At 68.5% G+C, this 57671-nt stretch carries 53 protein-coding genes and 1 tRNA gene (1 of these 54 running past the window's edge); 51 read left to right on the plus strand and 3 right to left on the minus strand.

The features are described from left to right. The 42 genes from mltG to RWO82_RS04520 form a co-directional block, all read left to right on the plus strand. A partial coding sequence (gene mltG, locus RWO82_RS04315; protein WP_314423820.1) for an endolytic transglycosylase MltG occupies positions 1 to 1235 on the plus strand: 1235 nt, incomplete at its 5' end. Beyond that, positions 1235 to 2053 (plus strand): shikimate dehydrogenase, encoded by an 819-nt coding sequence (locus tag RWO82_RS04320; protein WP_314423823.1) that lies wholly within the window; start codon positions 1235 to 1237, stop codon positions 2051 to 2053. The genes mltG and RWO82_RS04320, both read left to right, overlap by 1 nt. Positions 2054 to 2101: 48 nt before the next feature. After that, a complete protein-coding gene (gene aroC, locus RWO82_RS04325) occupies positions 2102 to 3331 on the plus strand; it encodes a chorismate synthase (protein ID WP_314423826.1) in 1230 nt (409 codons plus the stop codon). Beyond that, positions 3315 to 3833, plus strand: coding sequence for a shikimate kinase (locus RWO82_RS04330; protein ID WP_314423829.1), 519 nt, complete (start codon positions 3315 to 3317; stop codon positions 3831 to 3833). Before aroC ends, RWO82_RS04330 begins: the two co-directional genes overlap by 17 nt. Further along, the gene (gene aroB / locus RWO82_RS04335; RefSeq protein ID WP_314423831.1) at positions 3830 to 4918 is read left to right on the plus strand and encodes a 3-dehydroquinate synthase; all 1089 of its coding nucleotides are present in this window, start codon (positions 3830 to 3832) and stop codon (positions 4916 to 4918) included. The genes RWO82_RS04330 and aroB overlap by 4 nt, the downstream gene beginning before the upstream one ends. After that, positions 4915 to 5352 (plus strand): type II 3-dehydroquinate dehydratase, encoded by a 438-nt coding sequence (gene aroQ, locus RWO82_RS04340; RefSeq protein ID WP_314423835.1) that lies wholly within the window; start codon positions 4915 to 4917, stop codon positions 5350 to 5352. The genes aroB and aroQ overlap by 4 nt, the downstream gene beginning before the upstream one ends. Before the next feature lie 74 nt (positions 5353 to 5426). Then, a complete protein-coding gene (gene efp / locus RWO82_RS04345) occupies positions 5427 to 5987 on the plus strand; it encodes an elongation factor P (protein WP_314423837.1) in 561 nt (186 codons plus the stop codon). Between the two features lie 3 nt (positions 5988 to 5990). After that, positions 5991 to 6401 carry a transcription antitermination factor NusB gene (nusB, locus tag RWO82_RS04350; protein ID WP_201469778.1) on the plus strand — a complete coding sequence of 137 codons (411 nt, stop codon included), beginning with the start codon at positions 5991 to 5993 and terminating at the stop codon, positions 6399 to 6401. A gap of 56 nt (positions 6402 to 6457) precedes the next feature. Then, positions 6458 to 9748 carry a DEAD/DEAH box helicase gene (locus RWO82_RS04355; RefSeq protein ID WP_314423840.1) on the plus strand — a complete coding sequence of 1097 codons (3291 nt, stop codon included), beginning with the start codon at positions 6458 to 6460 and terminating at the stop codon, positions 9746 to 9748. Between the two features lie 74 nt (positions 9749 to 9822). Then, positions 9823 to 11400, plus strand: coding sequence for a Rieske 2Fe-2S domain-containing protein (locus RWO82_RS04360; protein ID WP_314423843.1), 1578 nt, complete (start codon positions 9823 to 9825; stop codon positions 11398 to 11400). A gap of 1 nt (position 11401) precedes the next feature. Then, positions 11402 to 11986: a hypothetical protein gene (locus tag RWO82_RS04365; RefSeq protein WP_314423845.1), complete on the plus strand. Its 585-nt coding sequence runs from the start codon at positions 11402 to 11404 to the stop codon at positions 11984 to 11986. Between the two features lie 69 nt (positions 11987 to 12055). After that, on the plus strand, positions 12056 to 12586 hold the full coding sequence (gene pyrR, locus RWO82_RS04370) for a bifunctional pyr operon transcriptional regulator/uracil phosphoribosyltransferase PyrR (RefSeq protein WP_314423848.1): 531 nt from the start codon (positions 12056 to 12058) through the stop codon (positions 12584 to 12586). Further along, complete coding sequence (locus RWO82_RS04375) at positions 12583 to 13548, plus strand: aspartate carbamoyltransferase catalytic subunit (RefSeq protein ID WP_314423850.1); 966 nt, start codon at positions 12583 to 12585, stop codon at positions 13546 to 13548. The genes pyrR and RWO82_RS04375 overlap by 4 nt, the downstream gene beginning before the upstream one ends. After that, on the plus strand, positions 13545 to 14849 hold the full coding sequence (locus tag RWO82_RS04380; protein ID WP_314423852.1) for a dihydroorotase: 1305 nt from the start codon (positions 13545 to 13547) through the stop codon (positions 14847 to 14849). The genes RWO82_RS04375 and RWO82_RS04380 overlap by 4 nt, the downstream gene beginning before the upstream one ends. Further along, positions 14846 to 15382 carry a hypothetical protein gene (locus tag RWO82_RS04385; RefSeq protein WP_314423855.1) on the plus strand — a complete coding sequence of 179 codons (537 nt, stop codon included), beginning with the start codon at positions 14846 to 14848 and terminating at the stop codon, positions 15380 to 15382. Before RWO82_RS04380 ends, RWO82_RS04385 begins: the two co-directional genes overlap by 4 nt. Beyond that, positions 15379 to 16524, plus strand: a complete 1146-nt coding sequence (gene carA, locus RWO82_RS04390; protein WP_314423857.1) for a glutamine-hydrolyzing carbamoyl-phosphate synthase small subunit — start codon at positions 15379 to 15381, stop codon at positions 16522 to 16524. The genes RWO82_RS04385 and carA overlap by 4 nt, the downstream gene beginning before the upstream one ends. Further along, a complete protein-coding gene (gene carB, locus RWO82_RS04395; RefSeq protein WP_314423860.1) occupies positions 16524 to 19811 on the plus strand; it encodes a carbamoyl-phosphate synthase large subunit in 3288 nt (1095 codons plus the stop codon). Before carA ends, carB begins: the two co-directional genes overlap by 1 nt. Continuing rightward, positions 19808 to 20653 (plus strand): orotidine-5'-phosphate decarboxylase, encoded by an 846-nt coding sequence (gene pyrF, locus RWO82_RS04400; RefSeq protein ID WP_314423863.1) that lies wholly within the window; start codon positions 19808 to 19810, stop codon positions 20651 to 20653. Before carB ends, pyrF begins: the two co-directional genes overlap by 4 nt. Further along, complete coding sequence (gene gmk / locus RWO82_RS04405) at positions 20646 to 21554, plus strand: guanylate kinase (protein ID WP_314423866.1); 909 nt, start codon at positions 20646 to 20648, stop codon at positions 21552 to 21554. The genes pyrF and gmk overlap by 8 nt, the downstream gene beginning before the upstream one ends. A gap of 65 nt (positions 21555 to 21619) precedes the next feature. Continuing rightward, a complete protein-coding gene (gene rpoZ / locus RWO82_RS04410) occupies positions 21620 to 21877 on the plus strand; it encodes a DNA-directed RNA polymerase subunit omega (protein ID WP_042536631.1) in 258 nt (85 codons plus the stop codon). A gap of 89 nt (positions 21878 to 21966) precedes the next feature. Next, the gene (gene metK / locus RWO82_RS04415) at positions 21967 to 23160 is read left to right on the plus strand and encodes a methionine adenosyltransferase (protein WP_314423870.1); all 1194 of its coding nucleotides are present in this window, start codon (positions 21967 to 21969) and stop codon (positions 23158 to 23160) included. 28 nt (positions 23161 to 23188) lie between these two features. Next, entirely contained in the window at positions 23189 to 25144 is a 1956-nt protein-coding gene (locus RWO82_RS04420) for a primosomal protein N' (RefSeq protein WP_314423872.1), read from the plus strand. Between the two features lie 76 nt (positions 25145 to 25220). After that, a complete protein-coding gene (fmt, locus tag RWO82_RS04425; RefSeq protein WP_314423874.1) occupies positions 25221 to 26147 on the plus strand; it encodes a methionyl-tRNA formyltransferase in 927 nt (308 codons plus the stop codon). Next, positions 26144 to 27634, plus strand: a complete 1491-nt coding sequence (locus RWO82_RS04430) for a transcription antitermination factor NusB (RefSeq protein WP_314423879.1) — start codon at positions 26144 to 26146, stop codon at positions 27632 to 27634. The genes fmt and RWO82_RS04430 overlap by 4 nt, the downstream gene beginning before the upstream one ends. A gap of 4 nt (positions 27635 to 27638) precedes the next feature. After that, the gene (gene rpe, locus RWO82_RS04435) at positions 27639 to 28319 is read left to right on the plus strand and encodes a ribulose-phosphate 3-epimerase (RefSeq protein WP_314423882.1); all 681 of its coding nucleotides are present in this window, start codon (positions 27639 to 27641) and stop codon (positions 28317 to 28319) included. Further along, entirely contained in the window at positions 28316 to 28579 is a 264-nt protein-coding gene (locus RWO82_RS04440) for a phosphoribosyl-ATP diphosphatase (RefSeq protein WP_042536637.1), read from the plus strand. The genes rpe and RWO82_RS04440 overlap by 4 nt, the downstream gene beginning before the upstream one ends. Positions 28580 to 28617: 38 nt before the next feature. After that, positions 28618 to 29460 (plus strand): ATP phosphoribosyltransferase, encoded by an 843-nt coding sequence (hisG, locus tag RWO82_RS04445; protein ID WP_314423886.1) that lies wholly within the window; start codon positions 28618 to 28620, stop codon positions 29458 to 29460. Next, positions 29460 to 30221: an imidazole glycerol phosphate synthase subunit HisF gene (gene hisF / locus RWO82_RS04450; RefSeq protein ID WP_314423890.1), complete on the plus strand. Its 762-nt coding sequence runs from the start codon at positions 29460 to 29462 to the stop codon at positions 30219 to 30221. The genes hisG and hisF overlap by 1 nt, the downstream gene beginning before the upstream one ends. After that, the gene (gene hisI / locus RWO82_RS04455) at positions 30218 to 30577 is read left to right on the plus strand and encodes a phosphoribosyl-AMP cyclohydrolase (protein WP_314423894.1); all 360 of its coding nucleotides are present in this window, start codon (positions 30218 to 30220) and stop codon (positions 30575 to 30577) included. Before hisF ends, hisI begins: the two co-directional genes overlap by 4 nt. Next, positions 30574 to 31164: a Trp biosynthesis-associated membrane protein gene (locus tag RWO82_RS04460; RefSeq protein WP_314423897.1), complete on the plus strand. Its 591-nt coding sequence runs from the start codon at positions 30574 to 30576 to the stop codon at positions 31162 to 31164. Before hisI ends, RWO82_RS04460 begins: the two co-directional genes overlap by 4 nt. 47 nt (positions 31165 to 31211) lie before the next feature. Further along, positions 31212 to 31457, plus strand: coding sequence for a DUF6704 family protein (locus tag RWO82_RS04465; protein ID WP_241795261.1), 246 nt, complete (start codon positions 31212 to 31214; stop codon positions 31455 to 31457). Next, the gene (trpC, locus tag RWO82_RS04470) at positions 31457 to 32230 is read left to right on the plus strand and encodes an indole-3-glycerol phosphate synthase TrpC (RefSeq protein WP_314423905.1); all 774 of its coding nucleotides are present in this window, start codon (positions 31457 to 31459) and stop codon (positions 32228 to 32230) included. The genes RWO82_RS04465 and trpC overlap by 1 nt, the downstream gene beginning before the upstream one ends. Further along, on the plus strand, positions 32230 to 33498 hold the full coding sequence (gene trpB / locus RWO82_RS04475) for a tryptophan synthase subunit beta (RefSeq protein ID WP_314423908.1): 1269 nt from the start codon (positions 32230 to 32232) through the stop codon (positions 33496 to 33498). The genes trpC and trpB overlap by 1 nt, the downstream gene beginning before the upstream one ends. Next, complete coding sequence (gene trpA / locus RWO82_RS04480) at positions 33495 to 34298, plus strand: tryptophan synthase subunit alpha (RefSeq protein WP_314423910.1); 804 nt, start codon at positions 33495 to 33497, stop codon at positions 34296 to 34298. Before trpB ends, trpA begins: the two co-directional genes overlap by 4 nt. A gap of 10 nt (positions 34299 to 34308) precedes the next feature. Then, positions 34309 to 35337 carry a prolipoprotein diacylglyceryl transferase gene (lgt, locus tag RWO82_RS04485; protein WP_314423912.1) on the plus strand — a complete coding sequence of 343 codons (1029 nt, stop codon included), beginning with the start codon at positions 34309 to 34311 and terminating at the stop codon, positions 35335 to 35337. Between the two features lie 135 nt (positions 35338 to 35472). Continuing rightward, on the plus strand, positions 35473 to 39996 hold the full coding sequence (gene gltB / locus RWO82_RS04490; protein WP_314423956.1) for a glutamate synthase large subunit: 4524 nt from the start codon (positions 35473 to 35475) through the stop codon (positions 39994 to 39996). After that, complete coding sequence (locus RWO82_RS04495) at positions 39989 to 41455, plus strand: glutamate synthase subunit beta (protein ID WP_314423913.1); 1467 nt, start codon at positions 39989 to 39991, stop codon at positions 41453 to 41455. The genes gltB and RWO82_RS04495 overlap by 8 nt, the downstream gene beginning before the upstream one ends. Positions 41456 to 41511: 56 nt before the next feature. Then, complete coding sequence (gene pyk, locus RWO82_RS04500) at positions 41512 to 42963, plus strand: pyruvate kinase (RefSeq protein WP_314423915.1); 1452 nt, start codon at positions 41512 to 41514, stop codon at positions 42961 to 42963. Positions 42964 to 43084: 121 nt separating this feature from the next. Then, positions 43085 to 43870 carry an alpha/beta fold hydrolase gene (locus tag RWO82_RS04505; RefSeq protein ID WP_314423917.1) on the plus strand — a complete coding sequence of 262 codons (786 nt, stop codon included), beginning with the start codon at positions 43085 to 43087 and terminating at the stop codon, positions 43868 to 43870. Positions 43871 to 43875: 5 nt separating this feature from the next. Then, entirely contained in the window at positions 43876 to 44526 is a 651-nt protein-coding gene (locus RWO82_RS04510; RefSeq protein WP_314423919.1) for an alpha/beta hydrolase, read from the plus strand. Between the two features lie 111 nt (positions 44527 to 44637). Then, positions 44638 to 45462, plus strand: coding sequence for a sugar phosphate isomerase/epimerase (locus RWO82_RS04515; RefSeq protein WP_314423921.1), 825 nt, complete (start codon positions 44638 to 44640; stop codon positions 45460 to 45462). After that, positions 45459 to 46583: a Gfo/Idh/MocA family oxidoreductase gene (locus RWO82_RS04520; RefSeq protein ID WP_314423923.1), complete on the plus strand. Its 1125-nt coding sequence runs from the start codon at positions 45459 to 45461 to the stop codon at positions 46581 to 46583. Before RWO82_RS04515 ends, RWO82_RS04520 begins: the two co-directional genes overlap by 4 nt. Before the next feature lie 74 nt (positions 46584 to 46657). On the opposite strand, the gene RWO82_RS04525 is transcribed toward RWO82_RS04520, so the two are convergent. Beyond that, complete coding sequence (locus RWO82_RS04525; RefSeq protein WP_314423925.1) at positions 46658 to 47263, minus strand: TetR/AcrR family transcriptional regulator; 606 nt, start codon at positions 47261 to 47263, stop codon at positions 46658 to 46660. Positions 47264 to 47399: 136 nt separating this feature from the next. Between RWO82_RS04525 and RWO82_RS04530 the strand changes: the two genes are divergently transcribed. Continuing rightward, positions 47400 to 47783 (plus strand): hypothetical protein, encoded by a 384-nt coding sequence (locus tag RWO82_RS04530; RefSeq protein WP_314423927.1) that lies wholly within the window; start codon positions 47400 to 47402, stop codon positions 47781 to 47783. 20 nt (positions 47784 to 47803) lie between these two features. Here the strand turns inward: RWO82_RS04530 and RWO82_RS04535 are convergent. Continuing rightward, positions 47804 to 47886, minus strand: a tRNA-Leu gene (locus tag RWO82_RS04535). A gap of 98 nt (positions 47887 to 47984) precedes the next feature. On the opposite strand from RWO82_RS04535, the gene RWO82_RS04540 reads away from it, so the two are divergent. Together RWO82_RS04540 and RWO82_RS04545 are read left to right on the plus strand one after the other, a co-directional pair. After that, positions 47985 to 48605, plus strand: a complete 621-nt coding sequence (locus RWO82_RS04540; protein WP_067118227.1) for an ANTAR domain-containing response regulator — start codon at positions 47985 to 47987, stop codon at positions 48603 to 48605. Between the two features lie 3 nt (positions 48606 to 48608). Beyond that, entirely contained in the window at positions 48609 to 49172 is a 564-nt protein-coding gene (locus RWO82_RS04545; protein WP_314423931.1) for a GNAT family N-acetyltransferase, read from the plus strand. Here RWO82_RS04545 and RWO82_RS04550 read toward each other — a convergent pair. After that, on the minus strand, positions 49147 to 49575 hold the full coding sequence (locus RWO82_RS04550; protein ID WP_314423932.1) for a hotdog fold thioesterase: 429 nt from the start codon (positions 49573 to 49575) through the stop codon (positions 49147 to 49149). The two genes, RWO82_RS04545 and RWO82_RS04550, sit on opposite strands and share 26 nt — an antisense overlap. Before the next feature lie 45 nt (positions 49576 to 49620). On the opposite strand from RWO82_RS04550, the gene polA reads away from it, so the two are divergent. The 6 genes from polA to RWO82_RS04580 form a co-directional block, all read left to right on the plus strand. Next, positions 49621 to 52254 (plus strand): DNA polymerase I, encoded by a 2634-nt coding sequence (polA, locus tag RWO82_RS04555; protein ID WP_314423935.1) that lies wholly within the window; start codon positions 49621 to 49623, stop codon positions 52252 to 52254. Positions 52255 to 52317: 63 nt separating this feature from the next. Continuing rightward, a complete protein-coding gene (locus tag RWO82_RS04560; RefSeq protein WP_314423937.1) occupies positions 52318 to 53994 on the plus strand; it encodes a DUF885 domain-containing protein in 1677 nt (558 codons plus the stop codon). A 53-nt stretch (positions 53995 to 54047) separates the two neighbouring features. Beyond that, positions 54048 to 55082 (plus strand): LLM class flavin-dependent oxidoreductase, encoded by a 1035-nt coding sequence (locus RWO82_RS04565; RefSeq protein WP_314423940.1) that lies wholly within the window; start codon positions 54048 to 54050, stop codon positions 55080 to 55082. 50 nt (positions 55083 to 55132) lie between these two features. After that, positions 55133 to 56485 carry an MFS transporter gene (locus tag RWO82_RS04570; RefSeq protein ID WP_314423943.1) on the plus strand — a complete coding sequence of 451 codons (1353 nt, stop codon included), beginning with the start codon at positions 55133 to 55135 and terminating at the stop codon, positions 56483 to 56485. A 44-nt stretch (positions 56486 to 56529) separates the two neighbouring features. Further along, positions 56530 to 57279: an SGNH/GDSL hydrolase family protein gene (locus RWO82_RS04575; RefSeq protein WP_314423959.1), complete on the plus strand. Its 750-nt coding sequence runs from the start codon at positions 56530 to 56532 to the stop codon at positions 57277 to 57279. Further along, a protein-coding gene (locus tag RWO82_RS04580; RefSeq protein ID WP_314423945.1) for an SUMF1/EgtB/PvdO family nonheme iron enzyme crosses the window boundary here: on the plus strand, positions 57276 to 57671 show its 5' portion. The gene runs 363 nt beyond the window's last position; the window shows 396 of its 759 coding nt (coding positions 1-396); it begins with the start codon at positions 57276 to 57278; its stop codon lies beyond the right edge, outside the window. Before RWO82_RS04575 ends, RWO82_RS04580 begins: the two co-directional genes overlap by 4 nt.

Below are 57671 nucleotides of genomic sequence, written 5' to 3' on the forward strand. Positions count from 1 at the left end.
TTCCCGAGCGCGGCGAGGCGACGCCGGAGGGCGACGCCGCGGGCGCCGCGGACGCGCCGAGCCCTGCGCGCTCGACCGCGCCCGACGCCTCAGGCGGTCGCCTCGAAGACCTGTTCCACACGCACGTCGACGAGGTCTCCGCCGCGGCACCGCCCAAGAGAAGGCGCCGCCGCACGGGCTGTCTGATCGCGCTGATCATCGTTCTGGCCGTCGTCGGTGGTCTCGCGGCCACGGGAGTCTGGGCGATGAACACCTACGGCGACAGGATCAGCGACGCACTCGGTTGGGGCGAGCCCGACGACTGGGAGCCCGGCCTCGCCTCGGGCGAAGTCATCGTCACCGTCAAGGACGGCGACACCGGATCTCCGGTCTCCTCCGCGCTCTACGAAGCGGGTGTCACCCGCACCGAGACCGTCTTCTACGACTATCTCGTCGAGGAGGGCATCGCCGTCACGTTCTATCCGGGCAACTACCGTCTGCAGGAGAAGATGACCGCGGAGGCCGCGCTCGAGGCGCTGCGGAATCCCGAGAACAAGCTCGAGAACTCGGCGAACGTGGGAGAGGGGGCGACCATCGATTCGTCGCTGCCGGGGATCTCCGAATCACTCGGCATCCCGCTGGCTGATCTCGAGGCGGCCGTGGCCGACCCCTCGGTCTACGGCGTGAACGCGCAGACGCTCGAAGGATGGCTGTTCCCTGCGCTGTACACGTTCGATCCCGGGGTGACCGCCCAGCAGGTGATCCAGCGGATGGTCGACCGCACGCACGAATCGCTCGACAAGGCCGGTGTCCCCGCGGAAGACGCCCAGCGGATCCTCACCATCGCATCGATCATCCAGCGCGAAGGTCTGACCGCGGACTTCCCCAAGGTGTCCCGCGTGATCCAGAACCGCCTGGACATCGACATGAAGCTCCAGATGGATTCGACCGCGCAGTACGGATACGGCTCCCTGCACGAGGGCGTGGTGTCGAGCTCGGCCGAGGCGCTCGAGGATCCGAACGACTGGAACACCTACGTGCACACGGGGCTCCCGATCACGCCGATCGCGAGTGCGAGCGACAAGGCCATCGATGCTGCGATGCATCCCGCGGACGGCCCGTGGCTGTATTTCGTCACGGTCAACCTTGCGACCGGCGAGACGCAGTTCTCCGAGACCTACGAGCAGCACCTCCAGGGCGTCGAGAAGTGGGACCAGTGGTGCAAGGCGAATCCCGACGGCGGATGCTCGGGCTGATGACGGCACACCGTCTGGCGGTCTGGGGCGACCCGATCTCGCACTCGAGGTCGCCCCAGCTGCACGCCGCGGCCTATCGTGTCCTCGGACTCGACTGGGAGTACTCGCGCCGGCAGGTCGATGAGAACGGATTCGCTGAGGCTCTCGGGGGACTCGACGGCTCATGGCGGGGTCTGTCGCTGACGATGCCGCTCAAAGAGCAGGCGCGTCTGGCCGCTGAATCTCTCGACCCGCATGCCGAACTCACGGGAGCCGTCAACACCCTGCTGCTCGACGAGACCCTCCGAGGCTTCAACACCGACGTCGGCGGCATCGTCGACGCGCTGGGCGATGAGGGACTCACGGCTGTCGACCGCGTGCGGATCCTGGGGGCCGGCGCCACCGCGGCGTCGGCGCTGGTCGCCGCAGCCGAGATGGGCGCGGCCGCCGTCGACGTGCGTGCCCGCCGCCCCGACCGTGCGGCGCCGCTCGTCGCTCTCGGCCACCGGCTGGGCCTCGATGTCTCGGCGCGCGATCTGCGGGCCGATGCGGAGCCGGTCGATCTGACGATCGCCGCTCTTCCCGGCGGCGCGAGCGTGGATGAGGATGCAGTGCGGGCGCTGTCGACGACAGGCGGGGCGCTGTTCGACGTCGCCTACTCTCCGTGGCCGTCAGCGTTGGCGGCGGCATGGGGCGGGGGACCCGCGATCTCGGGGCTCGGGATGCTGCTGCACCAGGCTGTGCGTCAGATCCGCGTGTTCCTCTCGGGAGACCCTTCTCGCAGACTGCCCGACGAGGACGCCGTCGTGGCGGCGATGCGCGCCGTTCTCGCGTCGTAAGGCGACACGCGGCACGTGACCGCCCGAAACGCATGGGAGACTAGAGCAATGCTCCGCGTGCTCACGGCCGGCGAATCGCACGGCCCAGAACTCATTGCCGTCATGGAGGGTCTTCCCTCCGGCGTCCCGGTGTCGTCCGAGGCCATCCAAGCCGATCTCGCGCGCCGCAAGCTCGGATACGGGCGCGGGTCCCGCATGAAGTTCGAGCAGGACGAACTGACGATCTCGGGCGGCGTCCGCCACGGCAAGACCCTCGGCAGCCCGATCGCGCTGCGCATCGGCAACACCGAATGGCCCAAGTGGATCGAGGTCATGAACCCCGAGCCCGTCGACCTCACCGACAAGTCGCGCGGCAGGGGCGCGCCGCTCACGCGACCGCGCCCCGGGCACGCCGACCTCGTGGGCATGCAGAAGTACGACTTCGACGAGGCGCGCCCGATCCTCGAGCGCGCCAGTGCACGGGAGACCGCTGCGCGGGTGGCTCTCGGCGCCGTCGCCCGATCGTTCCTGGGCGAACTCGGCATCCGTCTCGTCAGCCACACTTTGTCGATCGGTCCTGTCCGTGTTCCCGAGGGTGCGGCGCTGCCGACGCCCGATGACGTCGCGGCTCTGGATGCGGATCCGCTGCGATGCTTCGACCCCGCCACCTCCGAGCGCATGGTCGCCGAGGTCGACGACGCGAAGAAGGACGGCGACACGCTCGGCGGGATCGTCGAGGTGCTCGCGTACGGCCTGCCTCCCGGACTCGGCTCTCACGTGCACTGGGATCGTCGTCTCGACGCCCGTCTCGCTCAGGCGCTCATGAGCATCCAGGCGATCAAGGGGGTGGAGGTCGGTGACGGCTTCGAGACCACCCGCCGCCGCGGATCCGCCGCCCACGACGAACTGTTCGCGACCGCCGAGGGCATCACCCGCGGCTCCGATCGTGCAGGCGGCACAGAAGGCGGCATGTCGACCGGCACGGTCCTGCGGGTCCGCGCGGGCATGAAGCCGATCGCGACGGTCCCGCACGCGCTGCGGACGATCGACGTCGCCAGCGGTGAGGATGCCACGGCGCACCACCAGCGGTCCGACGTGTGCGCGGTTCCCGCGGCAGGTGTCGTGGCCGAGGCGATGGTGGCCGTCGAACTGGCCCGCGCCGTGCTCGAGAAGTTCGGGGGAGACAGCGTCCGCGAGACCCGCCGCAACCTCCAGGGGTACCTCGACGGCATCCCCGCCGAGTTGCGCACGACCCCCGCGTCCGAGGCCGCGCTCATCGCGCATGACGAGCGCGGCTGAGCGGCTGACGCTGGTGCTCGTCGGCCCGATGGCGGCCGGCAAGACCAGCATCGGGCGACGCGTGGCGCGTGCGCTCGGGCAGCCCTTCATCGACACCGACAAGCGAGTGGCCGCCGAGCACGGGCCGATCCCGTCGATCTTCGCGGCGCACGGTGAACAGTACTTTCGCGACCTGGAGCGTTCCGCGGTGGCGGCGGCACTCGCAGAGGGCGGAGTGATCTCCCTCGGCGGCGGCGCCGTGACGGACGAAGCCACCCGCGCTCTGCTGCGCGAGCACCCCGTGGTCTTCCTCACTGTGAGCGAGGCCGCAGTGGCGGAGCGGATCGCCGCAGGAGGACGCCCGCTGCTCGAGGGCGACGACCCGGTCGCTCGGTGGACAGAGATCTTCGCGCAGCGCCGAGCCTGGTACGACGAGGTGGCGACGGCGACGTTCGACACGTCGCGGCGGCCGATGCAGCGGATCGCCGAGGACATCGTGGCATGGAGGAGGGAACAGGGATGAGCACGACGACCATCACCGTCACGGGGGAGACCCCGTACGACATCACCATCGGACGAGGCATCCTCGACCGCGTGTCCGCGGCGCTCGCACCGGGAGTGCGGAAGGTGCTCGTGGTGCATCCGCCGACCCTCGCCGCCCGCGCCGCGGAACTGCGCGACCGGTTGCTCGCCGACGTCGGCGAGGGCCCGCGCGAGGTGCTGCTCGCCGAGGTGCCCGACGCCGAACAGGGCAAGCGCATCGAGGTCGCGGCTTTCTGCTGGCAGGTCATGGGGCAGGCCGACTTCACGCGCACGGATGCCGTGATCGGCTACGGCGGCGGGGCGGTCACCGACCTCGCCGGCTTCGTCGCGGCGACCTGGCTGCGCGGGGTCCAGGTGGTGCACGTGCCGACCACCGTGCTCGGGCTCGTCGACGCGGCCGTCGGTGGGAAGACAGGCATCAACACCGCCGAGGGCAAGAACCTCGTCGGAGCGTTCTGGGCCCCTCGCGCGGTGATCGGCGATCTCGACGAGCTGGCGAGCCTCAGCCCGAACGAGGCGACGGCGGGCTTCGCTGAGGTCGTGAAGGCCGGCTTCATCTGGGAGCCGGAGATCCTCGACATCATCGAGGCGGATCCGAGCCGAGCCGTCGACACCACCACTTCGGAGTTCCGTCGCGCGGTCGAATTGGCGATCCAGATGAAGGCGACCGTGGTCTCGGGCGACTTCCGTGAAGCGGGACACCGCGAGATCCTCAATTACGGGCACACGCTGGGGCACGCCATCGAGCACTCCGAGCGCTATCGGTGGAGGCACGGCGCCGCGATCTCGGTGGGCATGCTCTATGCGGCCGAGCTCTCCCGGCTCGCCGGACGGCTGTCCGACGCCGCTGCCGAGCGGCATCGCACTGTGCTCGAGTCGCTCGGCCTCCCGGTCTCCTACCGTGCAGGGGCGTGGCAGCAGCTGCTCGCCACGATGCAGAGGGACAAGAAGACCAGGGGCGGCATGCTGCGCTTCATCGTGCTCGACGACGTCGCGAAGCCGACCGTGCTGCAGGCCCCCGACGAGTCGCTGCTCTTCGCGGCCTACCAGGAGATCGGCGAATGACCAGGCGGATGCTGCTGGTCAACGGCCCGAACCTGAACCTGCTCGGCACCCGTGAGCCGGAGGTCTACGGCACCGCCACCCTCGCCGACGTCGAGGCTCTCACGCGTGCGGCTGCGAGCGAATGCGGCTTCGAGCTGCGGGCGATCCAGAGCAACCACGAGGGGGTGCTCATCGACGCCATCCACGCTGCACGCGAGGACTGCGCGGCGGTCGTGATCAACCCCGGCGGCCTCACGCACACCTCGGTCTCGCTGCGCGATGCGCTCACCGGCGTCGCCCTGCCCTTCGCCGAGGTGCACATCTCCGACGTGTACGCGAGGGAGGAGTTCCGTCACCATTCGTACCTGCACGATGTCGCCGCGGTGCGCGTGATCGGCCAGGGCGTCGACGGCTACTCGAGCGCTGTGAGGCAGCTCGCGGCCCTCATCCCGTAGAATCGACTGTCGGCCCGCGCCCGCACAGGCTCGGCGCCCCCAGAACTTTCACCCACGAACGGAACTCTCAGCGCATGGCATCTACCGCAGACATCAAGAACGGCGTCGTCCTCAACATCGAGCGGCAGCTCTGGAGCGTCGTCGAGTTCCAGCACGTCAAGCCCGGCAAGGGCGGTGCGTTCGTGCGCACCAAGCTCAAGAACGTGATGAGCGGCAAGGTCGTCGACAAGACGTTCAACGCCGGCGCCAAGGTCGAGATCGAGAACGTCGACCGCCGCGACTACACGTACCTGTACACCGACGGCGACGGATACGTGTTCATGGACCAGACGGACTACGACCAGATCACGGTCCCGGCCGCGACCGTCGGCGACGCGAAGAACTTCCTGCTCGAGAACCAGCAGGTGACGATCGCGCTCAACAACGGGAACCCGCTGTACATCGACCTGCCCGCATCCGTCGTGCTCGAGATCACGTACAGCGAGCCCGGAGTGCAGGGCGACCGCTCGTCGGCCGGCACCAAGCCCGCGACCCTCGAGACCGGCTACGAGATCCAGGTGCCGCTCTTCGTCGAGACCGGCACGAAGGTCAAGGTCGACACGCGCACCGGCGACTACCTCGGCCGCGAGAAGTAAGGCGTGAGCGCCCGTACGAAGGCGCGCAAGCGCGCACTCGACATCCTGTTCTCGGCGGACGTCCGCGGCGACGAGGTCGCCGTGGCGCTCGCCTCCGAGGCGAAGCGTGCGGCGTCCGAGCCTGCGCGCGAGGCGTCGTGGCTCTACGCACGCGAAGTGGTCGACGGGATCGTCGACCACCGAGACGAGATCGACGAGCAGATCACGACCCACAGCCGTGATTGGAAGCTTGAACGGATGCCTGCCGTCGACCGCGCTCTCCTGCGCATCGGTGTGTGGGAGATCCTCTTCAACCCGGAGGTCCCCACGGCGGTCGCGATCGATGAGGCCGTCGAGCTCGCCAAGGAGTTCTCGACGGACGATTCCGGCGCCTTCGTGCACGGCGTGCTCGCACGCGTGGCCCGCGCCGTCTGAGGGCCGAGCCGCGGTCCGACATCGCCGATGTCGGTACCTGCGGGAAGGATGAGGGTATGTCCGCGCCGCACGTCGATCTCCGTGAGATCATGCAGATCACGGATGCCGGGGGATACAAGAGGGGTCTGTCGTATTTCCGCGAGGGCAATGTGCTCGACGTGGTCTGGCACGAAGACCTTCTCGAGCTGGAGGGCCACGTACGCGGCGGCCAGGACGAGCCGTATCTCACCGAGATCACCTTCATCTCGTCCAACGGCAGACGCCGGATGCGCACGACCAGGTGCTCATGCCCCGTGCGAACGGGATGCAAGCACGTCGTCGCGACGGTTCTGGCCTCCAACGTGCACGAGTACTCCCAGCAGGCCGCCGCACTCGAAGTGGCTCCCGAACCGTCGAAGACCCCTCCCCGGCCCGCCGCGACCTCGTGGCGGTCGCTGCTCGAACCCGAAGCCGCCCGTCACGCGATGCCGCTCGCGGTGGGTGTCGAGCTGCGTCACCGCGAGTCCCGCGCCGAGAGCCACTGGGGGCCGCGCCCGATGCGCGCGGCCACTCTCCGTGATCTCGCGCGCCCCTCGGGAGAGCTGCTGCTGGGGATCCGCCCGCTCATGCGCAGCGCTCAGACGGGGGCGTGGATCCAGGGACACGCCGGATGGGACGCCGTCCGCAGAGACGCCGCGCAGTTCGGTCGCGCGCAGACCCGGTGGTTCGGCGATCTCCTGAGCATCTCGCGCGACTCGCTCCTGTCGGGCAACGCGGGCGAGTGGCTCATCGTCGATCAGATCGAGTCGGCCCTCCTGTGGGGACAGCTGCGGGCGGGGGCCGAGCTCGGCATCCCGCTCGTGACGAGCCAGAAGAACTCGACGGTGCGCCTGGCGGATGCGGCAGCCGTGACGGCGGCGATCGCCCGCTCCGACGACGGTTCGCTGTCGATCGGCGCCGAGGTCACGGTCGACGGCAGTCCGGTCGACGCCGGCGACACGCACCCCATCGGCAGAACCGGGGTCTACACCGCTCGACTCACCGGGAACCGGATCGAGATCGTCCTCGCCGAGGTCCCGCTCAGCGAGCAGACGCGCACGCTGCTCGCAGCCCCGGCACCCGTGGTCGTCCCGGCGAGCGAGGAGCAGGCTTTCATCGACGACGCCTATCCGCTGCTGGCTCGACGCTCCTCCGTGCGACCGGTGGGTCCGGTGACGTTGCCGGAGGTTCCCGAGCCGACGCCCGTGCTCACGGTCGTGTTCGAACGGGGCGATGTCGTGAGCTACGACTTCCGCTGGTCGTACGGCAGCTTCGGCACCGTGCCGTTCGCGTGGACCACCTCTGCCGTGCGCGACGCCGACGCCGAGGGTGCTCGCAGATCGGAGATCGAGGCCATCTGGCAGGAGCATCGGGTCACGAGGTTCCGCCCGTCCGGGTCGTTGCACGACATCGACGCCGCCGACTTCGTCGCGCAGCTCGTGCCGGCGTGGGAGGCGAGCGGCGTTCGGGTCGACACGCAAGGAGCGCGGAAGGACTACCGCGAGCTCACCGGCGACCCCCAGGTCACCGTCACGAGTGTCGAATCCACCGACTCGGACTGGTTCGACCTGGGCATCCTGGTCTCGATCGACGGACGCCGGATCCCCTTCGGCCCGCTGTTCTCCGCGCTCAGCAAGGGTCGCAAGAAACTGCTCCTCGCCGACGGCGGCTACTTCTCCCTCAGCCACCCGGCGCTGGACCGACTCCGCGAGCTCATCGAGGAAGCGGGGGAGCTGGACGAGTGGGAGACGGGGCCGCGGATCAACCGCTATCAGGTGGATCTGTGGGAGGAATTCGAAGACCTCGCCGACGAGGCGCAGCCGGCTGTCAGCTGGCGCGCGACGGCCGAAGGGCTGCGGCGCGCCGACGGCGTGCCCCCCACGCCGGTGCCGACGGGACTCCGTGCCGATCTGCGGTCGTATCAGAAGGCGGGCTTCGACTGGCTCGCGTTCCTCTGGAAGCATCGCCTCGGCGGGATCCTCGCCGACGACATGGGTCTCGGCAAGACGCTCCAGCTCCTGACGTTCATCCAGCACACACGTGAGAACGGCGAGACCCGCCCCTTCCTGGTACTCGCTCCCACCTCGGTCCTGAGCACATGGCGCACGGAGTCCGCGCGGTTCACGCCCGGTCTGCGGGTCGCCGTCGTCGCGACCACCAGCTCGTCACGATCGGATGCGCTCCGCGACGCAGCCGCCTCGGCCGATGTCATCGTGAGCTCGTACACGGTCGCACGGCTCGACGAGGAGGCATTCCGTGAGGTCGAGTGGGCCGGGCTGATCCTCGACGAGGCGCAGTTCGTCAAGAACCCCAAGACCAAGCTGCATCGCGCGATCGCCACGTTCCGATCCGATGCCGTCTACGCCGTCACGGGCACACCGATGGAGAACAGCCTGTCGGAGCTGTGGTCACTGCTGAAGCTGGCTGCCCCCGGTCTCTTCCCCTCCGCACGAAAGTTCCGTGACCGCTACATCCAGCCGATCGAGAAGGGCAAGGTCCCCGAGAACGAAGAGGGCGGGGAGTATCGAGCCCGGAGGCTCGCCCAGCTGCGACGGCGCATCCGCCCTCTCATGCTCCGGCGGACGAAGGAGCTCGTCGCCGCAGACCTGCCCGCCAAGCAGGAGCAGCTCCTCGAGGTCGAGCTCAGTCCCGCGCACCGCGAGCTGTACGACGTCGTGCTGCAGCGCGAGAGACAGAAGGTGCTCGGGCTCCTCGACGATCTCGACCGCAACCGCTTCATCGTCTTCCGATCGCTGACGCTCCTGCGCATGCTCAGTCTCGCGCCGGCGCTGATCGATGAGAACGACGGGGAGATCGGGTCCAGCAAGCTCGACATCCTGCTGGATCGCGTCACCGAGCTGCACGCCGAGGGGCATCGTGCGCTGGTGTTCAGTCAGTTCACCTCGTTCCTCGATCTCGCCGAGGCGCGACTCGCAGAGGCGGGCATCCCGTTCGCGCGCCTGGACGGGTCGACACGCCGTCGGGCGGACGTCATCGACTCGTTCAAATCGGGGCAGCAGCCGGTGTTCCTGATCAGCCTCAAAGCGGGAGGATTCGGTCTCACGCTCACCGAGGCCGACTACGTGTTCCTGCTGGACCCCTGGTGGAACCCGGCGGCGGAGGCGCAGGCGATCGACCGCACGCACCGCATCGGCCAGACCAGCCAGGTCTTCGTGTATCGGATGATCTCGACCGGAACGATCGAGGAGAAGGTGCTCGAGCTCCAACGCCGGAAGGCGCGACTCTTCACCGCGGTCATGGACGATGAGCAGCTGTTCGCCCAGTCGCTCACGGCCGACGACATCCGCGGTCTCTTCGACGGCACCTGATTACTCCCGGCCGGTCACCGCAGCCGCACAGGGGGCCGCCGGTAGAATCGAACGGTTCACTTCAGGAGGAATGCATGCGGATCACCGGACTCGGCCACGCCGGGATGTTCATCGAGACGGTCGGCGGAAACATCATCTGCGACCCGGTGCTGGGGCCGTCCTTCTTCGGCTCGTGGTTCCCGTTCCCCGACAACCGAGGGCTGGACTGGGAGCGTTTCGGCCGTGACGCGGACTTCCTCTACATCTCCCACCGCCATCGGGACCACTTCGACCCGGCGCTGCTCGAGCGATACATCCGGAAGGACATCGAGGTCCTGCTGCCGGAGTATCCGATCGACGACCTCGAGAAGGACATCCGAGCGCTCGGGTACACCAACATCACGTACGCGCCGGCCGGCGAGATCATCGAGCGCGGTGAGCTCAAGATCATGATCACCCCGCTGCGCGCGCCGAGCGACGGTCCCATCGGTGACTCCTCGCTGAGCGTCGACGACGGCACCGGCTCCGTGCTCAACCAGAACGACTCCCACCCGCTCGATCTCGACAGCCTGCTGCACTTCGGCAAGCCCGATGCGTACTTCACGCAGGTCTCGGGTGCGATCTGGTGGCCGATGGTCTACGACCTCCCGCTCGACGCGAAGCAGAATTTCGCGCGTCTGAAGCGTGAAGCACAGAACAAGCGGGCGATGTACTACATCGACAAGGTCGACGCGCCGCATGTGTTCCCGATGGCGGGACCGCCCATGTTCCTTCGTGACGACCTGTTCGACTTCAACGGCGTCGGTCGCAACGGGGAATCGATCTTCACGGATCAGAAGCAGTTCCTCGAGCACATGAAGGAACTCTCTCCGCAGTACTCCGGCCACCTGTTCGTCCCCGGCACCGTCGTCACGGTCGACGGGGGAGAGGTCACGACCCGGCAGTCGCTCTACTCCGAGGCCGAGCTCGCTCACATCTTCGACGAGAAGTGGGACTATCTCGAAGAGCAGCGGGCCAGCCGTCAGGAGGAGATCACCGATGAGGTGGCCACTCGTGCAGATGTGCTGCCTCCGGCGCAGATGCTCGAGGAGCTCAAGAACTGGTGGGAGCCGCTGCTGAAGAAGTCCCGCACGATCCGGCTCGGGGTCGGGGGATGCGTGCGGTTCAAGATCGGCGATCTCGACATGGTGGTCGACTTCCCGCGCGCCAAGGTACGGGAGTACGCGGGCGAGGAGTGCATCTACTGGTACACGATCCCCGCCGATCTCGTGTCGACGAACATCCGCGACCACGAGATCGACTGGTCGAACTCGATCTTCCTCTCCATGCAGTTCAGCGTGGGCCGCAGCGGCAAGTTCAACGAGTTCCTCACGACCTTCCTCAAGTGCCTCTCGGTCGACCGCATCGAGTACGTCGAGAACTGGTACCAGGAGCAGACCGACCAGACGGAGGACGCCGAGGTCGGCGACTGGGTCGTGCAGCGGCGGTGCCCGCACCTGCGGGCGGACCTCACGAAGACCGGAAAGGTCGACGAGGACGGCATCCTCACATGCAGCATGCACGACTGGAAGTGGGACCTGAAGTCCGGCCGCTGCCTGTCGACCAGCGGTCATCCGATCCGCGCGACCAAGATCGACGATGTCACCGAGGCTGTTCTCAGCGAGGCCAGCTGACGTGGTGCGCTCTTCGCACCCTCAGGGGTCGGGAAGGGATGCCCGCACCTCGCGTGTGCGGTTCGACGGGCCGCTGCGCGGCGCCCGCTGGGTCGTGCGGTCGGACGCCCACCGCCTGGTGCGCGTCGCGACGGAGTTCCTGCAGGAGCAGGGGTTCGAACCGCGCAGCGACGACATCGGGGCCTCCCTGCGCGCCCAGGAGTCGGAGTGGACGGCGACGGCGCTCGAGATCGGCGACGAGAAGCGGTCGCGGCGCGGATTCTGGCAGGGCCTGCTGACCGACGACCTGCCGTTCCCGCTTCCGCGGGCGCTGCAGCGCGCCATCCCGCCCACACTCGTCGTGGTCGCCGCCCGGCGCGTGGCGTCGGGTGTCGCAGAACTCGTCGTCTTCCCCCACATCTCGCGCCGCGGCGACGCCGAGTACTCGCGTGCCGCAGCCCCGCGGATCCGTGCCGCGCTCGAGGGCATCACCGAGGCGGCCGGTGCCGAGGGAGCGATGCTCTCGCACGAGCACCTCCGCGGAGTGCCCGACGACGGAGCCCCGTTCTCGCAGGCCGTGGTGCGAGACGTCCTCGGCTGGCGATGACCACCCGCTAGACTGGACGCACCAAGCAACCTTTAACACCGTCCTGTGAGGCGGAGAAGGGAGCGGCTCATGAGTGCACGCACCGTCCTGCACGAAGCCGATATCTCGCGGGCTCTGACCCGCATCGCACATGAGATCCTCGAGTCGAATCGAGGTGCCGAGAGCCTCGTCCTGCTGGGCATTCCGACCCGCGGCGTGACGCTCGCACGGCGACTCGCGTCCGTCATCGGAGAGATCGCGTCGACGACCGTGGCCGTGGGCGCGCTCGACGTCACGATGTTCCGCGACGATCTCGCCTCGCAGCCGACCCGCTCGCCGCGTCGGACCGAGATCCCCGCCGGCGGCATCGACGACAAGACCGTCGTCCTCGTCGACGACGTGCTCTTCTCCGGGCGCAGCATCCGCGCGGCACTCGACGCGCTGCAGTCGATCGGTCGCCCTGCAGTCGTGCGTCTCGCGATCCTCGTCGATCGCGGCCACCGCGAGCTGCCGATCCGCCCGGACTTCGTCGGCAAGAACATCCCGTCGTCCCGGCAGGAGCGCGTGAACGTCCGTCTGCGAGAAGACGACGGCGCCGAAGAGGTGACGATCGAAGCATGAGACACCTCCTCGACACCCGTTCACTCGATCGCGAGACGGCCCTGCGCATCCTCGACGTCGCCGAGGACATGTCCGACACGCAGTCGCGCGAGATCAAGAAGCTCCCGACGCTGCGCGGCAAGACGGTCGTGAACCTCTTCTTCGAGGACTCGACTCGCACGCGCATCTCGTTCGAGGCCGCAGCGAAGCGCCTGTCTGCCGACGTCATCAACTTCGCAGCCAAGGGCTCGAGCGTCTCGAAGGGCGAGAGCCTCAAGGACACCGCACAGACGCTGCAGGCGATGGGCGCCGATGCGGTGGTCATCAGGCACCCCGCGTCCGGGGCTCCGCAGACGCTGGCGACGAGCGGCTGGATCTCCGCCGGCGTCGTGAACGCGGGAGACGGGACGCACGAGCATCCGACGCAGGCGCTGCTGGATGCCTTCACGATGCGCAAGCGCCGCTTCGGCGCCGACAGCCGTGGGCGGGATCTCGCGGGCACCCGGGTCGTGGTGGTCGGAGATGTGCTCCATTCTCGGGTCGCGCGATCGAACGTGTGGCTGCTGACGACCCTCGGGGCGGAGGTCACGCTGGTGGCTCCGCCGACTCTGGTGCCGCAGAACGTCTCGCTCTGGCCCGTCCGGGTGCTGTACGACCTCGATGAGGCTCTCGCCGAGGGGCCCGACGCCGTGATGATGCTCCGCATCCAGCTCGAGCGCATGAACGCGGCGTATTTCCCCACTGAGCGGGAGTATTCACGCAGATGGGGTCTTGACGCACTGCGAGTCGCCGGGCTTCCGGGCGGTAGCATTGTGATGCACCCCGGACCCATGAACCGGGGTCTGGAGATATCCTCCGAAGCTGCCGATTCCCCGCGCTCGACCGTGCTGGAGCAGGTGACGAACGGGGTGTCCATCCGTATGGCAGTGCTGTACCTGCTGCTTGCAGGCGAACGAGACGACGAACGAGGGGGAGACCAGTGAGCGAGACCCTCGTCATCACCGGCGCACGGCTTCTCGGCGCGGACAGCGCCGACATCATCGTGGAGAACGGCCGCATCGCCGAGATCGGCACAGGTCTGAGCCGTGCGGGTGCGCGGGTGCTGGATGCTGCGGGACTCATCGCGCTTCCGGGTCTCGTCGACCTGCACACGCATCTGCGTGAGCCGGGCTACGAGGCATCCGAGACGATCCTCACCGGCACTCGAGCCGCTGCAGCGGGCGGGTTCACCGCCGTCTTCGCGATGCCCAACACCTCTCCGGTGGCCGACACGGCGGGTGTCGTCGAACAGGAGCTCGCTCTCGGCGAGGCTGCGCGATACGCCACCGTGCAGCCGATCGGGGCGGTGACCGTCGGCCAGAAGGGCGAGCGTCTCGCCGAGCTCGGTGCGATGGCCACGTCGCGCGCTCAGGTGCGTGTGTTCAGCGACGACGGCTTCTGCGTCTTCGATCCGCTGATCATGCGCCGCGCGCTCGAGTACGTGAAGTCCTTCGACGGTGTGATCGCGCAGCACGCGCAGGACCCGCGGCTCACCGAGGGCGCCCAGATGAACGAGGGCGTCGTGTCGGCCGAGCTGGGGCTCGCGGGCTGGCCCGCAGTGGCCGAGGAGTCGATCATCGCCCGCGATGTGCTGCTCGCCGAGCACGTCGGCTCGCGCCTGCACGTCTGCCATCTGTCGACGGCGGGGTCGGTCGACATCATCCGCTGGGCGAAGAAGCGGGGCATCGCGGTCACCGCCGAGGTCACGCCGCACCACCTGCTCCTGACCGACGAACTCGTCCGCGGCTACGACGCTCGGTACAAGGTCAACCCGCCGCTGCGCCGCGAGGAGGACGTGCTGGCCGTGCGCGAGGGGCTGGCCGACGGGACGATCGACATCGTCGCGACCGATCACGCGCCGCACCCCAGTGAGCACAAGTCCTGCGAATGGCAGGCGGCGGCGAACGGAATGGTCGGCCTCGAGAGCGCTCTGCGTGTGGTGCACCAGTCGATGATCGCCACGGGCCTGATCGGCTGGAGCGACATCGCACGCGTCATGAGCGCGGCGCCTGCCCGCATCGGCCGCCTGGACGGACACGGCACCCCGCTCGAGGTCGGCGCGCCGGCTCATCTCGCCCTCTACGACGAGTCGGTCGCGGGTGTCTTCACCGAAGCCGACCTGCACGGACGCAGCCGCAACTCGCCGTATCTCGGTCGCGATCTGCCGGGCCGTGTCGAGTACACGCTGCACGGCGGCATGCTCACGGTCGACGCCGGCGACGTCGTCGAGGAGCTTCGCGCATGATCCCCAGAGATCTCGCGATCGCACTGATGATCGCGCTCGCGGTGCTGATCCTGCTCTCCATGCTGTTCGCCTGGCGACGACGACTCCGACGTGACGCCGGGCTCGCCGCGCCGCTCGGGGTGCCGGAGCACGCCGAGGTGATCGAACGACGCGAGGTGCTGTATGTCTCCACCACGAGGCACGACCAGCCCCTCGAGCGCCTCACTCTGTCTCCGCTCGCATATCGCGCGAGAGGAGAGGCGGCGGTGACCGATCGCGGACTCGCGCTGTGCCTCGACGGCGCGCCGACCGTGTTCCTGGCCGCCTCGCGCCTCGTGAACGTCGATCGCGCGACGGTGACCATCGACCGCGTGGTCGAGCCCGGCGGACTCGTCCGAGTGGCCTGGAGCGCCGACGATGAGACCGTCGTCGACTCCTACCTCCGTCTGACCGACGGCGACCCTCAGAACTTCATCTCAGAACTGCAGCGACTCGTCCCCGCCTCCGGCATCTCGGACGACACCGCCGCCCCCGACACAGGAGCAACGTCATGACAGCCCTCCCCGAACCCGCCGTGCTCGTCCTCGAGGACGGGACCCGGCACACCGGCCGCGCTTACGGCGCCCTCGGCACTACCCTCGGCGAAGTGGTCTTCGCGACCGGGATGTCCGGATACCAGGAGACACTCACGGATCCGTCGTACGCCGGACAGATCGTCCTGCAGACCGCGCCGCACATCGGCAACACCGGCATGAACGACGAGGACACCGAGTCCCGCCGCATCTGGGTCGCCGGGTACATCGTGCGCGACCCCTCGCGCGTCGTGTCCAACTGGCGCGCGAACGCGTCGCTCGACGACGTGCTCGTGCAGGACGGCATCGTCGGCATCAGCGGCATCGACACCCGCTCGATCACACGGCACATCAGGTCTGCCGGTTCCATGCGCGGCGGGATCTTCTCCGGCGATGCGGCCCGACTGAGTGCGGAGGAGCAGCTGCGCCTCGTGCGCGAAGCCCCGCAGATGGCCGGCCAGAACCTCTCGGCGCAGGTCTCGGTCGATGTGGCCACCGTGACGACGGCGATGGGGGAGAGGGTCGGCAATCTCGCCGTCCTCGACCTCGGAGTCAAGCAGGCGACCATCGACAATCTCGCCGCTCGGGGATTCGACGTGCACGTGCTGCCGCAGAACGTGACGATCGACGAGATCCGCGCGATCGACCCGGTCGCCGTCTTCTATTCGAACGGTCCCGGTGACCCGGCGGCCTCGGGCGATCACGTCGAGCTGCTGCGCGCGGTGCTCGACGACGGCCTGCCGTTCTTCGGCATCTGCTTCGGGAACCAGCTGCTCGGCCGCGCGCTGGGCCTCGGCACCTACAAGCTGCCGTTCGGCCATCGCGGGATCAACCAGCCGGTGCTCGACAAGTCGACAGGGCGCGTCGAGATCACCGCACACAACCACGGCTTCGCCGTCGAGGCTCCGCTCGAGGGCTCGTTCGACAGCCCGAACGGCTACGGCAAGGTCGAGGTCAGCCACGTCGGGCTGAACGACAACGTGGTGGAGGGTCTTCGTGCCCTCGACATCCCGGCGTTCTCGGTGCAGTACCACCCGGAGGCCGCTGCCGGCCCGCACGACGCCAACTACCTCTTCGACCGTTTCCGCGACATGGTCATCGCGAGCAAGAAGGACGCCAAGTAATGCCCAAGCGCGACGACATCAACTCCGTTCTCGTCATCGGCTCCGGCCCGATCGTGATCGGCCAGGCCTGTGAGTTCGACTACTCCGGCACCCAGGCGTGCCGCGTCCTGCGCGAAGAGGGCGTCAGAGTCATCCTGGTCAACTCGAACCCGGCGACGATCATGACCGACCCCGACTTCGCCGACGCGACGTACATCGAGCCCATCACGTGGCAGGTCATCGAGACGATCATCGCGAAGGAGCGCCCGGACGCCATCCTTCCGACGCTCGGCGGACAGACCGCCCTGAACGCCGCGATCGAGCTGCACAACCACGGCATCCTCGAGAAGTACGACGTCGAGCTGATCGGCGCGAGCTTCGAGGCCATCAACAAGGGCGAGGACCGCCAGATCTTCAAGCAGCTCGTGCTGGATGCCGGGGCCGACGTGGCGCGCAGCATCATCGCGCACACGATGGACGACCTGCTCGAGGGCGCGGCCGAGCTCGGCTACCCGCTCGTCGTGCGCCCCTCGTTCACGATGGGCGGCCTCGGCTCGGGCTTCGCCTACGACGAGGAGGACCTCCGCCGGATCGGCGGCGCCGGACTGCGCGACTCCCCGACCACCGAGGTGCTCCTGGAGGAGTCGATCCTCGGCTGGAAGGAGTACGAGCTCGAGCTCATGCGCGACACCGCCGACAACACGGTCGTCGTCTGCTCGATCGAGAACGTCGATCCGGTCGGCGTACACACGGGCGACTCGATCACCGTCGCTCCGGCGCTCACGCTCACCGACCGCGAGTACCAGAAGCTCCGCGACATCGGCATCGACATCATCCGCGCGGTCGGCGTCGACACCGGTGGCTGCAACATCCAGTTCGCGGTCGACCCGAGCAACGGCCGGATCATCGTGATCGAGATGAACCCGCGTGTCTCCCGGTCGAGCGCCCTGGCCTCGAAGGCCACCGGGTTCCCGATCGCCAAGCTCGCCGCCAAGCTCGCGCTCGGCTACCGGCTCGACGAGATCCCGAACGACATCACGGGCGTCACGCCTGCGAGCTTCGAGCCCACGCTCGACTACGTGGTCGTCAAGGTGCCGCGGTTCGCCTTCGAGAAGTTCCCGGCTGCTGACGCGACGCTCACGACCACCATGAAGTCGGTGGGAGAGGCGATGGCGATCGGCCGCAACTACGCGACGGCGCTGCAGAAGGCGCTGCGCTCGCTCGAGAAGCGCGGCTCGAGCTTCCACTGGGGACCCGAGGACCGCTCGGTCGAGGAGCTGCTCGAGATCTCGAAGGTGCCCACCGACGGTCGCATCGTGACGCTGCAGCAGGCGCTGCGCAAGGGCGCGACGGTCGAGCAGGCGTTCGACGCGACGGCGATCGATCCCTGGTTCATCGACCAGATCGTGCTCATCAACGAGGTCGCCGAACTCGTCCGCACGGCCCCCGAGCTCGACGCGGCCACGCTGCGCTACGCCAAGGAGCACGGCTTCTCGGACGCGCAGCTCGCGCAGCTGCGCGGCGAGGACGAGGCCGAGATCCGTGGCGTGCGTCAGGGGCTCGGCATCCGCCCGGTGTTCAAGACGGTCGACACGTGCGCCGGAGAGTTCCCGGCGCTCACGCCCTATCACTACTCGAGCTACGACTTCGAGTCGGAGGTCACGCCGTCCGACCGCACCAAGGTCGTGATCATCGGATCGGGTCCCAACCGCATCGGTCAGGGCGTCGAGTTCGACTACTCCTGCGTCCACGCGTCGTTCGCCCTCTCGGATGCAGGCTTCGAGACCATCATGATCAACTGCAACCCCGAGACAGTTTCGACCGACTACGACACCTCGGACCGGCTCTACTTCGAGCCCCTCACGCTCGAGGACGTGCTCGAGGTGCTGGATGCCGAAGCCGCGAGCGGAACCATCCTCGGTGTCGTCTGCCAGCTCGGCGGACAGACTCCGCTCGGGCTCGCGAAGGGCATCGAGGCGGCCGGCTACACCGTGCTCGGCACCAGCCCCGCGGCCATCGACATCGCCGAGGAGCGCGAGCTCTTCTCGCAGCTGCTCGACTCGGCGGGGCTCATCGCTCCGCGGCACGGCACCGCGATCGACGCGGACGGCGCGGTCGCGGTCGCCGAGGAGATCGGCTACCCGGTTCTCGTGCGTCCGAGCTTCGTGCTCGGCGGCCGCGGCATGGAGATCGTCTACAGCTCCGAGTCGCTGCGCGAGTACTTCGTGCGCACCGCGGGCGAGGTCATCATCGAGGAGGGCAAGCCCCTGCTGGTCGATCGCTTCCTCGACGACGCGATCGAGCTCGACGTCGACGCGCTCTACGACGGCACCGATCTCTTCATCGGCGGCGTGATGGAGCACCTCGAGGAGGCGGGCATCCACTCCGGCGACTCCAGTTGCACTCTGCCTCCCGTGTCGCTCGGTCGCACCGACATCGACCGCGTGCGCGAAGCGACTCTCGCGATCGCCGAGGGCGTGGGTGTGCGCGGGCTGCTGAACGTGCAGTTCGCGATCAGCGCCGGTGTGCTCTACGTCATCGAGGCCAACCCCCGCGCGAGTCGCACGGTGCCGTTCGTCTCGAAGGCGCTCGGCATCCCGATGGCGAAGGCGGCGAGCCGTGTGATGGTGGGCGCGACGATCGCCGAGCTCCGTGCCGAGGGCATGCTGCCCGAGCAGGACGGCTCGCGCGTGCCGCTCGACGCACCCGTGTCCGTCAAGGAGGCCGTGCTTCCGTTCAAGCGGTTCCGCACGGCTGACGGCAAGACGGTCGACTCGATCCTCGGACCGGAGATGCGCTCGACGGGCGAGGTCATGGGCATCGACCGCGACTTCCCGACGGCCTTCGCAAAGAGTCAGGCAGCCGCGTACGGGGGGATGCCGACCTCGGGAACCGTGTTCATCTCGGTCGCCGACTCCGACAAGCGCGCCGTCATCCTGCCCGCGCACCGTCTGCAGCAGCTGGGCTTCACGATCGTGGCCACGGAGGGCACGGCGGAGATCCTGTCGCGCAACGGCATCGCGGTGACCGTCGTCGAGAAGTACAGCGAGACGCAGGAATCGGGGGCGACCAACATCGTCGACCTCATCAACGCCGGATCGATCGACATCGTGGTCAACACGCCGTCGGGCGGAGCCGCGCGTGCCGACGGGTACGAGATCAGGGCGGCCGCGGTCGCTGCCGACAAGGCGCTGTTCACGACGATGGCGGTGCTCGGGGCGGCCGTGAGCGGTATGGATGCCGCTCACGAGGGCTTCCAGGTCATGAGCCTGCAGGAATACGCGCTGGACCGGAAGGCCGCGGTGTGAGCGAGCGCTTCGGAGAGAGGCTGCGCGCTGCGCTCGACGCGCGCGGCCCTCTCTGCGTCGGCATCGATCCGCATGCGTCGCTGCTCGGCGCGTGGGGTCTGCCCGACGACGCGTCGGGGCTGCGGGAGTTCGGACTCCGCACGGTCGAGGCCGCGAGCGGTCGCGTCGGCATCGTCAAGCCTCAGGTGTCGTTCTTCGAGCGATTCGGCTCGGCCGGATACGCGGCTCTCGAAGAGGTCATGGCAGCGGCGCGCGCCGCGGATCTCCTGGTGATCGCCGACGCCAAGCGGGGCGACATCGGATCCACCATGGACGCGTACGGCGCCGCCTGGCTGACGCCGGGTTCGCCGCTCGAGGCCGACGCGCTCACCGTCAACCCCTTCCTGGGCGTCGGCGCGCTGGACGGCGCGCTCGATGTCGCACACGCGCACGGCAAGGGTCTGTTCGTCCTCGCGGCGACCAGCAATCCCGAGGCCACGACGATGCAGCGCTCGGTCTCCGCGACGGGGCGCACGGTGTCGGCCGACATCGTCGCGGTGGTCTCCGCGCGCAACGCCATGCACGCTGCGCCGGGGGAGTGGGGCAGTGCCGGATTCGTGATCGGCGCGACGGTCGACTGGTCGGATGCCGGGCTCGCCGCGTTCACGCCGTTCGCGCCCATCCTCGCACCCGGGTTCGGGAGTCAAGGTGCCGCCCCGGCGGATCTGCGGCACCGATTCGGGTCGATGAGCGCGGCTGTCATCGCAAGTGAGAGTCGCAGCATCCTCGCGGCGGGGCCGGTCGGTCTCGCCGACGCGATCGACGCTCGCGTCGCAGAGTACAGGGAGGTCGACCGTGGCTGAGTCTCGTCCGGTGCCCGAGGTCGATCGTGCCGCCGCAGCGCGCCGAGCGGTCGAACGTCGCCGTGCCCGTGCATCGCTCAAGCGCGATCTCACCACTCGCGTCGTGACGCCCCAGGCCGTGCTCGCCCGCGCGACGGACGATGCCGACTCCGTCGAGGGCTCGATGAGGATCACCGACTTCCTCCTCGCGCTGCCCGCGATCGGCGCCGGCAAGCGCGACCGGATACTCGCCGAGCTGGGCATCTCGCCCGTCAAGCGGCTCGGCGGCCTCGGTGTGCGTCAGCGAGTCGCGCTGGGGCGCTGGCTCGACGCACGATTCCCGGTGGCGGCTCCGCGAGGCGCGCGGAGTCGACTGCTCGTGCTCGCAGGACCGACGGCTGTCGGCAAGGGCACCGTCGCAGCGCACATCAGGGAGCACAATCCCGAGATCCACCTCTCGGTCTCCGCGACCACGCGCCCGCCCCGCCCCGGCGAGATCGACGGCGTGCACTACTTCTTCGTCGACGACGCGGAGTTCGATCGGCTGATCGCGGAGGACGAGCTCCTCGAGTACGCGGTCGTGCACAACAGGTCGCGGTACGGCACGCCGCGCGCCCCGATCGATGCGGCGCTCGCGTCGGGCAAGACCGTTCTGCTCGAGATCGACCTGCAGGGTGCTCGCCAGGTGCGCAAGGCCGAGCCGACCGCGACCCTGATCTTCCTGCTGCCCCCGTCATGGGATGAGCTGGTGCAGCGACTGGTGGGCCGCGGCACGGAGGACGCGGAGGAGAGAGCGCGTCGCCTGCGCACCGCGAAGGTCGAATTGGCGGCGCAGAATGAGTTCGATCACCTCATCGTGAACGACGACGTCGCCTCCGCAGCCGCCGAGGTCGTAGAATTGTCTTCGAGCTCTGCGCGCTGACCGTCTTCGCGCGCCCGCTTCACCGTCTTCGCGACGATCCCGTCGCCTGATCAGGAGGTCCCACCATGGCCGGACACCACACCAACGGAATCATCGATCCCCCCATCGACAACCTGCTCGACCGTGTCGACTCGAAGTACGAGCTCGTGATCTACGCCGCCAAGCGGGCGCGTCAGATCAACGACTACTACTCCGACCTCCACGAGGGCAACCTCTTCGACAACGTCGGCCCGCTGGTCGACTCCTCCGTCGAGGACAAGCCCCTCACGATCGCTCTGCACGAGATCAACGAGGACAAGCTCCGTCTCCGTCACGCCGAGTGACCTCCGATGACCGCACCGCTGACCGATGTCGGCGGTGCGGTCCATCATGTGAGCATCCCCCTTCTGTCCGACCCCGTTCTGGAGCCCCGATGAGCGCATTGCGTCTGTTCACGTCCGAGTCCGTCACAGAGGGGCACCCCGACAAGATCTGCGATCAGATCTCGGACAGCATCCTCGACGGGCTCCTCGCGAAGGACCCGGGGTCCCGCGTCGCGGTCGAGACGCTCGTCACGACGGGCCTGGTGCACGTCGCCGGTGAGATCCGCACCGAGGCGTACGTCGACATCCCGACGATCGTCCGGCAGGTCGTGAACCGGATCGGCTACACCTCCAGCGACACCGGATTCGACGGGGACTCGTGCGGCGTCAGCATCTCGGTGGGGGAGCAGTCGACCGACATCGCTCACGGAGTCGACAGCGCGCAGGAGCATCGCGACGGCAGCTCGGTCGATCCTCTCGACGGGCTCGGCGCAGGAGATCAGGGCATCATGTTCGGGTTCGCCACGAACGAGACGCCGCAGCTCATGCCGATGGCCGCGTGGACAGCTCATCGCATCGCCGAACGGCTCGCCGAGGTGCGCCGTTCCGGGGTGCTCCCGTTCCTCCGACCCGACGGCAAGACGCAGGTCACGCTCGGGTACGACGGCTTCACGCCCAAGACCGTCGATGCCGTGGTGCTCTCGACCCAGCATCACCCCGACATCTCGCAGGACGAGATCACGTCTCAGGTGCGCGAACACGTCATCGACCCGATTCTCGCGACCACCGGTCTCGACCTCGACGACGTCACCTACTACATCAACCCCGCGGGACCGTTCGTGACGGGCGGGCCCAAGGGCGACGCCGGGCTCACCGGCCGCAAGATCATCATCGACACCTACGGCGGCGCGGCACGGCACGGCGGCGGGGCCTTCAGCGGCAAGGATCCGTCCAAGGTCGATCGCTCGGGCGCGTACGCCACGCGCTGGGTCGCCAAGAACGCCGTGGCGGCCGGCCTCGCAGATCGGCTCGAGGTGCAGGTCGCGTACGCGATCGGCGTCGCTCGGCCCGTCGGGCTCTACGTCGAGACGTTCGGCACCGGCAAGGTGTCGGACGAGGTCATCACCCGCGCGATCGAAGAGGTCTTCGACCTGCGCCCGCAGGCGATCATCGAACAGCTCGACCTCCTTCGTCCGATCTACGCCCAGACCGCGGCGTACGGCCACTTCGGACGCGAGCTGCCGGACTTCACGTGGGAGCGCATCGACCGCGCAGAAGAGCTGCGCCGCGCTGCCGGTCTCTGAGGGGCGGCCTGATGGCAGCCCTCCGCTCATGACGACGCAGAGCCGGCGCATCGCACGCGTGCTGCTCGACTCGCCCGTGCCTCAGCTCGATCGGCTGTTCGACTACGCGCTTCCTGCTGAGCTCGGCGAGGTGCCGCCGGGGGTGCGCGTCCGGGTGCCGTTGCGCACAGCCGGTCGCGTCGTCGACGGCTATGTCGTCGAGCTCGGCAGCGAGGATGACGCCGATCGACCGCTCTCCGAGGTCGAGAGCGTGGTCTCCTCCGTGCCGGTGCTGCCCGAGAGCACGTATCGGCTGGCGCGGCGCGCCGCCGACCGTGCCGCAGGCTCGGCATCCGACGTCCTGCGGCTCGTCATCCCCAAGCGCCAGGTGCGCGTCGAGAAGGCCTGGACCGCCGACTCGCCCACGCCGGTGCCCGCGGAATCCGCGCTCGACGCCGCGACGCACCTGATCGGCATGTATGCCGGTCTCGACGAGGTCCTCGAGGAGCGAGGGCGAGCCGCCGTCGAGGCCATCCCGGTGGCTCACGGCGACGCACCGGGATGGGCGGCACTGCTGTCGTGCGCGGCTGTACGGGTTCTGGCGCACGGTGGGTCCAGCATCCTGATCGTGCCCGACCATCGCGATCTCGACCAGCTCCTCGCCGCGCTCGGCTCGTTCGTTCCCCCCGAGGCGATCGTCCGCTGGGATTCGCGTCAGACCAATCCCGATCGCTGCCGGTCCTTCCTGCGTACGCTCGAGGACGCGCCGTGCATCGTCGTCGGCAACCGCTCCGCCGTGTACGCGCCCGTGCGCGCCGGCCTGGTCGCGATGTGGGACGACGGTGATCCGCTCCTCGGCGAGCCGCTCGCTCCCTACATCAACGCGCGCGACGCGGCGCTGCTGCGCCAGGAGCAGGAGGACTCGGCGCTGCTGTTCGTCGGGCACACCCGCACGACCGACGTCGAGAGGCTGGTGGTGCACGGATGGCTGAAGGACGTGCGGGCGGAGCGTCGCGTGCTGCCGCGGGTCGTTCTCAGCACGCCGCAGGAGATGGACGCGCCGACCGCCCAGCGGATGCCGTCGTCGGCGTTCCTGTCGGCGCGCAACGCCGCCGCCGAGGGTCCTGTGCTCGTGCAGGTGTCGCGTCCGGGATTCGCGCCCTCCCTGGTCTGCGCGGAGTGTCGTGCTCCCGCCCGCTGCGCCCACTGCGGCGGCCCGCTCGGAGCCACGCACCGCGGCGCCGTGCCGGTGTGCGGCTGGTGCGGACGAGGGGCTCGGGCGTGGGCGTGCCCGCACTGCTCGTCCACGGCGCTGCGCCTGGCCTCATCGGGCAGCGAGCGCACGGCCGATGAGCTGGGCAAGGCGTTCCCGGGCGTCCGCGTGATCGTCGCCGACAGTGCTCACCCGGTGGAGCGCGTGGCCGACAAGCCGGCCCTCGTCGTGGCCACCCGTGGCGCCGAGCCTGTGGCGGAGGGCGGCTACCGCGCCGTGATCCTCCTCGACGGTCCGCGCATGCTGCAGGCTCCGGATCTGCGCATCGGCGAATCGTGCCTGCGCTGGTGGTCGAACGCGGCGGCGCTGGCCGCTCCCTCGGCGCCCATCCACCTCGTCGGCGTGGACGGCGCGCTCGCACGGGCGCTCGCGACCTGGAACCACGCCGCATACGCGCGCGCCGAGCTCGCCGAGCGAGCTCCGCTGCACATGCCGCCGGCCGCTCGTGTCGCGCTGGTGGAAGGGACCTCGGCGGCCGTCGCGCGGGCTCTGGCGTCGCTGCACGAGCTCGCGCTGCCCTCCGATGCCGTGCTCGGGCCTGTTCCCATCTCTTCCGACGACCATCCGCCGCGCGTCCGTGCGCTCGTGCGCTTCGAGTACGGTGCAGGCGCCAAGGTCGCCGCCACATTGCGCGCCTCGGTGGTCGCCGAGGCCGTGAGCAATCGCCGGGGCAAGGGCGCGACTCGGAGCGCACTCTCGGTTCGGCTCGATATCCTCGATCCGGAGCTCTGATCACGCTCCTCCGCCCCGAGCCGGCCTTCCGCGTCGTCCCGATCCGTTCAGTACCGCATCCCACCGGAGCACCTTCATGCGTCTCGTCTTCGCCGGCACCCCGTCGGCTGCCGTTCCCACTCTTCGTCGCCTCGCGGCGGAGCACGACATCGCCGCGGTCGTGACCCGCCCGGATGCCCCCCTCGGCCGAAAGCGCGTGCTGACGCCGTCTCCCGTTGCGCAGGTCGCGGAGGAGCTCGGGCTGCCGGTCATCAGGGCCGCGCGTCTCGACGACGACGCCACCGCCGCGATCAGCGCGCTCGGCGCGGAGCTCGGTGTGATCGTGGCCTACGGCGGACTCGTGCGGGAGCCCCTGCTCTCCGCACCGGCCAAGGGGTGGATCAACCTGCACTTCTCGTTGCTGCCCCAGTGGCGCGGAGCAGCCCCCGTGCAGCGCGCGCTGATCAACGGCGACGCAGAGCTCGGGGCGAGCGTGTTCCAGCTCGTGCACGCACTCGATGCGGGAGACGTGTTCGCATCGCGCGCCGTCGAGGTGCCCGCGGAGGCCACGGCGGATGCAGCGCTCGAGGTGCTCGCGGCCGAGGGCGCCGAGCTGACCGCAGAGGTCGTCGCCGCGATCGCCGACGGCACCGCCCGGTCCGAGCCTCAGCGAGGAGAGCCCACGCTTGCGCCCAAGCTGACCCTCGATGACGGCCTGTTGGACTGGACGGAGCCGCTCGACGTCCTGTTCGCCCGCTTCCGGGGAGTGACTCCCGAGCCGGGGGCGCACACGACGGTCGGCGGGCTGCGTCTGAAGATCCTCGACGCCGCCCCCGCAGGAACCGACGATCATCTCCCGCTCGATCCGGGAGCGATCGCGGCGACGAAATCGGGGCTGCTGATCGGCACCGCCTCCACGCCGCTGTCGGTCACGCGCGTGCAGCCGGCCGGCAAGGGGGCGATGAACGCCGTCGACTGGTGGCGCGGCCTCCGCGGTGCCGAGACGCTGCGAGCCGGCGCATGAGCGGTCGACAGGACGACCGCGCACGTCCCCAGGACGGCGGAGCGTCGCGCGGGCGCTCCCAGGCACCTCGCCGACCTCGAACTCGGGCCGGCACCCCGGAGCGCACGGTCCAGCCGGCTCGACGCGTCGCCTACGAGGTGCTGCGTGCGGTGTCGGAGTCCGACGCCTACGCGAATCTCGTGCTGCCTCCGACGATCGCCGAGGCGCGCCTCACCCCTCAGGACGCCGCTCTCGCGACCGAGCTCACGTACGGCACGCTTCGACGGCGCGGGACCTACGATGCGATCATCTCCGCCGCCGCCGATCGTCCCGCCGATCAGATCGATGGGCCGGTGCTCGATGCACTGCGGCTCGCGACGCACCAGCTGCTCTCCACTCGTGTGGCCTCGCACGCGGCCGTCAACGAGTCCGTGAATCTCGTCGCCGCCGCCCAGGGGCGAGGTGCGTCCAGCTTCGCGAACGCGGTGCTGCGCCGTATCTCGCGTCAGACGCCGGGGGAGTGGGAGCAGCGGATCGAGAGCGCCGCACGGTCGGACGACGAGCGACTCGCGCTGCGCTCCGCGCATCCGGTCTGGGTGATCCGCGCTCTGCGTCGTGCACTCGCTGCCGAAGAGCGGGCGGACGAGCTGGATGACCTCCTCGAGGCGGACAACGTCTCGCCGGACGTGACTCTCGTCGCCCTCCCTGGCATGGCGGAGCCCGGTGAGCCGCGTCGTCCCTACGCTCCGACCGCCTACGGCTCGCCCGGGGGCGACCCCCATCGCGTCATCGCCGAGTCAGGCGGAACCGTGCGCGTGCAGGACGAGGGATCCCAGCTCGTCGCTCTCGCTCTTGCCGCCGCGGCACCCATCAGGGCAGGAGAACGCTGGCTGGACCTGTGCGCGGGGCCCGGAGGCAAGACGGCGCTGCTCGCCGCGATCGCACACACGAACGGCGTGACACTGGAAGCGAACGAGGTGGTCCCGACCCGCGCGCGACTCGTGCGCAACGCCGTGCGCGCGGTACCCGGTGAGGTCATCGTGCACGAACGGGACGGACGCACCTTCGGTGCTGCCCGCCCCGCCGAGTTCGATCGCATCCTCGTCGATGCGCCGTGCACGGGTCTCGGCGCGCTGAGGCGGCGCCCCGAAGCGCGCTGGCGCAAGACGCCCGGTGATGTCGCCGACCTCGTTCCTCTTCAGATCGAGCTCCTGTCGTCCGCACTCGACGCGGTCGCGCCCGGCGGCATCGTCGCCTACGTGACGTGCTCCCCGCATCTGGCCGAGACCGTCGGCGTCGTGTCCGGCGTGCTGCGCGGACGCACCGACGTCTCGGAGGTGGATGCCAGGGCTGTCCTGTCGGGGGTGGCCGACTCGCCGATCGATCTCGCGAGCGACGGATCGGGCCGTGCGCAGCTCTGGCCTCATCGCCACGGGACCGACGCCATGTTCGTCGCGCTCCTCCGGCGAGATGACGACCCCGGCGTGCGCGCCGGAGAGGGAGACTAGAGACGTGGAACTGCCTGGCGCACCGCGCATCAACCCCAGCATCCTGGCCGCCGACTTCGTGAACATGCAGCGCGACCTCGAGAAGATCGCCTCGGCGGACTTCGCGCACGTCGACGTGATGGACAACCACTTCGTCCCGAACCTCACGTTCGGGCCGCAGATGGTCGAGCGCATCCAGGCGACGAGCCCGATCCCGCTCGACGTGCACCTGATGATCACCGACCCCGATCGCTGGGCGCCCGCCTACGCCGAGCTGGGTGCCGCGAGCGTCACATTCCACCTCGAGGCCGCCGCGGACCCGATCTCCCTCGCACGCGCCCTGCGGAGCATCGGCGCGCGGGCCGGGGTCGCGATCAAGCCGGACACCCCGGCGGACGGCCTGTACAGCGTGCTCGACGAGTTCGACCAGATCCTCGTGATGACGGTCGAGCCCGGATTCGGCGGTCAGGGGTTCATGCCCGAGACGATGCCGAAGCTGCGGGCCCTCGCCGACGAGGCGAAGCGCCGCGGGTCGAACGTCTGGCTCCAGGTCGACGGCGGGATCTCGGATTCGACCATCGAAGCCGCCGCCGCCGCCGGAGCCGACACGTTCGTCGCGGGATCCGCTGTCTACGGCGCCGACGACGTCGAGGCCGCGGTCACCCGGCTCAGAGACCGCGCCAGAGCCGCTAGCCTGGAATCGTGAAGACTTTCGACGAGCTGTTCGCCGAGCTCAGCGTCAAGGCCGAGACCCGCCCAGAGGGATCGGGGACCGTCGCTGAACTCGACGGCGGCGTGCACACCATCGGCAAGAAGATCGTCGAGGAGGCCGCCGAGGTCTGGATGGCGTCCGAGTACGAATCCGACGAGGCCGCGGCCGAAGAGATCTCACAGCTGCTCTACCACGTGCAGGTGATGATGATCGCGAAGGGTCTGAGCCTGCAGGACGTCTACCGACATCTGTGAAGCGCTCCGCCCCACTCGCTTCGATCTGAAGGCTTCCCATGCTGCGCATTGCTGTTCCCAACAAGGGCTCTCTCTCCGAGACGGCCGCCGACATGCTCGCGGAGGCCGGCTACGCCGGCCGTCGTGATGCCAAGACGCTCCACGTCGTCGACACCGACAACGACGTCGAGTTCTTCTATCTGCGTCCGAAGGACATCGCGACCTACGTCGGATCGGGAGCGATCGACGTCGGCATCACGGGTCGCGATCTGCTCCTCGATGCCCGGATGCCGGGTGCACGCGAGATCGAGGCTCTCGGCTTCGCCGCCTCCACCTTCCGATTCGCTGCCCCTTCTGGTCGGTACACGGACGTGTCGGAACTCGACGGCCTGCGTGTCGCGACGTCGTATCCCGGTCTCGTCGACCGATTCCTCGATGAGCGGGGGATCGCGGTCGATCTCGTGCCGCTCGACGGCGCGGTCGAGTCGGCGGTGCGCCTGGGCGTGGCCGATGCGGTCGCCGATGTGGTCGAGACGGGCACGACGCTCCGGCAAGCGGGCCTCGACGTCTTCGGCCCCGTGATCCTCGAATCCGAAGCAGTGCTGATTTCCGGGCCCGACGACGCCGAGGGGTCCGAGACCCTCCTGCGACGGCTGCGCGGCGTGATGGTGGCGCGTCGCTTCGTCATGATCGACTACGACCTTCCGCTCGCTCTGCTCGATGACGCCGTGAAGATCGCCGGCGGCATCGAGTCGCCGACGGTCTCGCCGCTGCGCGACCCCGAGTGGGTCGCCGTCCGCGTGATGGTGGCGCGTGCACGGGTCAACCCCGTGATGGACGCGCTCTATGCGCTCGGTGCGCGGGCGATCCTCGTCACGGCGATCCACAACGCGAGGCTCTGATGTCTCTCGCGAGTCGTGTCATCCCGTGTCTGGATGTCGCCGACGGTCGCGTCGTGAAGGGCGTGAACTTCGAGAATCTGCGCGACATGGGCGACCCGGTGGAGCTCGCTCGGCACTACGCCGCGCAGGGCGCTGATGAGATCACCTTCCTCGACGTCACCGCGACGGTCGATGCCCGCGCCACGACCTACGACGTCGTGCAGCGCACGGCCGAGCAGGTCTTCGTGCCCCTCACGGTCGGCGGAGGAGTGCGCACCGTCGACGACGTGGCGCGTCTGCTCGCGGTCGGCGCCGACAAAGTGGGCGTCAACTCGGCGGCGATCGCGCGGCCCGAGCTGATCGGCGAGATCGCAGATCGCTTCGGCGCCCAGGTCCTCGTGCTGTCGCTCGACGTCAAGCGCGCCGACACCACGGCCTCCGGCTTCGTGGTCACCACGCACGGAGGCAGGACGCAGACCACGCTCGACGCGCTCGACTGGGCTCGCGAAGCCGCGGAGCGCGGAGCAGGAGAGCTGCTCGTGAACTCGATCGATGCCGACGGCACGCGCGACGGCTTCGACCTCGAGCTCGTGCGTCTCATGCGCGAGGTGGCCACGGTTCCCGTCATCGCCTCGGGCGGCGCGGGCAGAGCATCGGATTTCGCGCCGGCGATCAAGGCGGGAGCAGACGCCGTGCTCGCAGCGAGCGTGTTCCACACCGGCGCCCTCACAGTGGGCGACGTCAAGCAGGCGCTGCGCGCGGAAGGAGTGCTCGTCCGATGAGCGACATCGAGGAGCGCATCTCACAGGTCGCGTTCAATGCGGACGGTCTCGCGCCGGTGATCGTGCAGCAGTGGGACACCAACGAGGTCCTCATGCTCGCCTGGGTGAACGACGAGGCGCTCCGTCGCACGCTGACGACCGGCCGCGCCGTGTACTGGTCGCGCTCTCGACAGGAGTACTGGCGCAAGGGCGACACCTCGGGTCACATCCAGGTCGTGCACGACGCGCGTCTGGACTGCGACGGCGATGCGATCCTGCTGCGAGTGGATCAGACCGGTCCCGCGTGTCACACCGGCACGCGCACATGCTTCGACACCACCGATCTCGACGCGGTTCCGGGGAGCGCACAGGCATGAGTCTCGCGCGTCGCGCACGTCCGATCGCCGTCCTGGGCTTCCTCGCAGCGGGGTCCCTCGGCATCATCTCCTCCACTCAGACCTGGCTCACGGTCGCGCGCGCCGATGCGGGCGAGGCGATCTTCGTGCCGGGCGCGTCCGCGCTTCCGCTGCTCGCGCCCCTGAGCCTCGCGGTGCTCGCGCTCGGGCTCGCGCTGTCGATCGCGGGACGTGCGGTGCGTCTGGTCCTCGGGCTGCTCGCCGCCGCAACCGCGCTCTTCCTCGGCTGGTCGACCCTGCAGCTCCTCACCGGCGAACCGCTCGACGCCGTCGGAGCGACGGTGACCGAGACGACCGGCCTCGCGGGCAGTGCGGCCATCGCCGACGTGGTCGCGAGCATCGAGGTGTCGGCGTGGCCGTACGCGACTCTCGTGGGATGGTTCGTCCTCCTGGCGGCCGCGGCACTCGTGCTGGTCACCGGGCGGCGATGGACGTCCGGAGGGCGGCGGTACCGCACCGACGCCGCGCATGACACGCACGCCACGGGTCCCGTCGATGCGATCGATTCCTGGGACGACCTGTCCCGCGGGACCGATCCGACACGGTGACCCCGATAGACTGACACAGATCCCGCACGTCGTCCCCGGAGGAGACCATGACCAACCCGATCGCCGACCCCGGCCACGGACACTCGCCTGCTGCCTGGACGGCCGTGATCATCATGCTCGCCGGCTTCACGCTCGGCACGCTGGCGTTCTGCCTCGCCGAGTTCAGCCCGATCTGGGTCACCCTGGTCTGGGTGTTCGCAGCACTCATCCCGATCGGCGCGCTCGTCGGCTGGGCGCTCGCGAAGGCGGGCTACGGCGTGAAGGGCCCCAAGTACCAGCCGAAGGCGCACTAGTGGTCCTCGCCGACCTCACGGCCGGCGCAGTCGCAGACGCGGAGCGTCGCTCTCTCACCCGGCCGATCGCCGAGGTCGAGCGCGATGCGCTGGCGCGCCCTGCCGCCAAGGATGCCGTCGCGGCGCTCTCGCGCTCCGAGCGCGTGAAGATCATCGCCGAGGTGAAGCGAGCGAGTCCGTCGCGCGGCGCCCTGGCCGCGATCCCGGATCCTGCCCTTCAGGCCTCGCTCTACGAGCAGGGCGGTGCGTCCGCGATCAGCGTGCTCACCGAGGAGCGGCGTTTCGGCGGCAGCCTCGCCGACCTCGAGGCCGTCACGGCTCGGGTGTCGCTCCCCGTGCTGCGCAAGGACTTCATCGCCACGCGCTATCAGGTGCTCGAGGCTCGTGCTGCCGGCGCAGACCTTGCGCTCCTCATCGTGGCCGGCATCGAGCCCGCGGTCCTGCGCGATCTGTTCGGTTTCATCACCGAACTCGGGATGACACCGCTGGTCGAGACGCACTCGGCTGACGAGCTCGAAGCCGCGATCGACCTCGGGGCGCCGCTGATCGGGGTGAATGCTCGCGATCTGAAGACCCTCGAGCTCGACCGCGATCTCTTCGGTCGTCTCGCGGACCGGATCCCGGACTCCGCGATCAAGATCGCCGAATCGGCGGTCCTCACTCCCGAAGACGTCGCGCACTACCGCTCGGCGGGCGCCGACGTCGTCCTGATCGGAGAGGCCCTCGTGACGGGCGACCCGATCACCACACTCAAGAGCTTCCTGGAGGCGTGATGAGCCTGCGTGACCAGCATGGTCCCCTGTTCGGCGAGTACGGCGGACGCTATATGCCCGAGTCGTTGATCGCCGCGATCGACGAACTCTCCGCGGCGTATGCCGAGGCGATCGTCGACCCGGCTTTCCGTGAGGAGCTGGCGTCTCTGCTCAGCTCGTACGCGGGTCGCCCCTCGCCTCTCACCGAGGTCGCCCGGTTCGCCGAGCATGCGGGCGGGGCGCGGGTCTTCCTCAAGCGCGAGGACCTGAACCACACCGGTTCGCACAAGATCAACAACGTGCTGGGCCAGGCGCTGCTGACGAAGCGGCTCGGCAAGACGCGGGTGATCGCCGAGACCGGTGCAGGTCAGCACGGTGTCGCCACGGCGACCGCCGCCGCTCTCTTCGGCCTCGAGTGCACGATCTACATGGGTGAGGTCGACACGCAGCGTCAGGCGCTGAACGTCGCACGCATGCGACTGCTCGGCGCCGAGGTCGTGGCGGTCACGTCGGGATCGCGGACCCTCAAGGACGCCATCAACGACGCGTACCGCGATTGGGTGGCCTCGGTCGAGACGACCAACTACATCTTCGGCACCGCCGCGGGCCCGCATCCGTTCCCCGCGATGGTGCGCGACTTCCAGAAGATCATCGGCGAGGAGGCTCGTCAGCAGCTGCTCGACGAGGTCGGTCGACTGCCCGATGCCGTCATCGCCTGCGTCGGCGGCGGATCGAACGCGATCGGCATGTTCGACGCCTTCCTCGACGACGAGGGCGTCAAGCTGTTCGGCGTCGAAGCCGCGGGCGAGGGAGTCGACACACCGAAGCACGCCGCGTCGATCGAGCGGGGCAGACCCGGCATCCTGCATGGCGCGAAGACCTACGTGCTCCAGGACGAAGACGGGCAGACTGTCGAGTCGCACTCGATATCCGCCGGCCTCGACTATCCCGGCGTCGGGCCGGAGCACGCGTGGCTCGCCGACATCGGTCGCGCGGAGTACATCCCGGCGACCGACGACGAGGCCATGCAGGCGCTGCGTCTGCTGAGCCGCACCGAGGGCATCATCCCGGCCATCGAGTCGGCGCACGCCCTGGCAGGCGCTCTGCGCCTGGGGCGCGAGCTGGGCCCAGACGCCGTGCTCGCCGTCTGCCTCTCCGGCCGCGGAGACAAGGACATGGACACGGCGGCCCGCTACTTCGAGCTCTACGACGCGGAGGCCCTCGAGCACGACGTCGCTGAAGAGACCGACGCCGAGAAGGCCGCTTCCAAGGGGGAACCCGAGCTATGAGCCGCGTCGAACGGGCCATCGCCGCAGCACACGCGGCCGGCCGCAGCGCCTTCGTCGGGTACCTCCCGATCGGCTTCCCCGATCTCGAGACCAGCATCCGGGCCGCCATCGCCCTCGCCGAGAACGGCGTCGACATCATCGAGCTGGGTCCGCCCTACAGCGACCCGGTGATGGACGGAGCGGTCATCCAGGAGGCGACCACGGCGGCGCTCGCGAACGGGTTCAAGATGAAGGACCTCTTCACGGCGGTGCGTGCGATCACGGACGCGACCGATGTGCCCGTGCTCGTGATGACGTACTGGAACCCCGTGTTCCAGTACGGGGTCGATCGCTACGCCGATGACCTGCTGGCGGCCGGCGGAGCGGGACTGATCACGCCCGACATCACGCCCGACGTCGCAGGGGAGTGGATCGCCGCGAGCGAGCGCACCGGTCTCGACCGCGTCTTCCTCGCGGCCCCCACCTCGTCGGACGAGCGTCTCGAGCTGGTCGTGAAGTCCTCGACCGGCTTCGTCTACACCGTCTCGACGATGGGCATCACCGGCGAGCGGACCGAGCTCGATCGCGCCGCACGCACCCTGGTCGGGCGCCTGCGCGAGCACGGCAGCATCCGCGCCTGCGTCGGAATCGGCATCTCCACCGCCGAGCAGATCGCCGGCGTCTCCGAGTACGCCGACGGCGCGATCGTCGGCACGGCACTGGTCCGCGCTCTCCGCGACGGCGGCATCCCTGCGCTCGCGGAGGTCACCCGAAACCTGGCGGTCGGCACGTCGTCGGCACGCCCCGCACACGAGAACTAGAATCGCACTCATGTCCCTCGCGCTCCCCAGCACCTTCAGCGGCGTGCTCGCCAGCATCCCGAGTCCTCCGGTGTCGTACATCGACCTCGGGCCGCTCCGCATCCACTTCTACGCGCTCTGCATCATCGCCGGCATCATCGCCGCCGTGCTGCTGACCAATCACCGCCTGACCAAGCGCGGCGCAGAGCCGTGGGTCGTGATCGACATCTCGATCCTCGCCGTTCCGCTGGCGATCATCGGCGCGCGCATCTTCCACGTGCTCACCCACCCGAACTTCTACTTCGGCGAGGGACGGAACACCTGGAACCCGTTCGAGCCCGGCTCGGTGTGGGCGATCTGGGAGGGTGGCATCGCGATCTTCGGCGCGCTGATCGGCGGTGCCGTCGGCGCGTACCTCGGCTGCCGCTGGACCGGCATCCGGTTCTGGACCTTCGCGGACGCACTCGCTCCGGGTCTGCTGCTGGCTCAGGCCATGGGCCGTTTCGGCAACTGGTTCAACCACGAGCTGTTCGGACTCCCCACCGACCTGCCCTGGGGACTCGAGATCGAGTCCGACAACTCCGCATTCCCCCCGGGCCTGCCCGAGGGCACGCTGTTCCACCCGACCTTCCTCTACGAGGTGATCTGGAACGTCCTGGGTGTGGTCGTGCTCCTGTGGCTCAGCCGGAAGGCGACGGCGTTCCAGTGGGGCCGCCTCTTCGCGATCTACCTGATCTGGTACAGCGCCGGCCGCATCGTCTGGGAGTCGATCCGCATCGACCCGAGCGAGGTCATTCTCGGCCTGCGCAGCAACGTGTGGGCCGCGATTCTCGGTGTTCTGGTCGGCATCACGATCCTCATCGTGCAGTCCCGGCGGCATCCGGGACTCGAGCCGTCGCCCTACCAGCCCGGCCGCGGCCGGAAGGATCTCGACGCTGATGTAGAATCGCAGAACAATCCCTCCGACTTCGTGGATGTGAGTGAGCCTCCGTCCGAAGAAGTCGCCGCAGGAGCCAGCGCCACAAGCACCGCTCCCACGGACACGGAAAGCGCTCGATAGCCGACCGGTCCGTGCGGACCCCATCGCATTCGCCCGGCCAATGACGCCCCCGGGTCATCCGTAGATCTGAGGACGGTACTGGTGTATTTTCAGCCTCCCTATGGCGCCTCCGGCGCTTACCCGCCCAAGCAGGGCATGTACAACCCGGCGTTCGAGAAGGACGCCTGCGGTCTCGCGATGGTGGCGACGCTACGCGGCGAGGCGGGCCACGACATCATCGCGCTGGCGCTCGAAGCGCTGCGCAACCTCGAGCACCGCGGCGCGATCGGCTCTGACGCCGGAACCGGCGACGGTGCGGGGATCCTGACGCAGATGCCGGATGCGTTCCTGCGAGCGGTCACGGACTTCGAACTGCCTCCGGTCGGCGAGTACGCCGCGGGCATGGCGTTCCTGCCCCGCGACTCGAGCGTGCGTCGCGAGCAGAAGGCGGGGATCGAGAAGATCGCGCGCAGCGAGGGCCTGCGGGTGCTCGGATGGCGAGAGGTCCCCACGGTCAACGACAACCTGGGCAAGCTCGCCGACGAAGCTCGGCCGGCATTCGAGCAGCTCTTCGTGAGCGCGGGCGGCGCGACGCACGCGGACGCCCCACTCACCGGCATCGCGCTCGACCGGGTGGCGTATCGGCTGCGCAAGCGCGCGGGTCACGAGCTGGGCGCATACTTCGTCACGCTCTCCGCTCGCACTCTCGGCTACAAGGGCATGGTCACCACCCTGCAGCTCGAGCCGTTCTACCCCGACCTGCAGGACGAGCGGTTCATGTCGGAGCTCGCGGTCGTGCACTCCCGGTACTCGACCAACACGTTCCCCTCCTGGCCGCTGGCGCAGCCGCTGCGCATGCTCGCGCACAACGGCGAGATCAACACGGTCGGTGGGAACCGCAACTGGATGCGAGCCCGTCAGTCCCAGCTCGAGTCCGAGCTGCTGGGCGATGTCGCACCGCTTCTTCCGATCTGCACCGACGGCGCGAGCGACTCGGCGTCGTTCGACGAGGTCCTCGAGCTCCTGACGCTGACCGGACGCAGTCTGCCGCACGCCATCATGATGATGGTGCCCGAGGCGTACGAGAAGCAGTCCGACATCTCTCCCGAGCTCCGGTCTTTCTACGAGTACCACTCCAACCAGATGGAGCCGTGGGACGGTCCGGCCGCGCTCATCTTCACCGACGGCACCCTCGTGGGGGCGACGCTCGACCGCAACGGTCTGCGCCCCGGACGCTGGACGGAGACGACCGACGGACTGATCGTGATCGGTTCCGAGACGGGCGTGCTCACGTTCGAGCCCGAGCGCATCAAGCGTCGGGGCCGGCTGCAGCCGGGCAAGATGTTCCTCGTCGACACCGCCCAGCGGCGCATCATCGAGGACGAGGAGATCAAGCACGACCTCGCGACCATGCACCCGTGGCAGGAGTGGCTCGATGCAGGCGCAGTGCGGCTCGCAGATCTGCCCGAGCGCGAGCACATCGTGCATCCTCCGGCATCGATCACGCGACGTCAGCGCACCTTCGGCTATACCGAGGAGGAGATCCGCATCCTGCTGACTCCGATGGGTCAGAACGGCATGGAGCCGCTCGGCGCGATGGGCTCCGACACTCCCATCGCGGTGCTCAGCAAGCGGCCGCGCCTGCTCTTCGACTACTTCACGCAGCAGTTCGCGCAGGTCACGAATCCGCCGCTCGACTCGATCCGCGAGGAAGTCGTCACGAGCCTCAAGCTCGGACTCGGACCCGAGAGCAATCTGCTCTCGTGGGGCCCCGATCACACGCGCACGGTGTCGCTCGATTTCCCGGTCATCGACAACGACGAGCTCGCGAAGATCCGTCACATCGACAAGGCGATGCCCGACCGGTCCAGCGTGACGATCCGAGGCCTGTACCACTTCGACGTGGGATCCAACACGCTCGAGCAGCGGCTGACCGAGATGTGCGCCGAGGTCGACGAGGCCATCGCGCAGGGCGCGGAGTTCATCATCCTGTCCGACCGCGACTCGAACAAGGATCTGACACCGATCCCGTCGCTCCTGATGGTCTCGGCGATCCACCACCACCTGATCCGTCGAGAGAACCGCATGAAGGTCGGTCTGATCGTCGAGGCCGGAGATGTGCGCGAGGTCCACCACGTCGCCACCCTGATCGGCTATGGCGCATCGGCCGTCAACCCGTACCTCGCGATGGAGACCGTGGAGCACCTGGTGCGCACCGGCTACATCACCGGGATCAGCCCCGAGAAGGCCGTCCGCAACCTGATCTACGCGCTCGGCAAGGGCGTTCTCAAGATCATGTCGAAGATGGGCATCTCGACCGTGTCGTCGTACGCCGGCGCCCAGGTCTTCGAGGCCGTCGGTCTGAGCGAGGAGTTCATCGACAAGTACTTCACCCGTACGGAGTCGAAGCTCGGCGGTATCGGGATCCACGAGATCTTCATCGAGAACCAGGCGCGTCACGACTACGCGTATCCGGAGGACGAAGCAGCCCGCGCGCACGAGCGCCTGTGGACCGGAGGCGAGTACCAGTGGCGTCGTGACGGCTCACCGCATCTCTTCAGCCCCGAGACGGTCTTCAAGCTGCAGCATGCGACCAGGGAGCGCCGCTACGACGTCTTCCGCGAGTACACGCGCCTCGTCGACGACCAGGCGGCGGAGCTCAAGACCCTGCGTGGACTCTTCAGCCTGCGCACCGGGACGCGCAAGCCCGTTCCTCTCGACGAGGTCGAGCCCGTGTCGTCGATCGTCAAGCGCTTCTCGACGGGCGCCATGAGCTACGGCTCCATCTCGAAAGAGGCCCACGAGACGCTCGCGATCGCGATGAACCGCCTCGGCGGCAAGTCCAACACCGGCGAAGGCGGAGAGGACATCGATCGGCTCGTCGATCCTGAACGCCGCAGTGCGATCAAGCAGGTCGCGTCGGGCCGGTTCGGCGTCACGAGTCTCTACCTGACCGAGGCCGACGACATCCAGATCAAGCTCGCGCAGGGCGCGAAGCCCGGAGAGGGCGGTCAGCTCCCTCCGCAGAAGGTCTATCCGTGGGTCGCGCGCACGCGCGGCGGCACTCCCGGGGTCGGGTTGATCTCGCCTCCGCCGCATCATGACATCTATTCGATCGAAGACCTCAAGCAGCTCATCTTCGATCTGAAGCGGGCGAACCCCGAGGCGCGGATCCACACCAAGCTGGTCAGCCAGTCGGGTATCGGCGCCGTGTCGGCGGGTGTCGCCAAGGCGCTCAGCGACGTCATCCTCGTCTCGGGTCATGACGGAGGCACCGGTGCGAGCCCGCTGAACTCGCTCAAGCACGCGGGCACCCCGTGGGAGCTCGGACTGGCCGAGACCCAGCAGACGCTGATGCTCAACGGCATGCGCGACCGCGTGGTCGTGCAGGTGGACGGACAGCTCAAGACGGGACGCGACGTCATCATCGGCGCGCTGCTCGGTGCCGAGGAGTTCGGCTTCGCGACTGCGCCGCTCGTGGTGAGCGGGTGCATCATGATGCGCGTCTGCCACCTCGACACCTGCCCGGTCGGCGTCGCCACCCAGAACCCGGTCCTGCGGGAACGATTCACCGGCAAGCCCGAGTTCGTCGTCAACTTCATGGAGTTCATCGCGGAAGAGGTTCGCGAGCATCTCGCAGCGCTGGGCTTCCGCTCGATCGATGAGATCGTCGGCCGCGCGGAGCTCCTCGAGGTCGATGCCGCCGTCGACCACTGGAAGGCAGAGGGTCTCGACCTGAGTCCAGTGCTCGACGGACCGGCGTTCCCGGCGAGCGAGCCGCGCCGCAACCGCCGCACTCAGGATCACGAGCTCGAGAAGCACTTCGACGTGCAGCTGATCGACATCGCGAAGAGCGCCCTGCTGAACGGCGAGCCAGTGGTCGCCGAGCTTCCCATCGCGAACACCGAGCGTGCGGTCGGCACGATGCTGGGGCACCAGGTGACGTCGCGACACGGCGCATCGGGACTCCCGCGAGGCACGATCGACGTCACGCTCCACGGCACGGCCGGTCAGTCGCTCGGGGCGTTCCTCCCGTCCGGCGTCGTCCTGCGCCTGGAGGGCGATTCCAACGACTACGTCGGAAAGGGCCTGTCGGGCGGCGACATCTCGATCCGTCCGCCGCGCGGCTCGAAGATCGTCCCGCACGAGAACGTCATCGCGGGCAACGTCATCGGGTACGGTGCCACGTCCGGCACGATGTTCCTCTCGGGCGTCGTCGGCGAGCGGTTCCTGGTGCGCAACTCGGGCGCCGCGGCCGTCGTGGAGGGTGTGGGAGACCACGCGCTCGAGTACATGACGGGCGGCGTGGCCGTGATCCTCGGATCCACGGGCCGCAACCTGGGCGCCGGCATGTCCGGGGGAGTGGCCTACATCCGCTCGCTCGACACCGGAAAGATCAACGCGCAGTCGCTCAGCAGCGGGGAACTGCTTCTCGAGCCGCTCGACCGCGCGGACCTCGAAGTGCTCCGCAGCCTGATCGCCGAGCACGTGGAGCGGACGGCCTCGCCGCTCGGCTCCGACATCCTGGCGCGATTCGATGAGGTCGCCGGCCAGTTCACGAAGGTGCTTCCGCGTGATTACGCCGCTGTTCGCAGCATGCGCGATGAAGCAGTCGCCGAAGGAATCGATCCTGACGGCGACATCGTCTGGAACCGCATCCTGGAGGTGACCGGTGGCTGATCCCAAAGGCTTTCTGAAGGTCACGGAGCGTGAGCTTCCCAAGCGCCGCCCCGTCCCCGTCCGCATCATGGACTGGAAAGAGGTGTACGAACCCGGCGACCAGGCCGTGCTCCGTCGCCAGGCCGGCCGATGCATGGACTGCGGTGTGCCGTTCTGCCATTCGGGATGCCCGCTCGGCAACCTGATCCCCGAGTGGAACGACCTGACGTGGCGCGGCGAAGGCCGAGCCGCGATCGATCGGCTGCACGCGACCAACAACTTCCCGGAGTTCACCGGTCGCCTGTGCCCCGCCCCCTGCGAGAGCGCGTGCGTGCTGGGCATCAACCAGCCGCCGGTCACGATCAAGCAGATCGAGGTGTCGATCATCGATGAGGCGTTCGCCAAGGGCTGGGTCGAGCCCCAGCCGCCCGCGCGTCTCACCGGCAAGACGGTCGCCGTCGTCGGATCGGGTCCGGCGGGCCTCGCCGCGGCGCAGCAGCTGACTCGCGCCGGACACACCGTCGCGGTGTTCGAGCGGGACGATCGCATCGGCGGTCTGCTCCGGTACGGCATCCCCGACTTCAAGATGGAGAAGGGCCAGCTCGAGTCGCGTCTCCGTCAGATGCAGGAAGAGGGCACGCGGTTCCGCGCGGGTGTGGAGATCGGCAAGGACATCTCGTGGGCCGACCTCCGGGCGCGCTACGACGCCGTGGTCGTCTCGACCGGCTCGACCGTCCCGCGGGACCTGTCGATCCCCGGTCGTGACCTCGATGGAGTGCACTTCGCGATGGAGTACCTGGTCGAGTCGAACCACGCGGTCGCCGGCGACAAGGTCACCGACCAGATCACCGCCGAGGGCAAGCACGTCATCGTCATCGGCGGCGGCGACACGGGAGCCGACTGCATCGGCACCGCACACCGCCAGGGAGCGCTGAGCGTCACCAACCTCGCTATCGGAAAGCAGCCCGGCACGGAGCGACCGGGGCACCAGCCCTGGCCCATGATGCCGACGGTCTTCGAGGTGCAGTCCGCGCATGAAGAGGGCGGCGAACGCGTCTTCCTCGCATCCACCGTGGAGTTCCTCTCGAACGACGTCGGCGAGGTCCGTGCGCTCCGCGTCGCGGAGACCGAGTACATCGACGGTCGTCGCGTGCCCAAGAGCGGTACGGAGCGAGAGATCCCCGCGGACCTCGTGCTGATCGCGATGGGCTTCACCGGTCCCGAACAGGACGGGTTCACCGACGACGTGCGCCCCCAGGTCACCGACCGCGGTGTGTTCCAGCGTGCGGACACCTACGAGTCGACGGTTCCGGGCGTGTTCGTGGCGGGCGATGCCGGCCGTGGACAGTCCCTGATCGTCTGGGCGATCGCCGAAGGCCGCGCCGCCGCAGCGAACGTCGACAGGTTCCTCATGGGCACCACGGTGCTGCCCGAGCCCGTGCGACCTCATGAAGTCGCTATCGGCCTTCAGCCCGCGTAGGCTGAGCCGCGGCACCGTCGCCTGATTTCCATCCCCCCACTACCCTGGAGCAATCTTTGAGACGCGCGAAAATCGTCGCCACCCTGGGACCCGCCACATCCACGTACGAGACCGTGCGTGCCCTCATCGACGCCGGCGTGGATGTCGCCCGTCTGAACCTCAGCCACGGTGACTACTCCGTGCACGAGAACAACTACGCCAACGTTCGTCGTGCCGCAGACGACGCCGGCCGCGCCGTCGCGATCCTCGTCGACCTGCAGGGACCGAAGATCCGCCTCGGGAAGTTCGAGGCGGGCCCCTACGAGCTCGCCAAGGGCGACATCTTCAAGATCACCACCGAGGACATCATCGGCAACAAGGAGATCTGCAGCACGACCTTCAAGGGTCTGCCTCAGGACGTCAAGCCCGGCGACTTCCTCCTCATCGACGACGGCAAGGTGCGCGTCGAAGTCATCGAGACCGACGGAGTCACCGTCACCACCAAGGTCATCGTCGCCGGTGCGGTGTCGAACAACAAGGGCATCAACCTGCCCGGCGTCGCCGTCAACGTCCCCGCCCTGAGCGAGAAGGACGAGGACGACCTCCGCTGGGGTCTGCGCATCGGCGCCGACCTCATCGCGCTGTCGTTCGTCCGCAATGCGGCCGACGTCTCCCGCGTGCACGAGATCATGGCCGAAGAGGGCGTCAAGGTGCCCGTCATCGCCAAGGTCGAGAAGCCGCAGGCCGTCGACGCGCTCGAGGAGATCGTCGACGCGTTCGACGCGATCATGGTCGCCCGCGGCGACCTCGGCGTCGAGCTCCCGCTCGAGGCCGTCCCGATCGTGCAGAAGCGCGCCGTCGAGCTCGCGCGCCGCATGGCCAAGCCGGTCATCGTCGCGACGCAGATGCTCGAGTCGATGATCAACAGCCCCGTGCCGACCCGCGCGGAGACCTCCGACGTCGCGAACGCGGTGCTCGACGGTGCCGACGCGGTGATGCTCTCGGGTGAGACCAGCGTCGGGGACTACCCGGTTGTGGTCGTCGAGACGATGGCCCGCATCATCGAGTCGACCGAGGAGCACGGTCTGGAGCGCATCGCGCCTCTGACGACCAAGCCCCGTACCCAGGGAGGCGCGATCACCCTCGCCGCGCTCGAGGTCGCGGAGTTCGTCGAGGCCAAGTACCTCTGCGTCTTCACCCAGTCGGGCGACTCGGCGCGTCGTCTGTCGCGTCTGCGTTCGCGTATCCCGATGATCGCCTTCACCCCTGAGCCGAACATCCGTCGACGTATGGCGCTGACGTGGGGCATCCAGTCGAATCTCGTCGACATGGTGCAGCACACCGACCTCATGTATCTCCAGGTCGACGACTATCTGCTCAGCAACGGCCTCGCCGCCGAGGGAGACAAGGTCGTCGTGATCTCCGGGTCCCCTCCCGGGATCGTGGGTTCGACCAACGACATCCGCGTCCACAAGGTGGGCGACGCCGTCAACGGCGCTGCTCCCATCTACAAGGAGGCGACCGTCTGATCGGTCTTTCGGTGAAGGGGGGGAACCGAGTGTTCCGCCCCTTCGTCGTATCCGGGGGGGGTGAATCCGCCCTGATGTCAATCCGCTGGTCGACATCCCCGACGCGTCCTATCGTCGTCACATGAGATCAGGCCGTCGGCGCATCGTCGTCGACGATCAAGCCTTCCGGCTGATCGAGCACTCGTGGCCTGGCGAAGACGCGGGACCGACGATCGTCCTCGTGCACGGCATAGGCATGTCGCACCGCTATTTCCGCCGCCTGATCGACGCGCTGCCGGCTGGTGCGCGGGTCTTCAGCGTCGACATGCCCGGTCACGGCGGGCTCTCCCGTCCGCATCGGGACCTCGATGTGAACGAGATGGGGACCCTCCTGGCGACCCTCCTGCGCCGCGCAGCGATCGCGGATGCGACACTCGTGGGCCACTCGATGGGTGCGCAGTGGGTGGTCGAAGCCGCCCTCGCCTGTCCGGATCTCGTCTCGACGCTCGTCCTGCTCGGTCCCGTGGTGGACTCGCGGCATCGCAGTATCCGCGCGCAGGCTCTCGCACTCGCCGTCGACACCTGCGTCGAGAGACCCGCCGCCAATCTGCTGGTGCTGCGCGACTACCTGCGCTGCAGCATCCGGTGGTACGCCGCGCAGGCGAGGCACATGGTCGGGTACCGGCTCGAGGAGCGCGTCAGGACGCTGGCTCCGCCTGTGATCGTGGTCCGCGGTGCGTCGGATCATGTCGCCGGTCGCTCGTGGTGCCGGTCCGTCGTAGACGCCGCACCGAACGGGAGCCTCCGTGAGATACCGGGACAGCCGCACAACGCGCATCACTCCGCGCCGGCCGCCGTGGCGGCCGTCATCGCGGGCGCTCCACGACCGCTGATCGTGGAGGAACGGGGAGCATCATCGAGATCCTGAGGCGCGTGGGTTGGTGGGTCGCCGACTACGTGTACGCCGGCTGGTGGCAGATCCGTGCCGCTCTGGGCCGCGGGAACCCGCAGGAGTACCGGTCGGGGCATGCCGTGCCGATCGTCATCATCCCCGGAGTGTACGAGACATGGCGCTTCATGCAGCCGCTCGTCGCGGCACTGCATTCGAGGGGCCATCCCGTGCACGTCTTGGAGTCGCTCGCTCACAACCGACGCCCTGTCGTCGACGCGGCCCGCATGGTCACAGAGTTCCTCGAGAGCGAGGGGATGACGGATGCCCTCATCGTGGCGCACAGCAAGGGCGGCCTCGCCGGAAAAGCTGTTCTGACAGGGCCGGCGGGGGAGCGCATCCGCGGCATGGTCGCCATCGCCGCGCCGTTCGGCGGGTCGCGCTACGCTCGCCTGCTGCCCGTCCGGACTCTTCGCGCATTCGCGCCCAACGATCCGGAGATCGTCGGCCTCTCGGAGCGTCTCGACGTCAACTCGAGGATCGTCTCGATCTTCGCCGGGTTCGATCCGCACATCCCGGAGGGGAGTGAGCTCCGGGGGGCGCTCAAGAACGTCCGTCTCGATACCGGTGGGCACTTCCGGATCCTCGCTCACCCGCGGGTGATGGCGGAGATCGCCGCGTTCGCCGAGAGATGAGCAGCACCGGGACCGGCGGGGTATCGATACAACTTCCACCTGGAGGTTTCTGATAATCTGAGGGCCGACGACACGGGTCGTCAGCGATCAGCACACCGAAGGAAGGTCACCGTGGCCCTGCCAGAAGCCTCAGTCCAGCTGTACACACTCGCCGCGGAGTTCTCCGCCGACATGGAGGGTTCGCTCGAGAAGCTCGCTGCGATCGGTCTGCGCAACGTCGAGGCATTCGACTTCGTGCGGCGGCCCGACGAGATCCGTGTCGCACTCGACGCTGCAGGACTCGCATCGCCGACGGGGCACGCGCCTCTCCTGTCCGACGAGCTGTGGACGCCGGACGGCTCCATCCCCACGCCGGCCCCCGAGGTAGTCTTCGAGGCTGCCGCCAAGGTCGGCCTGAAGACGGTCATCGACCCCTTCGTCGCCCCGGAACGCTGGTTCACGCTCGAGGGCGTGACCGATATCGCAGAGCGGCTGAACACGCTCGCAGAGACGGCCGCAGGCTTCGGACTCGAGGTCGGCTACCACAACCACGCCCAGGAGTTCGTGGAGAGCTTCGACGGCGAGACAGCGTTCGAGCGCTTCGTCGCACTCACGGACGAGCGCGTCGCGATCGAGCTCGACCTGTACTGGGCGCTCGTCGGCGGACAGGACGTGCCCGCACTGGTGTCCCGACTCGGCGACCGTCTCGTCGCGGTGCACGTCAAGGACGGCGTGGCCCCGGAGAGCAACCCCTTCGCGCCGGGTGCCCCCGACTTCGGATCCGACGCGCTCGACCAGCGCCGTGCCGGAACCGGAGACGTGGCGCTGGCCGACTCGCTTCGCGCCGCGACCGACCTGAAATACGCGATCATCGAGTACGACAAAGCGCCGGGTGACGTGTTCGCAGACATCGCCGCGAGCTACTCGTTCCTCATCGAGGGCGGTTTCGCACGATGAGCGCGGTCGGTGTCGGCATCATCGGGGTCGGGGTCATCAGCGACACCTATCTCGAGAATCTGTCCTCGTTTCCCGACATCGAGGTCGTGATCGTCGGCGACCTCCTGACGGATCGTGCGCAGGCTCAAGCCGAGAAGTACGGCGTCCCCGCCTTCGGATCGGCCGCCGACGTGCTGGCCCATCCGGGCGTCGAGCTCGTCGTCAACCTCACGATCCCGGCGGTCCACATCGAGATCTCGCGTGCGGCGATCGCCGCGGGAAAGCACGTCTGGACCGAGAAGCCGCTCGGTCTCGACCGCGCAGGAGCCGCCGAGCTGCTGCGAGAGGCCGAGGCGGCGGGACTTCGCGTCGGCTCCGCGCCCGACACGCTGCTCGGCCCCGGTTTCCAGGCCGCGCGGCGCGCGATCGAAGACGGCGTGATCGGACGGCCGCTCTTCGCCCAGACCGTGTTCCAGACCCAGGGACCCGACCTGTGGCACCCGAACCCTGCGTTCCTCTTCGCGGAGGGCGCGGGTCCGCTGCTCGACATGGGGCCCTACTACTTCTCGGCGCTCGTGAGCCTCCTCGGTCCGGCGGACCGGGTGTCGGCGGTCGGGTCGAAGGCACGCGAGGAGCGCCGGATCCACACCGGGCCTGAAGCCGACAAGACCTTCCCCGTGGAGGTGCCCTCGACCATCCAGATCGTCACCGCCTTCGAGTCCGGCGCCCAGGCGCAGAGCCTGCTGAGCTTCGACTCGGCGCTCGAACGCCACGGCATCGTCGAGATCCACGGGACCGACGGAACCATCGTGATCCCGGACCCGAACGCGTTCGCCGGGCGCATCGCATACGTGAAGCCGCTCGGTGTGATCCGCGACGGCATGTCCTTCACTCAGGAGTGGATCGAGGTCGAGCACGAAGACATCGCGGTCGGCCGCGGCCTGGGGGCACTCGACATGGTTCGTGCGATCGCCGAGGGACGCCCCCATGTCGCCTCCGGCGAGCTCGGCTTCCATGTGCTCGACATCCTGCTGTCGGCGCAGGAGTCGGCCGCGACGGGAAAGACGGTCGTGGTCGAGAGCACGGTCGCGCCCGTGCCGATGCTCCCCGCCGGCTTCGATCCGTTCGCCGCCACGCTCTGAGAGCGGATCTCACGGATCTCGGGGGCCCTCAGTCCGCAGCCCACGGTCTGCGGTCCGAGGGCCTCCGATCACGATCACCCGCTCGCCAGCAACCGATCGAGCATCTCGAGCGCTGCCTCGTGCTCGACGGTCGGATCGAGCAGCCACTGCGTCTGCAGGCCGTCTGACGCCGCGATGACGAGAGCCGCCACCAGGTCGGGGTCGAGATCGGCGCGCAGTTGCCGCGATGCCTGCATCTCCCGCACGCGCGCGGCCATCTCCGTGCGAAGACGGGAGAAGCGCTGCGTGGCGAACTCGTGCGCGACAGGATGGTTCTCCTCGAGCGCGGTGGCGACGAGCGTGGAGTAGAGCTGTACGAGCCCGGGGATGGTCCGGTTCTCCTCTGCGGAGACACGCATCATCATCGCGGGGCTCAGTTCGCTGTGCTTCGGATGCTCGTCGTCGGCTCGCCGTTCCGATTCCCGATACACGGCGACGAGGAGCTCCTCCAGAGAACCGAAGTAGTGCGTGAGAGCCGCATGCGTCACGCCGACCTCCTCGGCGATCGCCCGCAGACTGGTCTTCTTGGATCCACGACGGGCGAAGACCTCGATAGCCTTGTCGAGGATCTCCTGACGACGCGCGATGCCTTTGGCGTATCGTCCCCGGGCGCGGGGGATACCGGAGGACGGATCGGTCATCCACCGATGGTATCGGTGCATTCGTCGCACGTCAGGGCGAGAGCCGCGTCATAGAACGGGTCTTCATTCGTCTCTCTGTGTAGACGCATCACCCGCGACGCCGTTCGCGGTGTCGACGAGCATAGGAGGACGATCCATGAGCGACACGTCACGATCTCGGCTCCGCCATCGTTTCCGGGCCGAATCCACGCTGCAGTGCGTCCTGGGCGACTTCGCCGCGGTGGGGCTCCCGAGAGAACCGGTCACCTCGTGGATCGAGGTGGGGGAGCACGGCTCGCTGACCGCGCATGTCGATGTCGGGGGACGAGTGCTGCGCGTCTGCGCCGAGCAGCCGCAGCGACTCGCCGCCGCCGTCGCATCCTTCCTCCAAGAGGGAGAGCTCCTCCGCGGCAGCGAGTGGCCGAGCATCCCCGGGCTCGGGGTGCTCCGCCCCCTGGTGCAGGGGGAGACTGCGGTGTGGGCACTGTCGGACGGTGCGACGCTCTGCGAGATCGGCGAGCTCTTCTCTCCGGCGCCGTAGGTCGAGAGAGGGACTGAGAGTGCCGGCGGTGGGACTCGAACCCACACGCCCTTTCGGACAAAGCATTTTGAGTGCTCCGCGTCTGCCATTCCGCCACGCCGGCTCGTGTGTCGCGTCATCGACCCTATCGCAGGTGGTGCGGTGCCCCGCCACATCCGCGGGCATCCGAACGCCGACGACGCTCTCCAGTAGGATGGACATGTGACCGAGCAAGAACAGGCAGCTGAGCAGCCCACGGCATCCGCACCCCGACGCGTCGTCGTCGCCGAAGACGAATCGCTGATCCGTCTCGACATCGTCGAGATCCTGCGAGACAACGGCTTCGACGTGGTCGGTGAGGCAGGCGACGGCGAGACCGCTGTCGCGCTCGCGACCGAGCTGCGCCCCGACCTCGTCATCATGGATGTCAAGATGCCCCAGCTCGACGGCATCAGCGCTGCGGAGAAGCTGCACAAGGGCAACATCGCCCCCGTGGTCCTCCTCACTGCGTTCAGCCAGAAGGAACTCGTCGAGCGCGCGAGCGAGGCAGGTGCGCTGGCCTACGTCGTCAAGCCCTTCACCCCGAACGACCTGCTCCCCGCGATCGAGATCGCGCTGGCACGTCACGAGCAGATCATCACGCTCGAGGCCGAGGTCGCCGACATGGTCGAGCGCTTCGAGACCCGCAAGCTCGTCGATCGCGCCAAGGGCCTCCTGAACGAGAAGATGGGTCTCTCCGAGCCCGAGGCGTTCCGCTGGATCCAGAAGGCCTCGATGGATCGCCGGCTCACGATGCAGGACGTGGCGAAGGCCATCATCGAACAGCTCGCGCCGAAGAAGTAGCGCGTGTTCGCACTCGACGCGGAGCATTCTCTGCGTCCGGTGCGGAGAGGCGACGGCGCAGCGCTCGCACGGGCTTACTCCTCGAATCGAGAGCACCTCGCGCCGTGGGAGCCTCTCAGAGACGCGGAGTTCTTCACCGTCGAGTGGCAGGAGTTCCACGCGGAGCAGTGCGTCATCGAGGCGTCCGCTGGCCGCAACATCCGTTTCGTCATAGAGTCCTCCGACGGCGAGATCCGCGGTCGCATCAATCTCAACAACATCGTCCGCGGTGCGTTCTGGAGCGCCGATCTGGGCTACTGGGTCGACAGGACGCGCCTGCGTCGCGGCCTCGCCTCCCGCGGTGTGCGTCGGGTGGCCGCCTACGCGCGGGACGACGTGCGACTGCATCGGCTGCAGGCAGCCACGCTGCTCCACAACGCGGACTCGCAGCACGTGCTCGCGAGCACCGGCTTCGAGCGCATCGGCATCGCCCCGCAGTACCTGCGCATCGCGGGGGAGTGGCAGGACCACGTCCTGTTCCAGCTGCTGCTGGACGAACCGCTCAGTGCGCCGCGGGAGCGTCCTTGATCATGTTCGTGATCCGGATCGTCGAGCAGCGCCGCCCCTGATCGTCGGACACCACGATCTCGTGCACCGTGATGCTGCGTCCGAGGTGCACGGGCGTGCACACGCCGGTCACGACGCCGGAGGTCGCCGAGCGGGTGTGGGTGGCGTTTATGTCGACTCCCACCGCGAGGCGCCCGGGGCCGGCGTGCAGGTTGGCGGCCATGGAACCCAGCGACTCCCCGAGCACGACGTAGGCGCCCCCGTGCATCAGGCCGACGGGCTGGGTGTTGCCCTCGACAGGCAGCGTTGCGACGCAGCGCTCGGTGGTGAACTCGAGGAACTCCATGCCCATCTTCTGCGCGAGTGCGCCCATTCCGCGGGCTGTCGCCCAGTCGAGTCCTGCACTGGTCGCGGCCTCGCCCATGGTTCCTCCTCAGCGGGTGTCTGTCGTCCTCGTTAGGCTGACAGGGTGACGGACTCCGCAAAGCCTACCCTCATGGTCGTCGACGGCCATTCACTCGCGTATCGCGCCTTCTTCGCGCTCCCGGTCGACAACTTCACCACCAAGGACAATCAGCACACGAACGCCATCTACGGCTTCCTGTCGATGCTGGTGAACCTCATCAAGGCCGAGCAGCCGACCCACATGGCGATCGCGTTCGACACCTCCCGCCATTCGTTCCGCACCGACGAGTACCCCGAGTACAAGGCGACACGATCCGAGTCGCCTCAGGAATTCCGCGGCCAGATCCCTCTGCTGCAGGACTGCCTCGCCGCCATGTCGATCCCCGTGCTCACGAAAGAGGGCTTCGAGGCCGACGACATCCTCGCGACCCTGGCGACCCAGGGCGCCGAGCAGGGTTACGACGTCCTCGTCGTCTCGGGAGACCGCGACACGATCCAGCTCGTGACCGATGACGTGACACTGCTGTACCCCTCCGTGCAGGGAGTCTCGCAGCTCAAACGCTACGACCCGACCACAGTGCAGGAGCGCTACGGCGTGCGCCCCGAGCAGTACCCCGACATCGCCGCCCTGGTCGGCGAGACTAGCGACAACCTCCCCGGCGTGCCGAAGGTGGGGGAGAAGACGGCCGTCAAGTGGCTCACCCAGTTCGGATCGCTCGACGAGCTGCTCGATCGAGCCGTCGAGATCAAGGGCGTCGTCGGCGGCAACCTCCGGGAGCACATCGAAGACGTCCGTCGCAACCGCAAACTCAACCGTCTGCTGACAGACGTCGAGCTGCCGGTCGCTCCATCCGACCTCGCGGTCGCCCCGATCGACCCGCAAGCCGTGCGCGACATCTTCGCCCGACTGGAGTTCCGCACCCTGCTGCCGCGGGTCTTCGAGGCCGTCGGCGCGGGAGAAGTCGCCGACGACCCGACAACCGTCGTCGCTCTTCCGGCTCCCGTCGAGGTCAGCGCCTCCGAGTTCGTCGCCTGGGCCGGGGCCCAGACCGGCGAGGTCGCGCTGAAGCTCGTGCTCGATGCAGGGCGTCCCGCACGGCTCGGTGCCGCCGCCGCGACCGAGCTGCGCGAGCTCGACTGGAGCGACGAGGTCGCCCCTGACCTGCGTGGCTGGCTCGAGTCCGACGCGCCGAAGACCCTGCACGATGCCAAGCCGCAGGTGAAGGCCCTGCTGCGCGCGGGAGTGCGACTGGGCGGGCTCGCATACGACACGAGCCTCGCCGGCTGGCTCCTGCGCCCGAGCTTCCCCGACAAGACGCTCAGCGACCTCGTCGAGCGCTATCTCGGAGAGAAGCTGCCGGAGGCCGACCCCTCGCAGCTCGTCCCCGAGACCGAGGGCGCTACTCCGTCCCAAGAAGCCTGGTTCGCGTTGCGCGTGGCCGCTGCGCTCCGCGAGGACATCCCGGAGACGGTCGCGTCGGTGCTGACCGAGATCGAACTGCCGACCCTGACCACGCTCGCCGATATGGAGATCGCCGGCGTGGCGGTGTCTCACGACGTGCTCTCCACGTTCTCGGGTGAGCTGGCCACACGTGCGGATCGCATCGCCCAGGAGGCATTCGGCATCGTCGGGCGCGAGTTCAATCTCGGCTCGCCCAAGCAGCTGCAGGAGGTGTTGTTCGACGATCTCCAGCTTCCCAAGACTCGCAAGACCAAGACCGGGTACTCCACGGATGCTGCGGTTCTCGCCGACCTCCAGGACAGCCACCCGCATCCGTTCCTCGGCCTGCTTCTGCAGCATCGAGAGGCGACGAAGCTGCGCCAGATCATCGAATCGCTCGACACCGCGATCAAAGACGACCATCGCGTCCACACCACCTACGTGCAGACCGGCAGCCAGACGGGTCGCCTCTCGAGCACCGACCCCAATCTGCAGAACATCCCGGTGCGCACCGAGGAGTCGCGGCGGATCCGCAGTGCGTTCCAGGTCGGCGAGGGCTACGACGCCCTGCTGACCGCCGACTACTCGCAGATCGAGATGCGCATCATGGCTCATCTCTCGGGCGATGAGGGCCTCATCGAAGCCTTCAACAGCGGTGAGGACCTGCACCGGTTCGTGGGCGCTCGGGTGTTCGGCGTCGATCCGAGTGACGTCACGCCCGCCATGCGCACCAAGGTCAAGGCGATGTCCTATGGACTCGTCTATGGACTTTCTGCGTTCGGCTTGTCGAAGCAGCTCCGCATCGAGCAGTCCGAGGCGAAGCAGCTGATGGTCGAGTACTTCGCCCGATTCGGCGCGGTGCGCGACTATCTGCGCGCCTCCGTGATGCAGGCCAAGGAAGTCGGATACACCGAGACGATCTTCGGTCGCCGTCGCCCGTTCCCCGACCTCGCGAGCCCGAACCGGGTACTGCGTGAGAACGCGGAGAGGGCCGCCCTCAACGCGCCCATCCAGGGCAGCGCAGCGGACATCATGAAGATCGCACTGCTGCACATCCACGACGACCTGCGCAGCGAAGGCCTCGGATCGCGGGTCCTCCTGCAGATCCACGACGAGCTGGTGGTCGAGGTGGCGCCAGGGGAGTGGGACGCGGCAGAACGGATCGTTCGCACGCGAATGGGCGACGCCGCAGAGCTGAGAGTTCCGCTCGACGTGCAGGTCGGGCGCGGACGCGACTGGAACGAAGCCGCCCACTGAGGCGACGGCGCGCGGCGGGGGCATCCCTGTGTTCGGGACCACGACCCGGACTACTGTGGAGGGATGACTGCAGCCCCCCGCACTCCGTCAGCCATCGACAAAGTCGCCGAAGAGTGGGTCGACACCATCGCGGTGCTCGATCCGACCCTCGGCACCTACATCGGTCGGGACGACGTCAATGACCGGTTCGGCGACCTGAGTCCAGAGGGCCACGAGGAGATCGCCGAAGCGACGCGCGCGACCCTGGGGAAGCTGAACGCTCTCGCACCCGTCGACGCTGTCGATGAGATCACCAAGACCGATCTCTCGGCGGAACTCAGCCTCGATCTCGAGCTGCACGAGGCGAACTGGCACCTGCGCGATCTGAACGTCATCGCCTCGGCGGCACAGGACGTGCGGTCGGCATTCGACCTCATGCCGACCGCGACCGCCGACGACTGGTCCGTCATCGCCACGCGTCTCGCAGCAGTGCCGGACGCGCTGCGCGGCTACACCGAGACGCTGCGCGCCGGTATCGCCGCCGGGGTCACTCCGGCACGACGGCAGGTGGTGGAGGTCGCCACACAGATCGACCGCTACACCGCCGACGACGGCTTCTTCGCGGCCTTCGTGGCAGACGCCGCGCCGGTGGAGGGCAATCTGCCCGCATCCCTCGCCCGCACGCTCGCCGACAGCTCCGCGGCCGCTCGAGTCGCGTACCACGAGCTGCGGCGGTTCCTCGCCGAAGACCTCGCGCCCGCTGCAACCGAGGAGGATGCGGTGGGTCGTGAGCTGTACGCACTCAACTCGCGTCGCTTCCTCGGCGCGACCATCGATCTCGACGAGACCTACGAGTGGGGTCGCCAGGAACTCGAGCGCATGGTCGCCGAACAGACGTCCATCGCGAACGAGATCCTCCCCGGGGCGACCGTCGAAGAGGCCGTCGCCCACCTCGAAGCGGACCCCGCTCGCAAGCTCGTCGGCACGGCAGCACTCCAGCGGTGGATGCAGGAGACCAGTGACCGCGCGGTCGCCGAGCTCGGAGCCACGCACTTCGACATCCCCGACGCCATCCGCACGCTCGAGTGCATGATCGCGCCGACACAGGAGGGCGGGATCTACTACACGGGCCCGACGGACGACTTCTCGCGTCCGGGTCGGATGTGGTGGTCGGTGCCCGAGGGCGTGACGGAGTTCGACACCTGGCGCGAGCTCACCACGGTCTATCACGAGGGCGTGCCCGGACATCATCTGCAGATCGCGCAGGCCGTCTACAACCGCGCAGAGCTGAACTCGTGGCGTCGTCTGCTGGCGGGCACCTCGGGCCATGCCGAAGGGTGGGCGCTCTACGCCGAGCGCCTCATGCAGCAGCTCGGCTACCTCGACGATCCCGCCGACCGCCTCGGCATGCTCGACGGACAGCGCATGAGGGCTGCTCGTGTCGTGCTCGACATCGGCGTGCACCTCGGCAAGCCGCGTCTCGAGGGCGGCGGCATCTGGGACGCGGACTACGCCCTCGACTTCATGCGTCAGAACGTGAACATGTCGGATCAGTTCGTGCAGTTCGAGGTGAACCGCTATCTGGGGTGGCCGGGACAGGCTCCGTCGTACAAGGTCGGCCAGCGCATCTGGGAGCAGGTGCGCGACGCCTACCAGGCGGAACGCGGCGCGGACTTCGACGTCAAGGAGTTCCACAAGCGCGCGCTCGACATGGGCGGAGTGGGGCTGGACACACTGCGGACCGCACTTCTGACGCGCTGAGGGAATGATCCCCAGGAGAGCGGTGTTCATTCACCTGAATGGAAAGGGATGACATGAGCATCGAGTTCGGTCTGGATACGTTCGGCGACATCACACGAGGCGACGACGGCGAGCTCCTCACGGGAGCGCAGACGATCCGCAATATCGTGGAACAGGCCGAGATGGCCGATCGTGTGGGCGTCGACTTCTTCGGCGTAGGGGAGCACCACCGCTCCGAGTTCGCGGTCTCCGCTCCGGAGATGGTTCTCGCCACGATCGCCGGTCGCACGAAGAGCATCCGTCTCGGTACAGCCGTGACGGTGCTGTCCTCCGATGACCCGGTGCGCGTCTACGAGCGCTTCGCCACTCTCGATGCCCTGTCGAACGGCCGCGCCGAGGTCGTGCTCGGGCGTGGCTCGTTCATCGAATCCTTCCCGCTGTTCGGATACGACCTGCACGACTACGACGCCCTCTTCGAGCAGAAGCTCGAGCTCTTCGTCGAGCTGCTCGCCGAGAAGCCGGTCACATGGTCGGGGTCGATGCGCGCCGCCCTCGAGAACGCCGACGTCTTCCCCAAGACAGCGAACGGCCTTCGCACCTGGGTCGGCGTCGGCGGGAGCCCCGAGTCCGTCGTGAGGGTCGCCCGGCACGGTCTCGGGCTGATGCTCGCGATCATCGGCGGACCGGCAGGCCGCTTCGCTCCCTTCGTCGACCTCTACCACCGCTCCGTCGCGTCGTTCGGCACCACCTCGCACCCCATCGCCGTGCACTCGCCAGGCCACATCGCCGACACGGACGACGAGGCGTGGGACGCCGCGTACTCCGGCTTCGAGGCGATGAACAACACGATCGGCGCCGAGCGCGGATGGCCGCCTTACAGCCGGGCACGGTTCCAGAACGACATCGGTCCGGCCGGTGCGACCTATGCCGGTTCGCCCGACCGCGTGGCGGCCAAGATCGCCGACACGGTGACGACCCTCGGTCTCGGTCGCTTCGACCTCAAGTACGCGACGGGGACGCTGTCGCACGAGTCCATGATGCGCAGCATCGAGCTCTACGGAACCGAGGTCATCCCGCGCGTGCGCAGGCTGCTCGCTCAGCGCGACTGAGGATGACGGCGACGGCCGGCGACGAGCGCGGACACCCCTACGATGAAGGGATGGCCAACACCTCGTTGCCGAGCCGCGCGTCACTCGCCGGGCGTCTCGACGATCTGCCTTTCACCCGCCGCCATCTGCGTGTGCTGACGGGTTCCGGAGTCGGCTGGGCGCTCGACGCCATGGACGTCGGTCTCATCTCGTTCATCCTCGCCGCGCTCACCCAGCAGTGGGGCTTGACCAAGACGGATGCCGGCTGGATCGCCTCGGTGGGATTCATCGGCATGGCGATCGGCGCGACTCTCGGCGGGCTTCTCGCCGACCGGCTCGGGCGTCGACAGGTCTTCGCGCTGACGCTGCTCGTGTACGGCGTCGCCACCGGGGCGAGCGCTCTCGTCGGTGGAATCGCAGCGCTGCTCGTGCTGCGGTTCCTCGTCGGGCTCGGACTCGGTGCCGAGCTGCCCGTCGCATCGACGTATGTGAGCGAGTTCGCACCGGCGCGGATCCGCGGCCGGCTGATCGTCATCCTGGAGGCGTTCTGGGCTCTCGGCTGGACCGCCGCCGCGCTGATCGGCTACTTCGTGATCCCCGCATCGGAGGACGGCTGGCGATGGGCCTTCGCCTTCGGCGCGATACCCGCCGTCTATGCACTGGTCGTCCGATGGGGCCTGCCCGAATCTCCGCGGTGGCTGGCCTCGCGCGGCAGAATCGCCGAGGCGGACCGAATCGTGTCGCTGTTCGAGACCGATGCCGGCGTCGAACCCGGTCCCGCGATCCGTCGCGAACCGGCGTCTCGGTCGATCGCCGTCACCGCGAGAGCGCGGCTCACGACACTGTGGAACGCCGAGTTCAAGACCCGCACGATCTGCCTGTGGATCGTCTGGCTGTGCGTGAACTTCGCCTACTACGGCGCGTTCATCTGGATTCCGAGCATCCTGGTCGACGCCGGATTCGACCTCGTCCGCTCGTTCGGCTTCACGCTGATCATCACGCTCGCGCAGCTTCCGGGGTACGCGGTCGCCGCTTGGTTGATCGAGGCGTGGGGGCGCCGCACGACACTGTCGGTCTTCCTCGTGGGTTCGGCTGTCTCGGCTGTCTTCTTCGGCACGTCCACGACCGAGGTGGCGATCATCGCATCGGGCATGGCGCTGTCGTTCTTCAATCTCGGCGCATGGGGCGCCCTCTACGCGGTCACTCCCGAGATCTATCCGACCTCGCTGCGGGGCACCGGCGCGGGATGGGCCGCGGGAGTCGGCCGACTCGCATCCATTGTCGCTCCGCTCGCCGTCCCCGTCATGCTCGTCGCAGGCGGCGCACCCCTGCTCTTCGCGGTCTTCGGCGCATGCTTCGTGGTGGCCGCAGCAGCCGCCTGGGGCCTGTCCGACCGTCGCGGACAGGCACTGGACGATCGGTGAGGCTCGGCTCGCGGCGCACCGCTTAGGCTGGTTCCGTGACAGAGGTGCGATATGTGGCCATCGGCGATTCCTTCACCGAAGGGGTCGGCGATGTTCTTCCCGACGGTCGCGAGCGGGGCTGGGCCGACCTTGCGGCACAGGGCTGGGCCGATGCATCCGGGCACGTCGTGAAGTATGCGAACCTCGCGATCCGCGGCAAGCTCGCATGGCCCATCGTCGAGCAGCAGCTCGAGCCGGCGCTGGCACTGGGCCCGACGCACCTGTCTTTCAACGGCGGCGGCAACGACATGCTGCGACCCCGGACGGACGTCGAGCACATCGCCGACGCGTTCAGCCGGGTCCTGCGGCGCTGCGATGAGGAGGGTGTGACGTTGATCCTCCTCTCGGGCGCGAACCCGAGCGGCCAGCTGCCGATGGGCGGCCTCGTGAAGAAGCGGGGCGACCTCCTCTCCGAGGCCGTTCTTCGCCGCATCGAGAATCGCCCGGATGTCGTGCGGGCGCTGAACTGGCCGGACCGCGAGCTGTCTGAGCCGCAGTACTGGTCGGAGGACCGTCTTCACATGAACTCGGCAGGTCATCATCGCGTCGCCGCGAGAGTCCTGCACGGACTCGGATTCGAACCCGATCCGACGTGGTGGTCTCCGTCGTCACTCGCGGCATCGGGCCCCGGAGGGCTCGCGTACTACCGGGAGTTCGTCGGACCCTGGGTGAGGCGGAGAGTCACGCGGACGTCGTCCGGTGACGGACGCGCCGCGAAGTACCCGGCGTGGGTCGAGCTGGCACCGCGTTCGTGACCGACATCGAGATGCGTCGCATCGCAGGCGGTCGGGTCACGCTGCACGACGCCCGACGCAAGGTCGAGCGCTCCGTCGAACTCGAGGACTTCGAGATCGGCGTCTTCCCGGTGACCGAGGAGCAGTTGGGCGAGATCCTCCCGATCCCGTCACGGCACCCCCGCCGACCCGCCTCGGACCTGAGCTGGCTCCGCGCAGTGCACTTCTGCAACGCGGCTTCGGAGTGGGAGGGACTCGATCCGGTCTACCGCTTCGACGGTGAGGACGTCTCCTGGGACCCGACGTGCGACGGGTACAGGCTGCCCACCGAGGCGGAATGGGAGTACGCGTGCCGCGCCGGGTCGGTCGGCCCGCACTACGCACCGCTCGCGGACTCCGCCTGGACGAGCGCC

It is taken from the genome of uncultured Microbacterium sp. (genome assembly GCF_963521645.1).
GTDB lineage: Bacteria > Actinomycetota > Actinomycetes > Actinomycetales > Microbacteriaceae > Microbacterium.

Coding starts and splice junctions, on each gene's coding strand:
- RWO82_RS04560 (WP_314423937.1), top strand. CDS start 52,318: ATGACTGCAGCCCCCCGCACTCCGTCAGCCATCGACAAAGTCGCCGAA.
- hisI (WP_314423894.1), top strand. CDS start 30,218: ATGAGCGACATCGAGGAGCGCATCTCACAGGTCGCGTTCAATGCGGAC.
- aroC (WP_314423826.1), top strand. CDS start 2,102: ATGCTCCGCGTGCTCACGGCCGGCGAATCGCACGGCCCAGAACTCATT.
- carB (WP_314423860.1), top strand. CDS start 16,524: ATGCCCAAGCGCGACGACATCAACTCCGTTCTCGTCATCGGCTCCGGC.
- RWO82_RS04355 (WP_314423840.1), top strand. CDS start 6,458: ATGTCCGCGCCGCACGTCGATCTCCGTGAGATCATGCAGATCACGGAT.
- aroQ (WP_314423835.1), top strand. CDS start 4,915: ATGACCAGGCGGATGCTGCTGGTCAACGGCCCGAACCTGAACCTGCTC.
- RWO82_RS04360 (WP_314423843.1), top strand. CDS start 9,823: ATGCGGATCACCGGACTCGGCCACGCCGGGATGTTCATCGAGACGGTC.
- trpB (WP_314423908.1), top strand. CDS start 32,230: ATGAGCCTGCGTGACCAGCATGGTCCCCTGTTCGGCGAGTACGGCGGA.
- RWO82_RS04385 (WP_314423855.1), top strand. CDS start 14,846: ATGATCCCCAGAGATCTCGCGATCGCACTGATGATCGCGCTCGCGGTG.
- gltB (WP_314423956.1), top strand. CDS start 35,473: ATGTACAACCCGGCGTTCGAGAAGGACGCCTGCGGTCTCGCGATGGTG.
- RWO82_RS04375 (WP_314423850.1), top strand. CDS start 12,583: ATGAGACACCTCCTCGACACCCGTTCACTCGATCGCGAGACGGCCCTG.
- RWO82_RS04565 (WP_314423940.1), top strand. CDS start 54,048: ATGAGCATCGAGTTCGGTCTGGATACGTTCGGCGACATCACACGAGGC.
- efp (WP_314423837.1), top strand. CDS start 5,427: ATGGCATCTACCGCAGACATCAAGAACGGCGTCGTCCTCAACATCGAG.
- RWO82_RS04525 (WP_314423925.1), bottom strand. CDS start 47,263: ATGACCGATCCGTCCTCCGGTATCCCCCGCGCCCGGGGACGATACGCC.
- RWO82_RS04460 (WP_314423897.1), top strand. CDS start 30,574: ATGAGTCTCGCGCGTCGCGCACGTCCGATCGCCGTCCTGGGCTTCCTC.
- RWO82_RS04505 (WP_314423917.1), top strand. CDS start 43,085: ATGAGATCAGGCCGTCGGCGCATCGTCGTCGACGATCAAGCCTTCCGG.
- RWO82_RS04320 (WP_314423823.1), top strand. CDS start 1,235: ATGACGGCACACCGTCTGGCGGTCTGGGGCGACCCGATCTCGCACTCG.
- RWO82_RS04530 (WP_314423927.1), top strand. CDS start 47,400: ATGAGCGACACGTCACGATCTCGGCTCCGCCATCGTTTCCGGGCCGAA.
- RWO82_RS04420 (WP_314423872.1), top strand. CDS start 23,189: ATGACGACGCAGAGCCGGCGCATCGCACGCGTGCTGCTCGACTCGCCC.
- trpA (WP_314423910.1), top strand. CDS start 33,495: ATGAGCCGCGTCGAACGGGCCATCGCCGCAGCACACGCGGCCGGCCGC.
- rpoZ (WP_042536631.1), top strand. CDS start 21,620: ATGGCCGGACACCACACCAACGGAATCATCGATCCCCCCATCGACAAC.
- fmt (WP_314423874.1), top strand. CDS start 25,221: ATGCGTCTCGTCTTCGCCGGCACCCCGTCGGCTGCCGTTCCCACTCTT.
- hisF (WP_314423890.1), top strand. CDS start 29,460: ATGTCTCTCGCGAGTCGTGTCATCCCGTGTCTGGATGTCGCCGACGGT.
- RWO82_RS04520 (WP_314423923.1), top strand. CDS start 45,459: ATGAGCGCGGTCGGTGTCGGCATCATCGGGGTCGGGGTCATCAGCGAC.
- RWO82_RS04570 (WP_314423943.1), top strand. CDS start 55,133: ATGGCCAACACCTCGTTGCCGAGCCGCGCGTCACTCGCCGGGCGTCTC.
- RWO82_RS04330 (WP_314423829.1), top strand. CDS start 3,315: ATGACGAGCGCGGCTGAGCGGCTGACGCTGGTGCTCGTCGGCCCGATG.
- carA (WP_314423857.1), top strand. CDS start 15,379: ATGACAGCCCTCCCCGAACCCGCCGTGCTCGTCCTCGAGGACGGGACC.
- hisG (WP_314423886.1), top strand. CDS start 28,618: ATGCTGCGCATTGCTGTTCCCAACAAGGGCTCTCTCTCCGAGACGGCC.
- RWO82_RS04465 (WP_241795261.1), top strand. CDS start 31,212: ATGACCAACCCGATCGCCGACCCCGGCCACGGACACTCGCCTGCTGCC.
- aroB (WP_314423831.1), top strand. CDS start 3,830: ATGAGCACGACGACCATCACCGTCACGGGGGAGACCCCGTACGACATC.
- RWO82_RS04430 (WP_314423879.1), top strand. CDS start 26,144: ATGAGCGGTCGACAGGACGACCGCGCACGTCCCCAGGACGGCGGAGCG.
- pyrR (WP_314423848.1), top strand. CDS start 12,056: ATGAGTGCACGCACCGTCCTGCACGAAGCCGATATCTCGCGGGCTCTG.
- RWO82_RS04550 (WP_314423932.1), bottom strand. CDS start 49,575: ATGGGCGAGGCCGCGACCAGTGCAGGACTCGACTGGGCGACAGCCCGC.
- lgt (WP_314423912.1), top strand. CDS start 34,309: ATGTCCCTCGCGCTCCCCAGCACCTTCAGCGGCGTGCTCGCCAGCATC.
- metK (WP_314423870.1), top strand. CDS start 21,967: ATGAGCGCATTGCGTCTGTTCACGTCCGAGTCCGTCACAGAGGGGCAC.